Source organism: Thalassospira alkalitolerans, assembly GCF_002115745.1.
Classification (GTDB): Bacteria; Pseudomonadota; Alphaproteobacteria; order Rhodospirillales; family Thalassospiraceae; genus Thalassospira; species Thalassospira alkalitolerans.
This window is the reverse complement of record NZ_JFKB01000015.1, coordinates 1-57,671: the sequence shown is the minus strand read 5'-3', so window position 1 is coordinate 57,671 and position 57,671 is coordinate 1. Positions and strand designations below refer to the sequence as shown.

At 52.6% G+C, this 57,671-nt stretch carries 52 protein-coding genes (1 of these 52 running past the window's edge); 18 read left to right on the top strand and 34 right to left on the bottom strand.

The window, feature by feature from the left end:
• The 9 genes from TALK_RS17845 to tldD all read right to left on the bottom strand — a co-directional run.
• Positions 1-341: the 5' end (the start) of an ABC transporter permease subunit gene (locus tag TALK_RS17845; RefSeq protein WP_085620506.1), read on the bottom strand. The gene continues 589 nt to the left of window position 1, outside the view; only the first 341 of its 930 coding nucleotides appear in the window; its start codon is at positions 339-341; its stop codon lies off the left edge, out of view.
• A gap of 13 nt (positions 342-354) precedes the next feature.
• Entirely contained in the window at positions 355-1,365 is a 1,011-nt protein-coding gene (locus TALK_RS17840) for an ABC transporter permease subunit (RefSeq protein ID WP_085620535.1), read from the bottom strand.
• Positions 1,366-1,482: 117 nt separating this feature from the next.
• Entirely contained in the window at positions 1,483-3,090 is a 1,608-nt protein-coding gene (locus TALK_RS17835) for an ABC transporter substrate-binding protein (protein ID WP_085620505.1), read from the bottom strand.
• Positions 3,091-3,487: 397 nt separating this feature from the next.
• Positions 3,488-4,513: a threonine aldolase family protein gene (locus tag TALK_RS17830; protein WP_085620504.1), complete on the bottom strand. Its 1,026-nt coding sequence runs from the start codon at positions 4,511-4,513 to the stop codon at positions 3,488-3,490.
• Between the two features lie 113 nt (positions 4,514-4,626).
• Entirely contained in the window at positions 4,627-5,640 is a 1,014-nt protein-coding gene (locus TALK_RS17825) for a threonine aldolase family protein (RefSeq protein WP_085620503.1), read from the bottom strand.
• 91 nt (positions 5,641-5,731) lie between these two features.
• Positions 5,732-8,080 carry a CHASE2 domain-containing protein gene (locus TALK_RS17820; RefSeq protein ID WP_245830025.1) on the bottom strand — a complete coding sequence of 783 codons (2,349 nt, stop codon included), beginning with the start codon at positions 8,078-8,080 and terminating at the stop codon, positions 5,732-5,734.
• Positions 8,061-9,488 (bottom strand): FecR family protein, encoded by a 1,428-nt coding sequence (locus TALK_RS17815; RefSeq protein ID WP_085620502.1) that lies wholly within the window; start codon positions 9,486-9,488, stop codon positions 8,061-8,063. Before TALK_RS17815 ends, TALK_RS17820 begins: the two co-directional genes overlap by 20 nt.
• Positions 9,489-9,490: 2 nt before the next feature.
• Positions 9,491-10,960: a tetratricopeptide repeat protein gene (locus TALK_RS17810; RefSeq protein WP_245830024.1), complete on the bottom strand. Its 1,470-nt coding sequence runs from the start codon at positions 10,958-10,960 to the stop codon at positions 9,491-9,493.
• A gap of 248 nt (positions 10,961-11,208) precedes the next feature.
• Entirely contained in the window at positions 11,209-12,642 is a 1,434-nt protein-coding gene (gene tldD, locus TALK_RS17805) for a metalloprotease TldD (protein WP_085620500.1), read from the bottom strand.
• A 207-nt stretch (positions 12,643-12,849) separates the two neighbouring features.
• Between tldD and TALK_RS17800 the strand changes: the two genes are divergently transcribed.
• Positions 12,850-14,118 carry a DUF3422 family protein gene (locus TALK_RS17800; protein ID WP_085620499.1) on the top strand — a complete coding sequence of 423 codons (1,269 nt, stop codon included), beginning with the start codon at positions 12,850-12,852 and terminating at the stop codon, positions 14,116-14,118.
• Positions 14,119-14,313: 195 nt separating this feature from the next.
• Here the strand turns inward: TALK_RS17800 and TALK_RS17795 are convergent, their stop codons facing one another.
• The 3 genes from TALK_RS17795 to TALK_RS22460 are packed head-to-tail and all read right to left on the bottom strand — an operon-like array spanning position 14,314 to position 15,697.
• The gene (locus tag TALK_RS17795; protein ID WP_085620498.1) at positions 14,314-14,493 is read right to left on the bottom strand and encodes a hypothetical protein; all 180 of its coding nucleotides are present in this window, start codon (positions 14,491-14,493) and stop codon (positions 14,314-14,316) included.
• Between the two features lie 5 nt (positions 14,494-14,498).
• Entirely contained in the window at positions 14,499-15,458 is a 960-nt protein-coding gene (locus TALK_RS17790; protein WP_085620497.1) for a hypothetical protein, read from the bottom strand.
• 2 nt (positions 15,459-15,460) lie between these two features.
• The gene (locus tag TALK_RS22460; protein ID WP_483887651.1) at positions 15,461-15,697 is read right to left on the bottom strand and encodes a beta-barrel domain-containing protein; all 237 of its coding nucleotides are present in this window, start codon (positions 15,695-15,697) and stop codon (positions 15,461-15,463) included.
• Positions 15,698-16,075: 378 nt separating this feature from the next.
• Here TALK_RS22460 and TALK_RS17780 point away from each other — a divergent pair, with 378 nt between their 5' ends.
• Positions 16,076-17,329 (top strand): SIR2 family protein, encoded by a 1,254-nt coding sequence (locus TALK_RS17780; RefSeq protein ID WP_085620495.1) that lies wholly within the window; start codon positions 16,076-16,078, stop codon positions 17,327-17,329.
• Positions 17,329-19,401, top strand: coding sequence for an ATP-binding protein (locus TALK_RS17775; RefSeq protein WP_085620494.1), 2,073 nt, complete (start codon positions 17,329-17,331; stop codon positions 19,399-19,401). Before TALK_RS17780 ends, TALK_RS17775 begins: the two co-directional genes overlap by 1 nt.
• Before the next feature lie 93 nt (positions 19,402-19,494).
• On the opposite strand, the gene TALK_RS17770 is transcribed toward TALK_RS17775, so the two are convergent.
• A complete protein-coding gene (locus TALK_RS17770) occupies positions 19,495-20,115 on the bottom strand; it encodes a LysE family translocator (protein ID WP_085620493.1) in 621 nt (206 codons plus the stop codon).
• 244 nt (positions 20,116-20,359) lie between these two features.
• A complete protein-coding gene (locus TALK_RS17765) occupies positions 20,360-21,445 on the bottom strand; it encodes a COX15/CtaA family protein (RefSeq protein WP_245830023.1) in 1,086 nt (361 codons plus the stop codon).
• Between the two features lie 263 nt (positions 21,446-21,708).
• Here TALK_RS17765 and TALK_RS17760 point away from each other — a divergent pair, with 263 nt between their 5' ends.
• Positions 21,709-22,266 (top strand): precorrin-2 dehydrogenase/sirohydrochlorin ferrochelatase family protein, encoded by a 558-nt coding sequence (locus TALK_RS17760; RefSeq protein WP_085620492.1) that lies wholly within the window; start codon positions 21,709-21,711, stop codon positions 22,264-22,266.
• Positions 22,266-23,009: a phosphoadenylyl-sulfate reductase gene (locus TALK_RS17755; protein ID WP_245830022.1), complete on the top strand. Its 744-nt coding sequence runs from the start codon at positions 22,266-22,268 to the stop codon at positions 23,007-23,009. The genes TALK_RS17760 and TALK_RS17755 overlap by 1 nt, the downstream gene beginning before the upstream one ends.
• Positions 23,010-23,093: 84 nt before the next feature.
• Here the strand turns inward: TALK_RS17755 and TALK_RS17750 are convergent, their stop codons facing one another.
• From TALK_RS17750 to TALK_RS17740, 3 genes are all read right to left on the bottom strand, one after another.
• Positions 23,094-25,151 (bottom strand): amidohydrolase, encoded by a 2,058-nt coding sequence (locus tag TALK_RS17750; protein WP_169715070.1) that lies wholly within the window; start codon positions 25,149-25,151, stop codon positions 23,094-23,096.
• 151 nt (positions 25,152-25,302) lie between these two features.
• Positions 25,303-26,763: a deoxyguanosinetriphosphate triphosphohydrolase gene (locus TALK_RS17745; protein WP_245830021.1), complete on the bottom strand. Its 1,461-nt coding sequence runs from the start codon at positions 26,761-26,763 to the stop codon at positions 25,303-25,305.
• Positions 26,764-26,881: 118 nt separating this feature from the next.
• Positions 26,882-27,301, bottom strand: coding sequence for a DUF4870 family protein (locus tag TALK_RS17740; RefSeq protein ID WP_085620489.1), 420 nt, complete (start codon positions 27,299-27,301; stop codon positions 26,882-26,884).
• A 228-nt stretch (positions 27,302-27,529) separates the two neighbouring features.
• Here TALK_RS17740 and gor point away from each other — a divergent pair, with 228 nt between their 5' ends.
• The gene (gene gor, locus TALK_RS17735) at positions 27,530-28,891 is read left to right on the top strand and encodes a glutathione-disulfide reductase (RefSeq protein WP_085620488.1); all 1,362 of its coding nucleotides are present in this window, start codon (positions 27,530-27,532) and stop codon (positions 28,889-28,891) included.
• 156 nt (positions 28,892-29,047) lie between these two features.
• On the opposite strand, the gene TALK_RS22160 is transcribed toward gor, so the two are convergent.
• Positions 29,048-29,224, bottom strand: a complete 177-nt coding sequence (locus TALK_RS22160; RefSeq protein WP_169715069.1) for a hypothetical protein — start codon at positions 29,222-29,224, stop codon at positions 29,048-29,050.
• 89 nt (positions 29,225-29,313) lie between these two features.
• Between TALK_RS22160 and TALK_RS17730 the strand changes: the two genes are divergently transcribed.
• Positions 29,314-30,003, top strand: coding sequence for a tetratricopeptide repeat protein (locus tag TALK_RS17730; RefSeq protein ID WP_169715068.1), 690 nt, complete (start codon positions 29,314-29,316; stop codon positions 30,001-30,003).
• A gap of 257 nt (positions 30,004-30,260) precedes the next feature.
• Here the strand turns inward: TALK_RS17730 and TALK_RS17725 are convergent, their stop codons facing one another.
• Positions 30,261-31,172, bottom strand: coding sequence for an NgoMIV family type II restriction endonuclease (locus TALK_RS17725; protein WP_085620486.1), 912 nt, complete (start codon positions 31,170-31,172; stop codon positions 30,261-30,263).
• Positions 31,173-32,213, bottom strand: coding sequence for a DNA cytosine methyltransferase (locus TALK_RS17720; RefSeq protein ID WP_085620485.1), 1,041 nt, complete (start codon positions 32,211-32,213; stop codon positions 31,173-31,175).
• Positions 32,214-32,556: 343 nt separating this feature from the next.
• On the opposite strand from TALK_RS17720, the gene TALK_RS17715 reads away from it, so the two are divergent.
• Positions 32,557-32,895, top strand: a complete 339-nt coding sequence (locus tag TALK_RS17715; protein WP_085620484.1) for a helix-turn-helix domain-containing protein — start codon at positions 32,557-32,559, stop codon at positions 32,893-32,895.
• Positions 32,885-34,183, top strand: coding sequence for a type II toxin-antitoxin system HipA family toxin (locus tag TALK_RS17710; RefSeq protein ID WP_085620483.1), 1,299 nt, complete (start codon positions 32,885-32,887; stop codon positions 34,181-34,183). Before TALK_RS17715 ends, TALK_RS17710 begins: the two co-directional genes overlap by 11 nt.
• A 27-nt stretch (positions 34,184-34,210) precedes the next feature.
• On the opposite strand, the gene TALK_RS17705 is transcribed toward TALK_RS17710, so the two are convergent.
• On the bottom strand, positions 34,211-34,729 hold the full coding sequence (locus TALK_RS17705; protein WP_245830020.1) for an Lrp/AsnC family transcriptional regulator: 519 nt from the start codon (positions 34,727-34,729) through the stop codon (positions 34,211-34,213).
• A 178-nt stretch (positions 34,730-34,907) separates the two neighbouring features.
• Here TALK_RS17705 and TALK_RS17700 point away from each other — a divergent pair, with 178 nt between their 5' ends.
• The gene (locus TALK_RS17700; RefSeq protein WP_085620482.1) at positions 34,908-35,924 is read left to right on the top strand and encodes a 1-aminocyclopropane-1-carboxylate deaminase; all 1,017 of its coding nucleotides are present in this window, start codon (positions 34,908-34,910) and stop codon (positions 35,922-35,924) included.
• A 148-nt stretch (positions 35,925-36,072) separates the two neighbouring features.
• Here the strand turns inward: TALK_RS17700 and TALK_RS17695 are convergent, their stop codons facing one another.
• The 4 genes from TALK_RS17695 to TALK_RS17680 form a co-directional block, all read right to left on the bottom strand.
• Positions 36,073-37,380, bottom strand: coding sequence for a TRAP transporter large permease (locus tag TALK_RS17695; protein ID WP_085620481.1), 1,308 nt, complete (start codon positions 37,378-37,380; stop codon positions 36,073-36,075).
• A 117-nt stretch (positions 37,381-37,497) separates the two neighbouring features.
• A complete protein-coding gene (locus tag TALK_RS17690) occupies positions 37,498-38,118 on the bottom strand; it encodes a TRAP transporter small permease subunit (protein WP_085620480.1) in 621 nt (206 codons plus the stop codon).
• 149 nt (positions 38,119-38,267) lie between these two features.
• Complete coding sequence (locus TALK_RS17685; protein ID WP_211274843.1) at positions 38,268-39,296, bottom strand: TRAP transporter substrate-binding protein; 1,029 nt, start codon at positions 39,294-39,296, stop codon at positions 38,268-38,270.
• 36 nt (positions 39,297-39,332) lie between these two features.
• Entirely contained in the window at positions 39,333-39,917 is a 585-nt protein-coding gene (locus TALK_RS17680) for a gluconokinase (protein ID WP_245830019.1), read from the bottom strand.
• Positions 39,918-40,058: 141 nt separating this feature from the next.
• Between TALK_RS17680 and gntR the strand changes: the two genes are divergently transcribed.
• A complete protein-coding gene (gene gntR, locus TALK_RS17675; RefSeq protein ID WP_085620479.1) occupies positions 40,059-41,090 on the top strand; it encodes an HTH-type transcriptional regulator GntR in 1,032 nt (343 codons plus the stop codon).
• Positions 41,091-41,143: 53 nt separating this feature from the next.
• Here gntR and TALK_RS17670 read toward each other — a convergent pair whose 3' ends face one another.
• The 5 genes from TALK_RS17670 to TALK_RS17650 all read right to left on the bottom strand — a co-directional run bounded on the left by TALK_RS17670 (position 41,144) and on the right by TALK_RS17650 (position 45,994).
• Positions 41,144-41,929 (bottom strand): DUF1868 domain-containing protein, encoded by a 786-nt coding sequence (locus TALK_RS17670; protein WP_085620478.1) that lies wholly within the window; start codon positions 41,927-41,929, stop codon positions 41,144-41,146.
• A gap of 194 nt (positions 41,930-42,123) precedes the next feature.
• Positions 42,124-43,227 (bottom strand): extracellular solute-binding protein, encoded by a 1,104-nt coding sequence (locus TALK_RS17665; RefSeq protein WP_085620477.1) that lies wholly within the window; start codon positions 43,225-43,227, stop codon positions 42,124-42,126.
• 45 nt (positions 43,228-43,272) lie between these two features.
• Complete coding sequence (locus TALK_RS17660; RefSeq protein WP_085620476.1) at positions 43,273-44,100, bottom strand: ABC transporter permease; 828 nt, start codon at positions 44,098-44,100, stop codon at positions 43,273-43,275.
• Entirely contained in the window at positions 44,097-44,951 is an 855-nt protein-coding gene (locus TALK_RS17655) for an ABC transporter permease (RefSeq protein WP_085620475.1), read from the bottom strand. The genes TALK_RS17660 and TALK_RS17655 overlap by 4 nt, the downstream gene beginning before the upstream one ends.
• The gene (locus TALK_RS17650; protein WP_085620474.1) at positions 44,948-45,994 is read right to left on the bottom strand and encodes an ABC transporter ATP-binding protein; all 1,047 of its coding nucleotides are present in this window, start codon (positions 45,992-45,994) and stop codon (positions 44,948-44,950) included. Before TALK_RS17650 ends, TALK_RS17655 begins: the two co-directional genes overlap by 4 nt.
• Before the next feature lie 144 nt (positions 45,995-46,138).
• Here TALK_RS17650 and TALK_RS17645 point away from each other — a divergent pair, with 144 nt between their 5' ends.
• Positions 46,139-47,281, top strand: a complete 1,143-nt coding sequence (locus tag TALK_RS17645; RefSeq protein ID WP_169715067.1) for an ROK family transcriptional regulator — start codon at positions 46,139-46,141, stop codon at positions 47,279-47,281.
• A gap of 66 nt (positions 47,282-47,347) precedes the next feature.
• Positions 47,348-48,136 carry an inositol monophosphatase family protein gene (locus tag TALK_RS17640; RefSeq protein ID WP_085620472.1) on the top strand — a complete coding sequence of 263 codons (789 nt, stop codon included), beginning with the start codon at positions 47,348-47,350 and terminating at the stop codon, positions 48,134-48,136.
• Between the two features lie 17 nt (positions 48,137-48,153).
• Here TALK_RS17640 and TALK_RS17635 read toward each other — a convergent pair whose 3' ends face one another.
• On the bottom strand, positions 48,154-48,756 hold the full coding sequence (locus TALK_RS17635; protein ID WP_245830018.1) for an IMPACT family protein: 603 nt from the start codon (positions 48,754-48,756) through the stop codon (positions 48,154-48,156).
• 21 nt (positions 48,757-48,777) lie between these two features.
• Positions 48,778-49,521, bottom strand: a complete 744-nt coding sequence (locus TALK_RS17630) for a sulfite exporter TauE/SafE family protein (RefSeq protein WP_085620471.1) — start codon at positions 49,519-49,521, stop codon at positions 48,778-48,780.
• 460 nt (positions 49,522-49,981) lie between these two features.
• Between TALK_RS17630 and TALK_RS17620 the strand changes: the two genes are divergently transcribed.
• The 5 genes from TALK_RS17620 (at position 49,982) to cysS (ending at position 56,776) form a co-directional block, all read left to right on the top strand.
• A complete protein-coding gene (locus TALK_RS17620) occupies positions 49,982-51,367 on the top strand; it encodes a class II 3-deoxy-7-phosphoheptulonate synthase (RefSeq protein WP_085620469.1) in 1,386 nt (461 codons plus the stop codon).
• 318 nt (positions 51,368-51,685) lie between these two features.
• Positions 51,686-52,171 (top strand): hypothetical protein, encoded by a 486-nt coding sequence (locus tag TALK_RS17615; RefSeq protein WP_085620468.1) that lies wholly within the window; start codon positions 51,686-51,688, stop codon positions 52,169-52,171.
• A 105-nt stretch (positions 52,172-52,276) separates the two neighbouring features.
• Positions 52,277-53,953 carry an NAD+ synthase gene (locus TALK_RS17610; protein ID WP_085620467.1) on the top strand — a complete coding sequence of 559 codons (1,677 nt, stop codon included), beginning with the start codon at positions 52,277-52,279 and terminating at the stop codon, positions 53,951-53,953.
• 25 nt (positions 53,954-53,978) lie between these two features.
• On the top strand, positions 53,979-55,331 hold the full coding sequence (gene gltX / locus TALK_RS17605) for a glutamate--tRNA ligase (protein ID WP_085620466.1): 1,353 nt from the start codon (positions 53,979-53,981) through the stop codon (positions 55,329-55,331).
• Between the two features lie 65 nt (positions 55,332-55,396).
• A complete protein-coding gene (gene cysS / locus TALK_RS17600; RefSeq protein ID WP_085620465.1) occupies positions 55,397-56,776 on the top strand; it encodes a cysteine--tRNA ligase in 1,380 nt (459 codons plus the stop codon).
• Positions 56,777-56,832: 56 nt separating this feature from the next.
• On the opposite strand, the gene TALK_RS17595 is transcribed toward cysS, so the two are convergent.
• On the bottom strand, positions 56,833-57,228 hold the full coding sequence (locus tag TALK_RS17595; protein WP_085620464.1) for a carboxymuconolactone decarboxylase family protein: 396 nt from the start codon (positions 57,226-57,228) through the stop codon (positions 56,833-56,835).
• 17 nt (positions 57,229-57,245) lie between these two features.
• Complete coding sequence (locus TALK_RS17590) at positions 57,246-57,611, bottom strand: MerR family transcriptional regulator (protein WP_085620463.1); 366 nt, start codon at positions 57,609-57,611, stop codon at positions 57,246-57,248.
• Between the last annotated feature and the right edge of the window lie 60 nt (positions 57,612-57,671).

Here is a 57,671-nt window from a genome sequence, read left to right as displayed (position 1 = left end):
CCAATCGATACCGAAAGCTGGGCGCCGTGGATCAGACGCGACAAAATGTCACGGCCAACCGCGTCGGTGCCAAGGAAATAGCGCGGATCAGCACCTTCCATCCAGATCGGCGGTTTCAGAAATGCGGTGCGGTCCTGCGCGATGGGATCATAGGGCGCAACCCATTGGGCGGTTGCCGCCAAAAACAAAATGATCACAATCACGATCAATCCGGCCAGTGCGCCCCGGTTGGTTTTGAAATAGTTCCAGGTTTCGCGCATCGGGCTGGGCGGTGCTGCCATTGGTTCAATGGCTTGCAATGCCCCTTCGGAGGCTGCGGATGGGGTAATATTATCGCTCATATCGCGGCCCTCCTTAACGTTTGTGCCGGATACGGGGATTGATTACCCCATACAGCAGGTCGACGATCAGGTTCACGCTCATCACAAGGAAGGCAATCATCAAAATACCGCCCTGAATGGTTGGATAATCGCGACGGTTCAGGGCCTCGACGATCCATTTGCCAATGCCGGGCCATGAAAAAATCGTCTCGGTCAGGATGGCACCAGCCAACAGAACGCCGACCTGAAGGCCGATTACGGTAATCACCGGGATCAATGCATTACGCAGCGCATGGACCATCACAACCCGGATCGGTGCCAGACCTTTGGCGCGCGCGACACGGATATATTCCTCGCCCAGAACTTCAAGCATCGATGATCGTGTCATGCGGGCAATCACCGCCATCGGGATCGTTCCCAAGGCAATGGTTGGCAAGACCAGATGGCTCAGCGCGCTGGTGAACGCGCCTTTTTCACCACTCAGCAATGTGTCGATCAACATGAAACCGGTGGTCGGTTCGATATAATAAAATACCGACAATCGCCCGGAAACCGGTGTCCAGCCCAGTGTCGTCGAAAAGAACATGATCAGCAAAAGCGCCCACCAGAAGATCGGCATCGAATAGCCGGTCAACGAGATGCTCATGGTCAGGTGGTCAATGATGGTGCCGCGCTTGATCGCGGCAATCACGCCAAGCGGCAGGCCGATACAAACGGCAAACAGGATGCCCATCAGACTAAGCTCGACCGTTGCCGGGAACAAAGTCATGAATTCATCAAAAACGGGTCGCTTGGTTACGAAGGATTTCCCAAGATCGCCCTGAAATACACCCAGCAGATAATTGAAATACTGGACAATGATCGGTTGATCGAAACCATATTGCGCCTTGAGCTCGGCATAGCGTACAGCATCAACGCCACGCTCCCCCGCCATCATCAGGATGGGGTCGCCGGGAATAAGGCGTATCAGGAAGAATACCAGAATGGTGACACCAAAGAAGGTCGGGATGATGTCCCCCAAACGGCGTAACAGGAATCCTAGCATGCCATCGGGCCTTTTTTGCATCCATGCGCGCGGGCGGATGGATGTCTCTCTCTTTTTTGCAAAATTGCGAAGAGGCCCGGATAAAACCGGGCCTCTTCGGCAATGTGGTGGTTCGACTTATTCTTTGATGTCGACGCCATAGAAGATGTGACCGCCAAACGGATCAATCTTGTAATCGACGACTTCATTGCGGATCGGTTCGAAAACGATCGAATGCGCGATGGTGGCCCAAGGTGCTTCACGTTTGAAGACAAGCTGGGCTTCTTCGTACAGACGGGTACGTTCAAGAACGTCAGCTGTGGTTTTTGCCTGCTGGATCAGGTTGTCGAATTCCTCGTTGCACCATTGTGCACGGTTGGAACCGCCAACGGCATCACAGCCAAGCAGAACAGCCAGGAAGTTGTCGGGGTCGCCATTATCACCGGTCCAACCAAGCATGAAGGTACCCTGTTCACCTTTTTTGGTGCGCTCAAGGTATTCGCCCCACTCGTAGGAAACGATTTCGGCTTTTACACCGATTGCAGCCCAGTCAGCCTGGATCAGCTCTGCCATGCGGCGTGCGTTCGGGTTATATGGACGCTGTACCGGCATTGCCCAGATATCGGTGGTGAAGCCTTCCGGGAAACCTGCTTCGGCCAGCATGGCTTTGGCCGCTTTCGGATCATAGGGATCATCAACGGTATCGTTGTTATAAGACCAGATGGTCGGCGGGATCGGATTTTTCGCAGCCGAACCGGCACCTTGATAAACACCTTCGATGATGGCGGCCTTGTTGATCGCCATGTTCAGTGCTTTACGAACCTTCGGGTTGGTGAACGGCTCTTTCTGGGTGTTGTAACCCAGATAACCGACGTTCAGACCTTCCTGGCTCATCAGGTTGACGTCTTTATCGGCTTCCATTGCGGGCAGATCAGCCGGGTTTGGATATGGCATGACATGGCATTCACCGGCTTTCAGCTTCTGGTAACGCACCGTGCTGTCTGGGGTGATGGCAAAGATCAGGTTGTCGATTGCCGCTTTGCCTTCCCAGTATTCCGGGAATGCTTTGTAACGAATGACGGCGTCTTTTTGGTACTGAACCAACTGGAACGGACCGGTACCGACCGGGTTCAGGTCAACATCTTCCGGCGTACCGGCTTCCATCATCTTGTCGGCATATTCACCCGAAAGGATGGATGCGAAATCCATTGCCATATTGGCAATGAACGGTGCTTCCGGACGGTTCAGAACGAATTTGACAGTGTAATCGTCAACCTTGACGATGTCCTTGACCAGATCAGGCATCGACATTGCGTTGAAGTATTCGTAAGAGCCACCGGAAACCGCATGATACGGGTGGTTCTTGTCCCACTGGCGCATGAAGGTAAAGACAACGTCATCTGCATCAAAATCACGGGTCGGGGTGAAGGCATCGGTGGTTTGGAATTTAACGCCCTTGCGGAGGTTAAAGGTATATTCCGTACCATCGGCCGAAACATCCCAGCTGGTGGCCAGACCCGGAACGATGGTGGTCGTGCCGCGTTTGAACTGTACCAGACGGTTGAAGACCTGACGCGAGGACGCGTCAAAGGTGGTCCCTGAAGTGTAAAGCGACGGGTTGAAGCCTTCCGGGCTTCCTTCCGAGCAATAAACCAGAGTTTTTGCCGAAGCGGCAGTCGGCGCAGCAAGTGCGGTGGCTGCAAGCAGACCTGCACCAAGTGCTGCTTTGACGAAATTCGCTTTCATTAAGATGCCTCCCTCAAGGCTGGCCCGAACAATTGCGCTGGTGTTTGCTGGCCTTAACGGCTCATGCGATGCATTGGCGCAAAGGGTCGGGCGGGGTTTACCCGATCCAACAGTTATGTTGGCAATCGACGAGGGAAAATAATCAGGGTTTCTGCGTATCGTCAACGCTTCCTGCGGGGTTTTACGTAGGATGACTTGAGGTGCGGAATGATGAATTTATGTCAAGTGTTTGTTATTTTTATGAAATTGACCCCCACAATTGCGTATGGGAGCCGTGCATTTTTTTCGGGGCTTGGGCCGTAAAGATGGAAAAACACATAATTTGAACGTGTTTTTCCATCTATTCTATCTTGTTGAAATCCCAAGATTCGTTTGGTCGCAGAACAGCTTAGAATGATTATTTGTGTGCAATGCGATCATTCAATAAACCAATTTGCGCGATTTCCGTGTTCCACGCCGTAACAAAACGATAAATATCCTCACCCAGGGACGGCCAAGGATAAAACAGCGCCCCCGCATCGCGTAATTGTTGCGCCAGTTCCGGGGCAAGCTTTACGAATAACTCGTTGGCATCGGCATTATGTGCCAGCGTCGCACCATGTGACACAAGCATATCGCAAAGGGTTTTCGCCGCGCCATTGGCATGGCGGGCATTGTTAAGCCAGACATCGCCGCGGATATAGGCCAGAAGTTGGGACGCCAGATAGCGATGCTTGGAATAAAGATGGCCGCTGCGTTTGCGCGCCTGTTCGACCTTGCTGCGCAATGACGTGTCAAACAGGACAATCGCATCCACCGCCATCGCGCCGTTTTTGGTCGCCCCAAAACTGATTGCATCAACCCCGGCCTTCCAGGTGATATCGCCCGGATGGCAACCAAGATGGGCGAGCGCATTGGCAAATCGTGCGCCATCCATAAACAGGCGCAAATCGCGTTTTTTGCAAATCTCGCCAATCGTCTGAACCTCGCGCGCGGTATAAACCGTGCCCAGTTCGGTCGCCTGCGTAATCGCCACACATTCCGGGGCAACTGAATGCACACCGCGATCCACCCGGCTGGCCAGAAACGCATCAAGGCTTTTGGCTTCAAGTTTCGCCGCCGGACCGTCAAGCGGCATCAATTTTGCCCCGCCGGTAAAGAACGCAACGCCCGTGCTTTCATCTTCGTTGATATGGGCTTCGGGGTGGCAAACGATCCCGCCAAACGGGGACACCAGCGCCGACAGGCTGATGCAATTTGCCGCCGTCCCGGTGGCAACCGGCACCACGGCAACATCGGTGTCAAACAGCTTGGAAAAAGCAGTGTCAAGCTGCGCACTTGTCGCGTCACTGCCATAGGCCGGGGCATTGCCACTGGCCTCGGCATTTAAGGCATCAAGGATTTCGGGGCATTGGGGCGATACATTGTCAGAGGCAAAATTCATCGAACGGTTCCGCTATTATCTGGTGGCGTGGATGCGGGCGCCAAGGATTAAAGCCCGCCTCTCACTTATTTGGTCCTGACCCTAAATGCGATGGGTTCGAATGGCAATGATGCCTATATCGTTTGTGGCAAAGCACGGATTGCCTCGATCGGGCTGTTCCATGACGCGACAAAGCGCCAGGCATCCGGGCCAATTGATGGCCAGGGGCGAAACACCAGACCGGCCTTGCGCAAATGCTCGGCCAGCTCATCCGTCATATGCATAAAAAGCTCATTACCCTGCGGGGTAAAGGCCGCCCGCGCGCCAAGTGTTTCAAGGGCGCGGCAAAGTGCCTGTGCGGCTATATTGGCATGGCTGGCATTGCGCAGCCAAAGGTCGTCTTTCACATAGGCCAAAAGCTGGACTGCGAGGTAACGATGCTTGGAAAACAGATGCCCGCCGCGCTTGCGGGCTTTTTCAACCCGACCACGCAGGGACGGATCAAACAGGATGATCGCATCCACCGCCATTGCGCCATTTTTGGTTGCGCCAAAACTTAAAACATCCAACCCGGCCTTCCACGTGATATCGGCGGGATGGCACTCAAGGGCCGCCACCGCATTGGCAAACCGCGCCCCGTCCATAAAGAATTTCATGCCGTGATCGCGGGTTGTTTTGCCAATCGCCTGCACTTCGTCCACGTCATAGATCGTACCAAATTCGGTCGCCTGTGTGATGGCAACACATTCCGGATCGACCGAATGCATGCCATGGGTATTTTCGCGAGCCAGAAACGCATCCAATGTCGCGGGTTCCAGCTTGCCCGATGGGCCATCCATGGTCATCAGCTTTGCCCCATTGCCATAAAACGCCACCCCGGTCGATTCCGTGCGGTTGATATGTGCGGCCTCATGGCACGCCACCCCGCCAAATGGCGATACCAGTGCCGATAACCCGACCAGATTGGCCGCTGTTCCCGTCGCCACCGGCACCACCGCAACCGTGGTCCCGAACAGATCGGAAAACGCCGCGTCAAGTTGCCTGCTGGCATCATCGGCCCCATAGGGCAGGGCCGCCTCGCTGGCTGCACCAATTGCGGCAAGGATTTCCGGGCAAATCGGTGACACATTATCAGACGAAAAATTCATCGGGGCCTCGTGAATGGGGAACTGGGCTGTGAGCCGTGAGCCGTGGCTTGGAAGAGCTTCCTGCGATCACATCATAAAATCAAGGGGGTGGTTACTTGCTTGTGGCGATGAAAACGCCATCCCAATCTTCGGGCGGTGGGGTATTGCGAAATGCCGCAATGCGGTCGCGATACATATTATAAAACGTGGTCAGATCAACCTGATCCATCAAGTCCGAGGCGATCAATCGGCATTCATGGGTCAAAGTTTCGGCACCGTCCCAATCCTGATCGCGATACCGGGCGATCATATCGCCATGTTTCTGGCGCAAAACCCCGAACCCATCCTCATGGGCCAAAACATCATCACCCAGCAGGGTGAAAATACGCACCGCTTCGGTTTTGCCCTTCACGGTAATCAGGTCCAGTTCAAGCACGGCAAATCGATCCCCGACCTCGCGGGCGGTTTCCGCCCCGATAACAATGCCAACCCCGTAATTCTTGGATTGGCTTTCAAGCCGCGCTGCCAGATTGACCGCATCGCCGAGGACCGAATAATCAAACCGTTGATCCGATCCCATGTTGCCGACAAGGCAATCACCGCTATTGATCCCGATGCCGACATTCAGTGGCAGGTAATCAATGCCGTCCTCGGCGGCTTCCTCGGCCCGGCGCGCATTAAGGTGCCCAAGCGCATCAAACATCGCCAGCGCACTCTGGCACGCATGACCGGCATGGTCGGGCACATCAAGCGGCGCATTCCAGAACGCCATGATGCAATCACCCATATATTTATCGATGGTGCCTTCATGATCCAGGATCGCCTTGCTAAGCGGGGTCAGTAACCGGTTGATCAGCCGGGTTAATCCTTGCGGGTTGGATTTGAACCCCTCGGAGATCGCGGTAAATCCCCGCACATCGCAAAACAGCAATGTCATGTTGCGGGTTTCCCCGCCCAGTCTCAACCGTTCGGGATGGCGGGCAAGTTGTTCGACCAGTGCCGGGGATAAATAGTTGCCAAAGGCCGCACGCACCTGATTGCGTTCGCCTTCGGTGCGCATAAAGCCGATGGAACTGGCAATCAGATAGACCGCGATCAGCGATATAGCAGCATAGACCGGATCAATCAGAATCTGATGGCTGATATAGGCCCACCAGGAAAAACCAATGGCGGCAATGGTCATGCTGCCGCCAATCAGGGCCGGCCAAACCGCGCCAAGCCGCGGGATCGCCAGCACAAAGAACATCCCGACCAGCAACAGGACAAGTGTTTCAATCTCGGCAATCCAATAGGGCCGGGTCAGGAATTGCCCCAGCAACATCTGTTCAAGCATTTCAGCATGAACTTCCACACCGGGCAGAACCGGATCAAGGGGGGATGAGCGCAAATCAAGCAACCCCGCCGCACTGGTGCCCACCAGAACAACCGTGTTTTCCAGTGCCCCCACCGGCAGGCTGCCATCTAACACGTCAGCCGCCGATATATAACGATCTGGCCGATGTCCGGTAAAATGAACCCACATCTGGCCTGATTGATCGGTCGGAATGGTGGCTGCCCCAACGCGGATGGCGCTGACACCTTCGGATGTGGTCCAGCGGGTTGTGCCACTTGCCCCGGATAACCGTACATTCATGGTGCGCGGCGCATTCTGAAGGACACGGAAAACTTCCATCGACAGGGTCGGATAGACCGGTTTGCCGATTAAAGGTTCGTCATGATCAAGGGCCAGCATCAAGGGCACGCGGCGCACCACCCCATCCTGTTCCGGCGATACATTGATCAGCGCATTGCCTGCGGCGGCGTCTTCAATTGCGGCAAGGTTGGTGGTCGCACCGGGCAAGACTGGAATAAAATCGGCAAGCTGCCGACCGGTTTCGCCACTGACACTGAAATTGCCAACCTGGCGTGGCAGCGTTTCAAATGGCTGGGTGGTCAGTTGAACGGCGGTAACGATCTGCCCGACACCATTGATAAACTCGGCAAACAACAGATCATGATCGGGCAGGGTTTCGGCAAGTTTTTCAAGTTCTTTGGTGTTATCGGTTTTGGGCCAGTCATGAACAACCCGCGCCGGTGATGTCCGATCAGGTTCGGCAAACACCATATCAAAACCAACCACCTGCGCCCCGGCCAACCGCAACCGGTAAACCAGTTCCGCCAGTCTTGTGCGCGGCCAAGGCCACTGACCCATTTTTTCAAGGCTTGGCTCATCAATATCGATGATCCTGACACCGACATCTTCAAAGTCACGCGGGGCAATCCTTTGATAGGTATCAAACACCGACATCCGCAATTGCCCGACCAGCGGCACGTCCTGCCAGCGCAGAACCACACATGCCAAAAGAACCGCCAGCGGCACCAGATAATGCAGCCATAACAGGATGCGCGTGCGTGATAGGCGCCTGGATGTGTTTGGTTGGTCGGTCACGTCAGTGCTTTTGTTAAGGCGACAAAGTTTCACTGCCCGAAGCTCCGGCAGGTTCAGCAGTGGTCTTTACATTGAAATCGACGTTGTAGGCATCAGTGAATGTTGCAGTTGCATTGCAACCTAATGCGGTGCAATTTGGATCTGTTTTGAATGCTGATCCAGTAAATGAGGCGGTTCCGGATGCTATTTCATAGTTAAATGGCGATTGAAAATATGCATTCCCTGTGTATGCTTCTGAATGATCATTAATATTGGAAAAACTGATATCAATAGTGTGATTTGCATAATCTATATCAGTTCTGAATGTATATGCGATGTTTCCATTATCGACACTTATATCGCCGGTGCTTGCCGATCCTAGACTGACTTGCCGCATTCCGTCAAAAGTAAACGGGCTGCTGCTACTACCGCCGCCGCTCGAACTGGCGCTTTCTTCGACATTGTTCAGTATCGATGCCGTTTCCTGCTGACTGCTGCCAGCATGGGTGTTTGAAACCTGTGCCATGGCGACGTCAAGCGTCGATGCCATGGCTGACCCGGTTTGGGTTGTGGCCTGACGTGTCTGTTGGCGGCTGATCGGGGTTTTGCGGGCCGGTTGAGTGGTGCCTGCCGTGCTGCTTGGTCCGTCAATTTGCGTATTCGATGCCGTGCGAACCAAGGCACTGGAAAAATCAAAGGTCGCCAGACTTACCGGGAACCGAACCGGGTCGCTGACGGTATTGCTGCCAACAAAGACACCGAAATTCTCGCCGGTGACATTCTGGCTGTTGCCGTTCTGATCAAAGACGGCAAAGGCACCGGGGCGCGATGTTGTGTCATTGCGCGATAGGCCCGGTCCCTGATTGACCGCCATGAAAATCAACGGCGATGCGCCATTGCCATCATCGCTGGTCGCGGCGGTCTTAAAACTGCCGGGCGCAATCTGGTTGGCTTCCTCGGCCGAGACGGATCGGATCAAACCAATGGTGCCGCGAATGCCAATTGATCCGACCGGAAGGTTGATATCCATGCTCGACGGGTTCTTAAGCGGAATTTTTCCGGTGACAAAGCGCACAATACCGCGCGCCATATTGGCAACGATCTTGCCATCCCCGGTGATCGGGTCATAAACGAATTCATCAATGGCAAGGGCGCTGTTCGGGCCGATGGTAAATACCGTTTCATCCATCAGAAGGATCTGCATGCCCGAATTGGCCGAGGTCGTAATGCGATCGCCAAGGTAAACCGGCATGCCGCTTTCGACCAGAATGCCAACCTCGCCAACCGATTGTGCCAGAAGCACTTCACCTTTAACCGCAGCCGAAACGCCGGCCATTTCACCGCTGCGTTCGGCCTGTGCCATTGTGGCGCTGGTCAGAAATACAAAACCCGAAACCACCGCAATCCGGAAGTGTTGCGTCCATTTTACGCAACGGGGGGCGAAAATTGCAAATACCGACATCCCTAGAACTCCCACCGGCGTGTCAGGAAAATCTGCGCACGCGCGTTATGATATTCGTAGTTGGGAATGTTTGATTTTGTATCAAGATATTCCCCCGTGACCGACCAGTTTATCGGTGCCAGAAAGGCATATATCTGACCTGCTGTGTTGCTATCCCCAAACCCGTCATCTGGCATCAATTGTGAAAGTGGCGCGCCATAGGTCAGCCGTAATCTTGTACTGCGATCCATTCGGTGTTGCGGCGAACTGCCGGTCACCAAAGAGTCAGGATCCCTATATTGATCAAGGCCATAGCGAACACTTCCGCTAATGTAGCTTCCCCCGCCAAATAGATAAGCATGGATCAGCTCGGTACTCAAGCTATCGTAACTGTAATAATTACGAGCCGCTTCTTTTTTACCACCATTCAGATTAAGCGTGGTGCGGTTTGACGGGCTCCAGGCATAATTTGCGCCGGTCCGCGCCCCGTATCGCTGGCCGGAATGCAGGCGAAGCGCGCTTGATTCAGATGTGTTCTGATAACGTTCATCGGCATAGCTGACCTCGGCAAACAGATTGGTATCGGGCCGAATGTTCCAATCTGCGCGCAAACGGCCGCCGCGCGATGTCAGGTACTTTTCGCGCGAAAGCGATTGTGTCGTGTGATTAAGGCTTGGTGTCAGGCTGAAATATCCGCCCCTGATCCGCGCGCCAAGATCAACCGAAAGCGACCCAAGATCAAGCGCGTCAAGCTGAACCTGATCGCTGCCATATCCGGTAACGGCGGCAAAAACTTCGTGACCTTCCTGATAGCCCAGATCGTAACTGATATCGTAGCGCAGCGCCCCGATATAGGCGATGTCGTTCTTTGGCTTGTCTTGACTTGCGGTGATATTGCTCAGCGTGCCGGTCACAAGTTGCTGCTTGTCGGATGCGGCGGCATTGCGGTTGCTGTCGATCTGACTGCCCAGTGACAGGGTCAGATATTGATGCAGGCGCGCACGCCTGCGTTCAATGGCATCAAGGTAACGGTCAATATCGGCGGCAACCTCGGGCGATACCGGCATGCTGCGCAGGCGTTCGAACTGGGCGCGGGCTTCGTCAAGGCTATCAAGACGATATAGCACAATCGCGTAATAAAGCCGCACCACCGCCAGATCGGGATCAAGAACAAGAACGCGTTCCAGTGTGGCCGATGCCCCGCGCACATCACCACGGGCAATTTGCGCCTTGGCCCAGCGGAAATTCAAAACAACATCATCGGGATTGGTCAAAACATCCGCAAAGCTGATTTCGCGGCCATCATCGGTCTGAAGCAACAGGCGTGACCGTTCCGCCGCATCGACGATTTGTCCAAAATCATCAATAAAATTCCGGGCTTCGTCCGTTCGGACATCCGCACCTTGTTGGGCATTCGCCGATTGCAGTCCCGCAATCAACATACCAAGTACCGCACAACAGGCCGTGCCATACCGCCAGTTAAAACAATTCAAGAATTCCCCCAAGCCACATATCGGATTGCTTTTCCCGCAGGCCCCACCTGAGCGTCGTATATTTCGACGTTACCGGAACGCAATCGTGTTTCATTTCGTGGCCGACAGATTATGGGCTATCTGGTCAAGAGGAAAGTCATTCTATTGGACGTGAATGAGGGGGGGTATTGTTGATTGTACCTATCCTAAAGTAGATAACCCCGGGAAAATCCCGGGGTTATCTTGCAAAAATCAGTTAAACTTTTGGGTTAGACGGCGGTGCCGCCAACCGTCAGGCCATCAATCCGAAGTGTTGGTTGACCAACACCCACCGGCACACCCTGGCCATCCTTGCCACACGTCCCGATACCTTCATCAAGTTCCATATCGTTGCCGATCATGGAAACCTTGGTCAGGCTGTCGGGGCCATTGCCGATCAGGGTCGCGCCCTTGACCGGGGCACCCAGTTTGCCGTTTTCAATCAGATAGGCTTCCGAGGCCGAAAACACGAATTTGCCCGATGTGATATCGACCTGACCACCCGCGAAATTAACCGCATAGATGCCCTTTTTGACCGATGCCAGAATTTCGCCCGGGTCTTTATCCCCGCCCAGCATATAGGTATTGGTCATGCGTGGCATCGGCGCATGGGCATAGGATTGACGTCGTCCATTGCCGGTGGATTTAACCCCGGTAAGGCGCGCATTCAACCGATCCTGCATGAAGCCTTTCAGGATGCCATCCTCGATCAGAACCGTTCTTTGGGTCGGTGTGCCTTCATCATCGATCGAAAGCGACCCGCGCCGATCATGGATCGTGCCATCATCCACAACCGTGACGCCGGGCGATGCAATCCGCTGGCCCAAAAGCCCGGCAAAGGCCGATGTGCCCTTGCGATTGAAATCACCCTCAAGCCCATGGCCGATGGCTTCATGCAACAAAATCCCGGGCCAGCCCGGGCCAAGCACAACGGTCATCTCGCCCGCCGGGGTGGCAACCGAGTCAAGGTTCAGCGTTGCCTGACGCAATGCTTCATCAACAGCCGATTTCCAGGTTTTTTCATCAAAGAACCCGTCATAGCCAATGCGCCCGCCCTGACCATGTGATCCACTTTCCATGCGGTCGCCCTGTTTGACGACGACGGAAACATTAAACCGCACCAGCGGGCGAATATCGCCAATCCGCTGGCCGCCACTGCGCCAGATTTGCACCGCCTGCCAATTGCCCGAAATCGATGCCGAAACCTGTGCAACACGCGGGTCTTTGGACCGGGCATAGGCATCAACCTTGCCCAGCAAATCAACTTTGGCCTCAAACGATGCTTCGCCCAGCGGATTGATGTCGGAATAAAGCGACACATTGGTGCCAATTGATCCCAGATCAACCTTGCCCGACCGACCTTGCCCAACCGCCTTGACGGTCTCGGCCGCCCGGCCAACCGCGTCATTGGAAAGCTCGTTGGAATGGGAAAACGCGGTGGCTTCATCGGCAACCGCGCGCAGGCCAAAACCCTGTGCGGTATCAAAATTGGCACTGCGCAGCCGTCCGTCATCCCATGTCAGGCTTTCCGACTGGCGGTATTCAAGGAAAAGTTCCCCGTCTTCTGCGGTGCTAAGCGCATCATTGACCTGATTTTCAAGCCGCTCGCGATCAAGGTCGCCCTTGGCGAAAAACAGGCTGTCGGTTTTGCTCAGATCGGTCATGGAACCTCCTTGCGGGCGTGATAGCGGCCGGATCGTGGCCATACGGGGACATACCCTCAAAGATAGAAGCAATTGTGACAGTATTTTCCCTTATGGTTTCAGGGCTATCTGCCAGCTTTCACTTTCGTCTATATAAAGAGTACAGCCGGGGCACGCCCCGACACGCTTTATATAGACCGCAATGGCCAATTATGAAAGCCCGAGGCAATGTTTGTTGAACACCCCCAGCGCGTCGCCCTGCATAACGAAATCCATGCCCGGCCGTTTGGCGGGGTGCAAAGCCCGGCCCGATGCAGCTGCATTGCCTTTCAGGCTGGCGAAGAGCTTGACGCCGATGTCCGCGATCATTTCAAGGGCTTTTGCCAGCGTTACAGTTTAACGCCCCCGGCCCCGGATCAGAAATATTACGAAGGCCAATGCGATGGCTTTGCCGTGATTTGGGAACGTCATGCTGAATTCACCGTCTATGTCTTTAAACGCCAGGCCGAATTTGACCATCCCTTTGATGATCCGGTTTTAAACCTGATCCCCGAAGATTGGCTGGCAACCACACCGGGCCAACTTTTGGTCGGCCTGCATATTGCCATGGACCGCGAAGACCGCAGCCCGGATGAAATTTCGCGCCTGTTTGATCATAATGGCCTGACCGGGGGGCGGGTGATGGGCGGCACGGCCATGGTCTGGACCGATTTTCGCCTGCATGGCGATGGCTTCGGGCGGATATTGATCCGCGATCAGGGCCTTGAAACCCTGCAGGCCGGGCGGTTGATCCAGCGCCTCAAGGAAATCGAAGTCTATCGCATGATGGCGTTGCTCGCCTTTCCGCTGGCCCATTGCGCGACGCCCAAGGTCTCGGAAATCGATACCCGCCTGTCGGTGATTACCGCCGAAATGGCCAGCAAATCCCACACCGACGACGAAGGCGCCCTGCAAAAACTGACCGACCTTGCCGCCCAGACCGAAGAAATGGCCGCCTCGCTGAATTACCGGTTCAGTGCCGCCCGCGCCTATTACCGCATCGTGCAGGCCCGTTTGGTCGAACTGCGCGAAGACCGCATCGAAGGCCTGCAAACCATCACCGAATTCATGGAGCGCCGTTTGGCCCCGGCCATGCGCACCTGCCAAAACATCGGCGACCGCCTCGAAGTCCTGTCAAAACGGGTGGCACGCGCCAATAACCTGCTGCGCACAAGGGTCGATATCCTGCTCGAAGCCCAAAACCGCGACCTGCTCGCCAGCATGGACCGCCGCGTCAAATTGCAACTCCGTCTGCAACAAACCGTCGAAGGCCTGTCGGTTGCCGCCATCACCTATTACGCCGTCGGGCTTCTGGGATATCTGTTCAAGGCAATCAAAGACGCCGGGGTTCCCATCAACGACCGCCTCGCCACCGGCATCGCCGTGCCGGTCGTCCTTGCTGCCATCTGGCTTTCCATGCGCCGCATCAAAAATGCGCTGCATCGCGACGAGGGGTAAGGGTGTTTGGAGAACTCTTTTTCTTGATGTCCGTCAGGCTCATAACTTGAAGGCTGAGAGCGTTAAGAAAATGTGCCAGTGGCACATTTTAGCTCGAAGGTCGAGCACGGCAAAGCCGCGCGCAGACTGCATCGGACCGCAAACTCCACAATCTCCGTTCTCAGATGCCCCCGTGCGGCAAGCATAAGCTGAATGCTAATTAATTAAATCTGTCCCCGTTTTTGTGTCCCCGTTTTTGAAATCTAAATCTGTCCCCGTTTTTGAAATCTCGTCCAATATGTCCTGGATAGCTCCAAACATATTAACCGCGCCATTTGCTGTTTTAATAGAGCCAGTAACCGTACTATCAATTTTATCCGAATTATCTGAGCTCATGTTATTCACTCCTGAATTGGCTTATGCTGTATTAGAAATATTTCCCGACACTTTTTATACTCTGGAGATAAAAAAACATCCCTCTCACGAACAGTAATAATAGACTTACAGTAAAAGTCATCATAGAAAGCATAAACACTACAAACGCTATCATTGTGATTATCGCAAAACATCAAAGGGCTTTCTTTATCTAAGCTCTTATGTTCTCTAATCCAATCAGTAATTTTTAATAATTCAAATTCATTGGAATATTCATTTGCTTTAATGTAATCATTTATAGGAAGATAAAAATAATTCCCTATACTCATATCAAAATCATTAATTATGCATCCACTATTTCTGAAATAAAAAATAAAATTCAAAAAATGAGGATCATAATAGAATCCTTTTTTTACAGAATCTTTCTGAAGTCTGCTTAAATCATAGCACCCATTTTTAATCATTCTCCTCATAGAAAAAAAGAACATTCCATATCTATGACTATAATTATAAGAAAAATGAGATATAGCATCCGCCAGATGTCCATCTTCATATATATATCTCGCTGAAGCAAGATAACCGGCATATGGATTTCCAAGCTTCGCAGATTGAATAAGAAACTCGATAGAATCTTCCTTATCCCCGTCCCCCCTTGGCCTAGATGCATTAATAAAATAAGACTTTAAAAGAGAGTAATCATCATCCTCAACAGGAGATCTTAATAAATCAATCTGATCATCAGTAAAATCTATTAATCCAGAGAAAAACAGTCCTTGCAGATAAGACTTAAGATAATCATCTCCACCCAAAGCACACTCATACATCTTTGGAACATTATTAAAATCAACCTTTTCCGTGAAGGTTGAGTCCTTGAGTGAGCTACAATCTTGAGCATATGAATCTAGAGAAATGGTCAATAATCCAATTCCAATAAACACGGTTAAAAGCACACTCACGACAAACTTATTGTGAAAAGGCACTGACATAATTATCTCTCCCTCAAACTCTCATCCCGATACCGCAACATCGGCCCGAGGACATATTCCAACAAACGACGCTCACCCGTTCGGATGTTTGCCGTAACCGTCATACCCGGTTGCAGCGGCGCTTCACGCCCGTGCACCGTCAAATATTGCTGAGCCAGTTCGACCTTCTCCAAGTAAACAGGCCCTGGTTTTTCATCCACCACAGCATCTGGCGACACATCAATCACCGTGCCATCAATCGCGCCGAACTTGGTGAATTAATTAATTAAATCTGTCCCCGTTTTTACTTGCTGCCATCTGGCTTTCCATGCGCCGCATCAAAAAGGCAGTTCACCGCGAAGAGGGGTGAGGGTGTTTGGAAATCCCTTTTTATTGCGCTTGCGATTGAATTACGACGGATGAGCTTATTTTTTGCCGCAATACGACATCTGCGAATGTTTTACGACGGGCATGGTAACGCTTTTTACGTTCGGAGTATTTCTGATGCTGAGAATATCTTTTTGTGGATCAAATTTCATTTCATCTCACGTTATGGGATTTGCAGGTTGAAAATAAAAGTTGCATAGCGCACGCTGGTTATAATCATGAGCTAGTATGAGTTGTAGTGGGGGCGGGCGATGGCGAAAAACACATACCGCGTTGAGAATGTCGAATATGAGGCTGACGATTTAGATGAAGGTTCAGCAACTATCGATGCTCACCGTAAGCGTATTGAGCCTTGGTTGTCCGCTATTTTTCAAGCCGAGCATTTGAATTTATTGGTTGGTAGTGGCTTTAGTATGGGTTTAGCAAACCTTGCAGGAGCAAAAAGCGCCTCAATGGAGCGTGCGGTCATATCTGCGACATATAATGAACAGGTCAATGAGCATGCTGATATCGCTGCAAAAAAGATGGGGCGTGGTAAGGGAAATATTGAAGATCAATTTCGCTCGGCATTTGCTTTGCTCGCTGGTCTAGAGGTTCTCGACCCTAGCTCAGTTGGAGCATTAGAGAAGGAAATAAATAATTCTCTGAGCAAGTTAGCAAACGAAATTATAGAGATGGAAAGCTCTATCGTGGGATGCGAAGACCCCATAAGAAGGTTGCAGGTGCAGCGTGTGTTAGGCAGCTTTTTGCTAAGTTTCTCAAGTAGAAACGCCACTCGAGATCGGTTGCATGTATTTACTACTAATTATGACAGGTTAATCGAGTACGGTTTCGATTTGATTGGCGCTCGGTCTATAGACAGATTTGTTGGTGCGTTGGAGCCGAGGTTTAGAGCATCCAGATTTGATGTTGATATTCATTATTCACAGCCGGGGAATCGTTTTGAAGCACGGCCTCTTGAAGGGGTTGTAAGGTTCTCAAAGTTACATGGTTCACTGGACTGGTGGGCTGAAAACAACGAAATTGTACGCCGTTTCATCCCGGTGGGTGGGAGGGGGAATATGTCCCCTGAAGATTCCAGAAACCTGATGGTATTCCCAAACGCAGCGAAAGATATAGAAACGGCATTTTATCCCTACGCGGAAATGGTTCGAGATTTCTCCGCAGCTATTTGTAGGCCCAATGCAGCATTGGTCACATATGGTTATGGGTTTGGCGATGATCATCTAAATCGAATTTTACGTGACATGCTGTCTTTGCCTTCTACTCATCTGGTGATTATATCGTTCAATGATGCAGATGGTAGAATACCAGAGTTTATTGAGCGTTGTGGACGTATTTCCCAAATTACTAAACTCATAGGTCCTGATTTAGCAGGATTGACTAATCTGGTTGATTTTTTTCTTCCTAAGCCGTCGATCGATTTAATTTTCGAGCGGCAAACAAAATTGCTTGAAGGAAGAAAGAAAATTGAACCGGAGCAAGTCACCGGGGGAACGGAGTGATGCTTTCCTATGCTGCAGGGCTTCATGTTGGGACGGTTGAAGCGAGTTCATCTGTTGAAATAAAAGTTCTGTTGGAGAGGAATACTCCTCAAGATATTGCTTTCAACACCAGCCAGCCTCAGGCTTTCCCTCGAGTGAATGGTTTTATCCTTGTGCCGAACGAGGGAGGGACAGTTGTTGCGGTAATTTCGCGGATGAATATGGAGCCGGAATTACCCTCTGCAAGCAACGCTGGGGAGGTGCCGCTTCCCTCATCTCGCCGGAGGTTATATGCGACCCCCATCGGAACCATCGAGTTGTCGATGAAAAGTGGGACAGGTGAATATCGCTTGTTGAGAGGCGTTGATTCATTTCCAACTGTTGGGGACACTGTAATACTGCCGACTTTAGATCAGCTTAAAGCAATTGTTGAAGCGTCAGGCGATGACAAGCGGGTCAAAATTGGCTTGTCCCCCATCGCATCTGGGGCTCCGGTTACCGTGGATCCAGATAAGTTGTTTGGGCGTCATTTGGGAGTATTTGGAAACACTGGAAGTGGCAAATCTTGCACGGTATCTGGATTGATACGCTGGTCAATAGAGGCAGCGAAGATGCAGATTGGAGCGGGGGAATCAGTTCAAGCGCGTTTCATAGTCCTTGATCCGAACGGCGAGTACCGCAGTTGCTTTAACGATCTGGCAGACAAAGTTGATGTGAAGGTCTTTAGCGTGGAGCCAGATGTTCACAACAATGAGTCAGATTTGACTGTTCCCGCATGGTTTTGGAATGGTGAAGAGTGGGCTAGTATACTTAATGCTGCACCCGGAACTCAGCGCCCTGTACTCATGAATGCACTGAGACATCTTCGTTCTGCTGGGATGGCAGCGTTGGAAGGTGGTGATGAAGATGGTCAATTGCTGCTCGCAAGTTCACTATCAGCATTTTGTGATTATCTGCGGAGCTGTAGAGCTGCCGGTGTACAGGCATTAGGAAATTTTCCTCAATTTATAACTTTGCGGAGGAATTTGGAGGGAATACGAGACCAGCTAGATGGCGCACAAATAGTTTTAGGGATGGGGAATCTTGCACTTTCAGCCGATATCCAGTCTGGGGTGGATGTTATAGCGGCCGTGATTCAAGAATGCACGAACCAGCAAGGGTACCCTCAAGTGTTCCATGACCTTCAGATTGCCAGAATACTTGAGGCGCTAGGAAGCATTTTGGATCGATTGCCGCGGGCTGCGATTGTGTCCGGCGCATCGGAGGATATGCCTTCTTACTTCGATCTAGGCGCACTGCCTGACATGATTAATTACTTGGCTAGTGTTATGCCCGGTAATTTTTCGCAGAATATGGCTGGTCTGGATTTGCGGGTTCGTTCGTTGTTGTCTGATAGTCGGATTTCAACAGTTATTGCTCCTGAGGAAGGCCGCAGAAGTTTTCCCGAGTGGTTGGAGGGGCTTTTCGGCAATGGTGATGCCGGTAAAGGGCGGATCACTGTATTAGACCTATCCTTAGTTCCCTCTGACGTTCTGACAACAATTGTATCAGTGCTGTCTCGCTTGATCTTTGAAACAGCACAACGCTATCGCAGAGATATGGGAAGCATCTTTCCAACGGTATTGGTGCTTGAAGAAGCGCATAATTTTGTACAGCGAAGTTATGGCGACGTGACGGAGAATGCTTCTATGGCACGTTGCAGAAAAGTTTTTGAAAAAATTGCAAAGGAGGGGCGAAAGTTTGGTGTGGGGCTAGTTTTATCTTCCCAGAGACCAGCCGAACTTGCTCCGACTGTCATCGCACAGTGCAATTCGTTCATTCTTCATAGAATTGTTAACGATAGAGATCAGGATCTAGTATCCCGCTTGGCTCCTGACAGCGCGGCTATTTTACTAAAGGAACTGCCAAGTCTGCCCTCCCGTAAGGCTATATTGTTGGGAATTTCGACCGAGTTGCCGACCGTCTTTGATGTTTTGCCAATCGATGCAGAGCAAAGACCAAATTCCTCAAATCCTGACTTCTGGGATGTTTGGACAAAGAAGCGGCAAGTTGGGATTGATTTTGATAAGATTGCTGAAAACTGGTCTTCTTAAGTTCTCGCTTGATTTAATAAAAAAGAGACAGATTTATTTTTTAGATACGGATCATTCCTGCCAAGAATTCAAGTATTTGAAGAGAGCAATATATTAGCGTGTTACAGCGATCCAGGCGCTTCCGCCAAGCAGCATTCCCCCACCAACATACCCCATCATCTTTCTGCTGGAGGGTTGCAGGAAGAGCCGACGAACCTTGGTCGCCAACAGCGCATACATACCCAACACGCTGAAAACGACCATAGACGCTGAAACCATCAGGATGAGGAATTGCGAGAGGTGCGGCTGTGACGTGTCGATGAATTGCGACAAGAATGCCATGTAAAACATGATTGCCTTTGGGTTTAGCAAACCGGTAAAGAACCCGGCGCGGAGGCTCTTTGCGCGGGGTGTTTTTTCAACGGCGTCGTCAATGGGCACGCCTTGATTGCGGGCGTCACGAATACTTGCCCAGCCCAGATATGCCATGTATGCGACACCGCACCATTTTACGATTTGGAACAATTCCGTTGATGTAGCTAGGATCGCTCCCAGACCAAGGTACGATAGGACCATAACCGCAATACCGCCACCAATGTCGCCGATGATACAGAGTATCGCAGGACCAAGCCCCTTCGATAACGACTGGCTCACCACCATCAGCACGCTGGGGCCAGGTATTGCCGAGATCACAAAGTAGGCAATAGTGAAGGCCAGCCAAGTTTCTATCGTCATTTGATTACCTTGATCTTGCAATACCGAACCAATTACGAGTTCTTGCGTGTAACCATGTCCCTACCGTCGACAAAACAGCTTCGATAATGCCGTCGATCAGTCGATCAATGATGATAATGCCGCGTCAATGCTACAGCCTATCGGCTTCTCATGTCTATTGTCGCTCGGAGCAAAAAAAAGGGCACAAAAGGCGGACCGATTTATTTTTCAGATGCCGGGTTCTGAAGGCGCGGGTGTTCCGCCATCAAACCCCGCCAGCACTCCGACCCTCGGACAATCTGTAAACCGCATAGGTCATCGTCCCGACAAGCACCACCGCCCCCGCCTGATGCGCCACACCCAGCGGCAACCAAACCACACTCAGCAACGTTGAAATGCCAAGCGCGACCTGCAAACAAACCGCTGCCAGCACCAGATGGGTGGCAAAGCGTTGTTGCGGCGTCAGGCCCCATTTCCCGGCCCGCCACCAGAACAAAAGCACCATGACAAAGGTCAGTTTCGCCAGCCAGCGGTGATCCCATTGCACCGTCATATGGTCTTCAAACGGCGCCTTCCATGTCGGGTCAAACACATAAAGCCCATCGGGGATCAGTTGCCCGTCCATGAGCGGAAAGGTGTTATAGGCATAACCGGCATCCAGCCCGGCAACAAAACCACCCGAAAGCGCGGTAAAGACGATCAGCGCCAAAAGCATCCAGCCGCGTTTGGAGGCGCGGGTCGCGGCCCCGCGCGGGGCATATTGGTTCAGCCCGACCCATAAAAGTGCGATAAAAATCAACAGCGCCAGCCCGAAATGCGCGGTCAGGCGGTATTGGCTGACATCGGGGCGGTCGACAAGGCCGCTCATCACCATGTACCAGCCCATCAACCCCTGCAAACCGCCAAGGATGAACAATGCCCAAAGTTTCCATTTGGTCGCGCCATCAATGCTGCGTTTGGCTAGGAAAAAGACAAACGGGATAAAGAACACAATTCCGATCAAACGCCCCCAAAGCCGATGAATGAATTCCAGCCAGAAGATTGATTTGAAATCCTCGACCGACATCCATCCATTGATTTTCTGGAACTCGGGATATTGGCTGTATTGGCTGTAAAGCGCGGTCCAGTCGGCCGCGTTCAATGGCGGGATAATGCCGGTAAACGGGCGCCATTCCACAATCGATAAGCCCGACTCGGTCAAGCGCGTCAGCCCGCCAATCACCACCATGATAAACACCATCAATGCACAACCAAACAGCCAGATCGCCACATTTTTATGGGCGGCGGGGGCGGGGGCGGGGGTGCCGGGAAGGGCGGATGACAGGGGGCTGGTTTCGGGCATCGAAGACATCGGGCGGGAACTCTTTGTCTGTGGATCGGTGTGATGGGGCTGATGATAAAAATGCGCGCTCAATATAGGCCGGAATTTTAAAAAGTGCAGGAAAAGCTTCACGGTATTGGTTTTACGTCCGTCACCGGGAATGGATCAGAACTATAAACACGCAAATAATAGTGTTATATAAATATAAAACACATAAAAAATGTATTGAATTTGCCGATATACACACGCATAGTCATGGTCAACAAACAGAAACTTTATTTTGAGGATCGACGATGTTTCCCATCAATCTGGACCTTGCGCGCCTGTCGGTCGCGTTGGTTGGCAACGGTCGGGCGACGCTCAACCGATTGCGCCAGCTTGACGGTGATGGGGCGAAATACGTCACCGTTTATGCCGAAGACCCGATTGCCGAACTGGTGGATCAGGCCGGTGACCGGTTGCACCGCTATCTGCCAAATTCCGCCGATGTCAACGCGGCGGCGATCATGTTTATTGTTGATTTGCCGGTGGACAAAGCAGCAGAGCTTGCCGCGACGGCCAAGGCCGTCGGTACGATTGCCAATGTCGAAGACGTCAAGGAATACTGCGATTTTTTCTCGCCCGCCCGGGTTCAGCGCGGTGACCTGATGATCACGGTTTCCACCAATGGCCATAGCCCGCGTCTGGCCGGGCGTATTCGCCGTGCGCTTGAAAACTGGCTGGTGCCAAGCTGGGACAAGCGGCTGCGCGAATTATCCGACCAGCGCGAAAAATGGAAAGCCGATGGCGCGGATATGCAGAAACTTCTGAAAATGACGGATGAGTATATCGACCGTCGGGGATGGTTGTGATGACAGTCATGCGCGAAGAAGACATTGTCACCGGTGGCTCGATGTCGGTCGAAGAGGCAACGGATCGTGCCGCCGACCTTATGAAACGCTATGGCCATCTGCAGGGGATTTCCCTGATCGAACCGATGGTCCATGACGAATTCAATGGCCGGATCACCATGACGTCGTCCTTCGGGACAGAGGCCGCCGCCTTGCTGGCGCTAGTGTCCGAGGTTGATGCCAATCTGCCGGTGATCTTCCTCGATACCCGCAAGCTGTTTGGCGAAACCCATCGCTATCGCGAACAACTGGTTGATAAACTGGGCCTGACCAATATCAAAATCATGCGCCCGGATGAAAAGCTTCTGGCGGTTGATGATCCCAACGGCATGCTGTTTGCCTCTGACACCGCCAAATGTTGCTATCTGCGCAAGGTCGAACCGCTGCAACGCGCCCTGACGGGCTATGACGCATGGCTAACCGGGCGCAAGCGGTTCCATGGCGGCGAACGCGATGCCCTGCCGGTGATTGAAACCGCCGGTACACGGATCAAGATCAATCCGCTGGCCGGTTATAACCGTTCTGATATCGAAGATATCTTTGAAAACCGCGCCCTGCCGCATCACCCGCTAGAGGCCGAAGGATACCTATCCATCGGCTGCATGCCGTGTACCGATCGGGTTGATCCCGGCACCACCGATGTCCGCGCCGGTCGTTGGGCCGGGCAGGACAAAACCGAATGCGGTATTCATTATATTATCTGATGATCTGACGGATGCCTTGGCGATCAGACTTTAATGGCCTTGCTCGGATTAACCGGGCAAGGCCAAGTTTTATTGTGGGTCAGATCAGTTTACAAAGGCGGTTTGGCCACCGATGAGGACATCAATAACCGCAATGTCGCGCATCTTCATATAAGCGCTATCGGCGTTCATTGTGACCGGATCCTCTGCCAAAATCACCAGATCGGCCAGTTTCCCGGCTTCCAGTGACCCGATAAGATGGTCTGCGTGGCATTGCCATGCGGAATTAAAGGTCACCGCAGCAAGAGCCTGGGCCGATGTGATGCGCTCCTGATCATTTAGAACAGGAATATCGCTATCATGCGTTGGTGCTGTGCCATCTGCTTTACGATAGCCTTCCATTTTCCGTGTTACGGCTTGTTCCATCATGCGCAGCGGGCCAAGAGGGGAAACCGCACAATCACTATGCAAGGTAAAGCAGATATTGCGCAGTGCCGCGCTGTTGCAGCGGTCAAGTTGTTGTTCGGCTTTCTGTTTGAAAATGTAATTGTCAAACGTCCAGCCCCAATATCCGACATGACCGATCAGGAAGCTTGGATTGATTTTCAGTTCTGCAATCCGTTCCAGCCGGTCATCGGTCAAAAGCGAGCAATGTTCGATACGGTTGCGCAAATCATCGGCTGAGATATCGCTATATTTTGCTGTGGCACCGCCATAGGCTTGCAGCACATATTCAATGGCGCGTTCACCATTGGCATGAACCATCAACGGCCATTTGTTTTGCCAGGCTGCGCCGACAAGGTCGATAAATTCGACAGGGGCGTTAATCGGTGTGCCCTTGCTGGTGTCGCCGTCGTCATCGCCGTCGCCAGTGGCAAAGTTATACAGGCCATAGTTATTTTCTGGCGGGCAGGCATACGGATCAATCTGATACCCGGTTAACCCTTGGTTGGAGCCGTCCGATACAATTTTCAGGCTGCCGTAATAAAGGTTCAGCGAGCCGATGTTATAGGGGGTTTTTGCATCTGGCTTGGTCGGGGCCGAGAAAGATTTGTCGGTTGGGACATCTTTGCTTGTGGCAACGAGCTTTGCCATGCCGATGCGTGGGCAGGGCCAGTTTTCAAAAAGATTTTTTTCGACAACAAGGGTGCCGTGGATGATTTTTTCAAACGAGTCCTGCATGCCTGCGTCATAAACCATTGTGACGCCGCGCTGCTGGGCAACCTTTAGCATCTTGATCAGATTTTTCGGAATGTTGAGTGCGATTTCGGCAAGCTGCTCTTTATGGATGGATTGCATTGCCGGTGTCATTTCAGCCAGTTCCTGAAGCACACCATTGGTTTGAGTGATATAGGCATTTTCGGAGCTGTATCTTTTACGAAGCTCGGTTTCGTTTTTCTGCCATATGGCTTCCAGGGCCGGTGTGTTGGCATAGGCGGTATGTTCGGATGCTGAAATCAAAAGGATCGGAATGTCGGAGCTAATCGCATCAAGGAAGCTTTTGTCGATACAGTCCAATAGCGTTTTGCCATTTGCATCATCGGGGAAATTTGACATCAGCGATACATCAACGCCATCGCCCAAAAGCCACCAGCCCGATTTTACCTTTTGAACGTCGCTTAGAAGTGCGTTTTTCAGTTCGCTCAGATTGTAGTTGGGCCGAAGGCGCTGTGCGGTCATTTCTGGGCATTGAGTTTCGGAACTCAGCGGATAATCGCCAAACGGGGAATAATCATTGAATTCCAGCATGACAGGTGAAGTTGTCAGGTGCAGATGCGATTCGATCATGCCGGGAATGACGCATTGCCCGGCTTCCAGCGCCCGAATTTCGAGTGCGGGCGCATCGCTATCTTGTCGTTGGATGTTCTTTGCCGCCTGTTGGGCATCAACCAGCGCGCCAGAAAAAACAATTTCGTCCTGATAAACAAGAATTGCTTCTGTCGTCGCATTGCCATCCCCCCCGACGACGGTACGAATGGTGCCAGCCCCATCATTATTGTGGATCAGCAGGAGGGTCGCCGGTTTTTGGGTGGCTGCGTTTGGCGATGCCGTGGCAGGTGAATCGGTTTTAAGGATTCCGTTTTTAATTGCGTTGTTAACCAGCGCCTCAGCGGCAAGGTTATGACAGCCGCAGCTTAATTCGTGATCGCAGTGATGAGACATGGGGTGCATCCAAAAATTGTTACGTAACAATCTTATTACACCAATGATTGTATCAACATTCGCCCATGCGATCCAGCAACATATTTACCTAATATAAAATGTCAAAATCTTGTTCAGTGTAAACCGCCGGCCTAACGAAAGTGCCGCGCCGTCAAATCGTAATCCCCTGCAATTTCCGAAACAGCGTCACCGCATAGCGGTCCGTCATGCCGGAAATATAATCCATTACCCGCAGGATTCGGGGGTAAAGCCCGTCGGCCTCGGAAAGCTTGCCCGATAACAGCTTGTCGATCCTATCGGCCTGTGGCGGCAGGCGCTTGCCGTGGGTTTTATGTTCTTCGATGTCAATCGCCGCCCGGACAAAGCTGTTGAGCAAGCCGTTGATCACCTCGAACCCGGCCATCTCAATCGGCAGGACATGCGGTGCGTTGTAAATCTTGTCCACCGCCAATGTTTTGCAGTTTTTGGCATCGACGCCAAGCGGCGTATTGGCCAGCAAATCACCCTTTAAGCTGCCCGATAGCAAGGCATCCTCGTTTTCAATAAACGCATCCACCGCCGCCTTGACCAGATTGCCAATCGCCTTGCCGCGCAAAAAGCCGATCCGGTCATTTTCCGATTTCTCGGCATACCATGGCTCGGCCTTCAAATCGGCCCAGCGTTTCTGCGCATCGCCATCGTATTTTTCCGGGTGGCGGGCAATCGGCGCCAGGGCACGTTCGACTTCCTCGAAGGTGACGCATTTAAGCTCCCAACCATCTTCAAGATCGACCACCGAATAGCAAATATCATCGGCCGCTTCGACAAGATACACCAGCGGATGGCGCCGCCATGCCCCGTCAAATCCGTCCAGCGGCGATAACCCGCAAACCCGCGCAATCGCCTGGGCAATCTCGCGCTCGGCCTGATAATATCCCGGCTTCTTAAGCCCGGTATATTCTTTGCGACGACTATCGGGAACGGAGGTACTGCGCGGATATTTGATAAAGCTGCCAAGCGTCCCGTACGTCAGGTTAAGCCCACCGTCAAACCGCTTCATTTCAAGCTGACTGATAATGCGCAACCCCTGCGCATTGCCTTCAAAATGCCGAAGGTCTTCAAGCTCCGGCCCCGAAAGGCGGCCCGACCCGGTCAGTTCTTCTTTCGCCAGCCGTGAATTGGTGAACCATTCATTGATCGCATCCTCGCCGGAATGCCCGAACGGTGGATTGCCAATGTCATGCGCCAAACAGGCCGCCTGCACCATATAACCAATATCGGCAATGGTAATCGGGCTGTCCTTGGGAAGATGTTTGACAATATGCGCCCCCGCCATAAGGCCAAGCGACTGCCCGACCGATCCAACCTCGATCGTGTGGGTCAGGCGGGTATGGACATGATCATTTTCCGAAAGAGGATGAACCTGTGTCTTGTTTTGAAGACGCCGGAACGAGGATGAAAAAATGATCCGGTCAACATCAATCTGAAACGGGCTTCGCCCATCCGGGCTTGGATGCGGGTCGCCCTCTGGCAGGGCGATTTTGCCATCGCGAAACTCAAGCCGATGTGGCGAAAGCAGATTTTCCCAGCGCATTTTATCGCCGGGTTGTTGCGCAGGCGACGCCAAAGTCATGGCGGTGCGACTCCCTGTCCGTGTTTGCATTTATCCTTGGCGGTAACTGTAACGGGGCAGGGAGTCGGGCGCAATCGATCAAACGGTTGCGCCCAAAGATAGGGACCGCCGCAATGGCCTAGCCAAAGAACCAGCTTTGCGGGTCATCAATCGGGCGGCCATTCATCGCACGCAACAGGCCAATCACATTACGCCCGATAAACCACGCGGTGGTATAAAGCCCCATCAGGCCAACAATCGCCCAACCCAAAAGCGGAACCCAGCCGATCATCAGGGTAAAGAAGCCCAAAATAACCGCATACAGGATGCTGATCCAAAACGTGCGGATGACGAATGTGTAATGGCTGTTGGTCCAGTGATCATCGTCTTCGCGCACGACATAGGCGACGATCAGCGCGATCAAACCGGTGGCAAAGGCGGTAAACAGGGTGGCGATCATCAGGGCATAGCACACCACCGCCGTATTGCCGCCGCGCGTATCTGCATATTGCGGGGCCGTCTCAAACGATGCATCGCGTCCACTCGTCTGTTCGCTCATCGGTATTCATCCTGTGTTATGGGGCCGTTTCAAACCACGGCTCTTTCCACCATATAGCGAGAAAATTACCAAATGCTATCTCTGGTGGCTTGGGGCGGATCATAAACGGGCATTTTGCCATGATAACGTGAATTTCATCGGTTTTTACCCGGTTTTGCCTCGACTCTTGCGAATTCGGCCTTACATTTGGCGTCATATCATCAAATGACCAAGAATAAGGATTTCCGCATGTTGGACTATGATTTTGATCTGTTTGTCATCGGTGCCGGATCGGGCGGTGTGCGCGCCGCCCGTGTTGCATCGGGCTATGGTGCCAAGGTCGCCATTGCCGAGGAAAGCCGCGTTGGCGGCACCTGTGTTATTCGCGGCTGTGTCCCGAAAAAGCTTTTGGTCTACGGCGCGCATTTTGCCGAGGATTTCGAAGATGCAAGCGCCTATGGCTGGACCCTTCCGGGGGAACCGACCTTTAGCTGGAAGACCCTGATTGCCAATAAGGACAAGGAAATTGACCGTCTGAATGGCATTTATAAAAAGCTTCTGGCCGGATCGAATATCGAATTATTCGAAAGCCGGGCGGTGCTCAAAGATGCCCATACCATTGCAGTTGGCGATAAAACCGTCACGGCGGATCGCATCCTGATTGCGGTCGGCGGCACGCCAACCCTGCCCGATATTCCGGGTATCGAACATGCGATTTCGTCCAACGAGGCATTTCACCTAGAAGACCTTCCCGAACGCATTGCCGTGGTCGGCGGCGGTTATATCGCGGTTGAATTCGCCGGGATTTTTGCCGGTCTTGGTGCCAAGGTCACGCAGTTCTATCGCGGCGAACAAATCCTGCGCGGTTTTGATCACGATGTCCGCACCCACCTTGCCGGGGAAATCGTCAAAAAGGGCATCGACCTTAAACTCCATACCAATGTCACCGCGATTGACAAAAATGATGATGGCTCGCTAACCCTAACGCTTACCGGCGGCGGCCATCAAATTGTCGATGCGATCATGTTCGCCACCGGGCGGCAGCCAAAAACCCATGGCATGGGCCTTGAACAGGTCGGGGTGGAACTTAAAAACAATAGTGCCATCATCACCAATGATGCCCTTCAAACCAGTGTCGCCAATATCTATGCGGTTGGCGATGTGCGCGATCATGTGCAATTGACTCCGGTCGCGATTAAGGAAGGCATGGCCTTCGCCGATAGCGTCTTTGGCGGCAAGCCCTGGTCGATGGCCTATCAAGCCATCCCGACGGCAGTCTTCAGCCAACCCCCGGTCGGCACGGTCGGGCTTAGCGAAGAAGACGCGCGCGCCAAGGGCGGCGAAGTGGTGATTTTCAAATCCACCTTCAAACCGATGCGCCATACCCTTTCGGGCCGCGATGAAAAAACGCTGATGAAACTGATCGTCGATAAAACCACCGACGTGGTTTTGGGCGCGCATATGGTCGGCCCGGACGCGGCCGAAATCATCCAGGGCATCGGCATCGCGGTCCGCATGGGGGCGACCAAAGCCCAGTTCGACCAAACCGTCGCGGTCCATCCCTCGGCGGCGGAAGAATTCGTCACCATGCGCTTCCCGGTCGGCGATTAAAACACCGGCCAACACCGCCCACCCAAGGTCATTCCCGCAACGGCGGGAATTCAGACGGCGGTGCGACAGGTTCCACCAATGATCGGAACCGTAAACACATTTAAGGCGGCATCCCAACGGTGCCGCCTTTTTCATTTTCAAGCGAGAGGGCAAGAGTTAAAGCCCGGTCTCCGTGGCAAAGGGCCGCCCACGCTTTTTGCGCATTAGGCTATCGACGGGCTGCGCATCCGGATCGGCATTCGCAGCTTCGGTAATTGCGGTATCTTCTTCGTCTGTCATTTCCGCGAGGCTCTTTTGCGCCGCCCGCCGAACATCTTCAAGTTTAGCCGACATAGACTTCAGCCTCCCAAAGGTTGTCTTTTCCTGCTAATGTTTCCCCGTTTTGCACGAGAATGATCTGGCATGAAGATAAGCAGGGTATCGTGAAAGTCTACTTTGGTTCCGTTGGTTTTTTAGTCTTATTTCTCTCTTTCTTTAATGCGCCATTGGCAGCAGCAAAGTCGCTGACCTTATGCGATGAGATTGGTTCTCTGGGGTTTGATGATGCCCGTGTGAGCCGTCCTGTTCCTATTGAAGATTACAATCCATTTGATGTCGCTCCCGCTTGCGAGAAAGCCTTGGTTGCGGAGCCTGAAAACCCACGATTCCATTTTCAGTTGGGGGTTGCGATGGCGTTGTTGCTTAACCCTGATAAGGCGCTGGAGCATTTGGAAATTGCGGCAGCGAAAGACTATGATGCAGCCCACAAATTTTTGAAGATGTTTGACAAAAAGATGGCGGAGCAGATGAATGGCTCTTCATCTCAGTCTGCTGATAATTCAGATACTGTGCTTGATCAATGTGACCGTATCGGTGCGATACCCATCGACACAAGAAGCGTTGGGCAACCGGTTCCCCACAAGGAATATAACGCCCAAGCGGTTGAGGTTGCCTGTCGAAAGGCGCTGGAGGCTAATCCAGATAATCCAAGATTTCACTTCCAGCTAGGTATGGCTCTTTTGGGAACCGGGAAGGTGAGCGATGCTTTGGATCATTTGAAATTTGCCGCAGATAATAACTATGTTGCAGCGCGCCTAGCTTTGGCAAAATTTGATGAAAACATGGGAAAATAAGGGCTGAATATTACTCTTGGCGAAGAGGGGGAGTGAAATCAAAAAGAGTAGAAACAGGATGATTTATTTTCCGAATAGAACTTTAGGAGCGATGTAGATGGCATATTCGGGAATTCGTAATGCTAAAATAAATATTTCCCCTTTTTTCCTGTTATGTAAAATGAGTTCTTTAAGTTCTTTTTGTCGGGGAACATATCAATACCTTCTAGATCTCCTGTGGTGCTAGTTTGTGCCTTAGGTTGCATCTTATCAACTGATTATACTGTCAAATCCAGCGGTAGATCACTAATATCTTTTAGTCTTTTGCCGTCAATCATGGTCTCTAATGTGTCTAGTGCATCATGAAGTTCGAGTTCCTGATATGTTTGCTGCAATTCGTTAAGAGCAAAATGATAAACACAGTCCATATCACCTGTACCGAGGGCTAATGATGCAATACGTCCTGCCATAGGTTCTGCGGTCACCGCGACAATATGAGGAACTCTTCCTTTTCTGCTGCGAATTAGGTTGAGTGCTTCTGTTCTGGTATTTTGTGCTCGGTCAGAACGCATCGTAAATTTGCAGGAGACGCTGGCGTGTAGTAAGAAGCTCGGATGTCTTGGGTCGTTGTGATTTACTTTCCGAATCGCCGTTTTTCGTGCTGTATAGTTATCCACAAGCATTTCTGAACTGTTGATTTCTTCATCGGACAATGGAGATCGGGCTACAACAATGTCTGGTTTAATCGTGTAACCTTCGCCAAGGAATGTTCTCAGTTCATTGTTTGTTGACATGAGTCGTTCTAAGTCATTTAAATGAGAGTATTGCTCAAAATTACCTAAGTAATTACCATCCTTTGTAATATGCCAATTTCCAGGTCGAATATGATTAAGTTTTAAAAATGTGGCTATCAGGTAATTTTTGCAGATAACTTCAAATTGATCTCCTAGTGATTGACCTTTCGGTTTTTTTGTTAGTTTGTTTGCGTCAGTTTTGGTGTTCACGCATATTAGGTTTGTTAAGTGGTTTGCTATAGCCACACTTCCTTTGTTCCCGATGTCTGCGATGCAGGATATGTAATTTACGCCGTGTTTTTTTGCATGTTCTACAGATGCTTTGGAAAAGCAAAGTATATTATTTTCCAGCAATATCTTGTGAAAATTTTTTCGCTCTAAACTTAGTAAACTCATTTATTCTGCTGCCTCTAGTTTCTTCGTTAATTTAGTGTCACCCAATTTAATTGCCTTTTGGATTGCTTTACCAAGAGATTCTGCAACTGGTGGCGGAAATGCATTGCCAATTTGTCTGTATGAATTTGTTTTTGCACCGGTGAATTCCCAAAAATCGGGGAAACCTTGTATTCTTGCGACCATGCGAACAGTTAGCATAGGCATGTAGTCGTAACCTGTGCGTGTGGTTCCATTTCTTAATTTGTAATTCTTAAAATCTTTGCCCGGTATTTCATCTTCGTTGGCAATTCTGTGCCCATTTACGTAGAGCTTTTGCCACTCATTCTTTGCACGTGTTGGGCCAAGGTCAGGACCCCCATGTTTCTTTGATCCACCGACAATTGTCGGTGCAATACCATTTGCCTTCTTTTTCCAGTCATCAGCAAGCTTCCAGCCTTTTGAGGCAATAAGGTCGAAGAGAAGTTCCCCAATTGTTTTTGGTTTGTTGATCGTGGGCGACGGCCATTGAAAATACTGTTTGTAGGGGGATTTGAAGCCGATAAGAATTGCTCGGGCTCTTTTTTGTGAGACACCAAAATCACTGGATTGGATGCGTTTCCATTCAGCTGAGTAACCGAGACGGTTTAATTTTCTTTGTAGTTTAGAGCGATACTCATCAAAATCTGACGTAAGAAGACCGTCAACATTTTCTAGCATTATGGCTTTTGGTCGAACTTTGTTAATTAATTCTAGCGCCGTTGGGAAGAGGTCTCGTTCATCTTTTGGTCCGAGCTTTAACCCAGCTTTACTAAAAGGAGGGCAAGGTACTCCGCCAGCAACCAGATCAATTTTTCCGTAATATTCTTCTGCTTGGTTTTCAACAAATTTCTTTAGGTCTTGCTCTAATATATTTCCCCAATTTAAGCTGTGTTTCTTATTGTTTAATTTTAAAGTGGCGCATGCGTCTGAGTCGATTTCCACCAAAACAACATGTTTTGCACCTGCATTGTGCAAACCTAACGCTTGCCCTCCGGCACCTGCACATATTTCAATGGTTCTCATTTAGCTCTAACCTAATGCAATCAGAATACGGTGATGTGGATACGTTCTTAATTGGAACATTATATCTTGAAATGAGTTGCTGTGTCGAAAATTTCCAAGAGGCAAAATGATGCGATTTTCTGAATTGAGAAAAGGGGACGTGAGAAAAGGGGACGGATTTATTTATTGCCTGACCCCATTCAACGTGCGGGGCGTCCAGCGCCATGCCGACCATCACCAGCTTCCCGCGATCCATCTTGTCCTGTGCGATGCGGGCGGTTGAATTGTTTGACGGTTTGGGGATTTTGATCCATAAATAGATCTTAATAAATTATTGTGATCTATTTATGGATCAAAATTAAACATGCCAAAAGTATCAAGCAAGGCCATATCCCGATATGCAATGGATGCCGTCAAGCTAATCGGTATGCTCATTCACAATGCACGGGTCGAGAAGGGGATGACAATCGCCGAACTGGCAGAGCGCGCCGGTGTATCGCGCGGTCTTGTCCAAAGGACTGAGGCTGGCGAAGCCGGAACCGCAATTGGTTCTGTTTTTGAGTTGGCGGCATTGGTCGGCGTCAGTCTGTTTGAACTTGATGACAAAGGCATCGCACGCCATGTCCGTGCAGAGCGTGACAAGGTGTCTCTCTTGCCTCAATCTGTCCGAAAATCCTCGGCAGGGGTGAGTGATGATTTCTGATGCTGTGCCCGCATCCCCTCAGCAAGCCTATGTCTGGGTTTGGCTTCCTGACAAGACGGAACCGGTCGTTGCGGGCGTAATCACCAAGGGGAATGGTCGTTACGATTTTAACTATGGTCAATCCTATTTGAAGCGGCCTGACGCGTTCCCTCTGTACGAACCTGAACTCCCCTTGAAGGCCGGAAATATACACCCTCTTGATCGTCTGTTCATGGCGGGATGCCTGCGCGATGGCGCACCGGATGCGTGGGGGCGTCGCGTCATCCTCAATCAGGTTTATGGCAAGACCGGGCAGGTTGCGGACGTCGACACCCTGGACGAGTTTGCATATATGCTGATGTCGGGTTCAAACCGCATTGGCGCACTCGATTTCCAAGCCTCTCCAACAACTTATGTTGCACGCCAAGCGCAATCGACGTCACTGGGTGAGTTGCTCAATGCGGCTGACATGGTGGACCAGGGGCTTGCACTTTCCCCGGATCTTGAACGGGCATTGCTGCATGGCACGTCGCTGGGCGGCGCTCGGCCGAAAGCCGCAATTGAGGATGACGGGCAAATGATGATCGCCAAGTTCTCATCCTCGACTGACACCTATAATGTCGTCAAAAGCGAATGCGTTGCCATGCGGCTTGCGGCCTTGGTTGGTATCAATGTCGCGCCGGTTCGGCTGGTAAAAACAATGGGCAAAGATGTCCTTCTTGTTGAACGCTTCGACCGGGTGAAAACCGATGCCGGGTGGCTGCGCAAGGCACAGGTTTCTGCACTTACAATTTTTGAACTTGATGAAATGATGGCCCGCTACGCCAGCTACGAAGACCTGACGCATCAAATCCGGCACCGCTTCACGTCACCAAGGGAAACACTGCGCGAGCTGTTTAACCGGCTTGTGTTCAACATCTTGTGTGGCAACACGGATGACCATGCACGCAATCATGCGGCCTTCTGGGATGGTAAGGCCCTGACGCTTACCCCAGCCTATGACATCTGCCCGCAGAACCGTGTTGGCCAAGAGGCCAGTCAGGCGATGAAAATTGTCGGGGATGAAAATGCCAGCAAGATATCGGTGTGCCTGCAAGCGGCCGGGAATTTTATGCTATCCAAGGATGATGCCATTGCGATTGTCAAACATCAGATTATGACCATCAAGGCAAGCTGGGATGCTGTATGTACGGAGGCCTCATTATCTGAAATTGACGCTAACCTTCTTAAGGCAAGAATGTTCCTGAATGAGTATGCGTTTTACGATACCTCTGAAGAATTGCAGGGGCTCGGTTGGGGCGCTGCGTAAAAGAGATTCTCGTATCGTTGATGAGGCTCAAAACGCCAACGGCGCATTATCGACAACCTCTTTCATCACAAAAAACGTCCGCGTTTGCCGCACACCGGGCAGCGCAATCAGTTGATCGCCATGCAAATGGTTGAAATCCGCCATATCGCGGACCCGGATTTTCAGGAAGTAATCGAAATCCCCCGCCACCAGATGGCAATCAAGGATAAAGGGCAGCTTGCCACACGCGGTTTCAAATGCGGCGAAGCTGTCGGGCGTTGATCTGTCCAGCACCACACCCACCATCACCAGCGCCCCGCGGTCGACCTTGTCCGGCGCGATCTGGGCGCGGATGGATGTGATATAACCGTCTTCGAACAAGCGTTGCATCCGCCGGTGGCAGGTCGCCGGGCTGACATTAACCCGTTTGGCAATATCGGCATTGCCCATCCGGCCATCGCTTTGCAACAGGCGCAAAATCTTTTGATCAATGCGGTCGATGGTGTGGGCGGTGGCGTTGGCTTGGGCCGTGGCGGCGGTGTTCGTCGGGTTTGCGGGCTGCGTCATGAAAGAACCTTCCGGAATTTTGATTGTTTACGAAATTCTAGGCACATTTTGGCGTGCGGTGAAAGCATTAGGCGAAAAATTGGCCTTAAGTTCGAGCACACCTTTCACGCCAATAACGCTAGCATTTTTCCTGTTCTCATTGACCTCAACCGTCGATCTGCAAATCAGGGAGTGCGCGATGCGCCTGGATAAATTTGAAAAATACAAACTGACCTTTGGCCCGACCCCGATTGAAACTTTGCCACGTCTGTCCGCCCATCTCGGCGGCGATGTCGAACTTTATGCCAAGCGCGAGGATTGCAATTCGGGCCTCGCGTTCGGCGGCAACAAAGTCCGCAAGATGGAATATATCATCCCCGATGCGATCAAATCCGGGGCCGATACGCTTGTCACCATCGGTGGTGTGCAATCAAATCACACCCGCCAAGTTGCCGCCATTGCGGCCAAGATCGGCATGAAATGTCGTTTGGTACAGGAAAGCTGGGTGCCGTTTAACGATGCGGTCTATGACCGGGTTGGCAACATATTGATGAGCCGCGTCATGGGGGCGGAGATCGAATTGGTCGATGAAGGCTTTGATATCGGCATTCGCGAAAGCTGGGAAGCCGCCTTGGCCGATGTGAAGGCCAAGGGCGGCGTGCCATACCCGATCCCGGCCGGGGCATCGGTGCATAAATATGGCGGGCTGGGCTTTGTCGGCTTTGCCGAGGAAGTCCGTGCGCAAGAGGCCGAGCTTGGCTTTAAGTTCGATTATGTCGTGGTCTGCACCGTTACCGGATCGACCCATGCCGGGATGGTGGTTGGCTTTGCCGAAGATGGCCGGGCGGATAAAGTGGTCGGGATTGATGCCTCTGCCACACCCGATCAAACCCGCGCACAGGTTTTGGAAATCGCCCAAAAAACCGCCGATCTGGTCGAGCTTGAACGCGGCATTTCAGACCGTGATATCACCCTGATCGAGGATTACGCCTATCCGCTGTATGGCGTGCCATCGGACGAAACCAACGAGGCCATCCGCCTGTGCGGCCGCCTTGAAGGCATGATGACCGACCCGGTTTACGAGGGCAAATCCATGCAGGGCATGATCGACCTTGTGCGCAAGGGCTATTTCCCCAAAGGATCGCGCGTGCTTTACGCCCATTTGGGCGGCGTTCCAGCGATCAACGCCTATAGCTACCTTTATCGCAACGGCTGATGTATCCGCTGAAACCTGCATCGGACCGTCATTCCCGCGCAGGCGGGAATCCATATCCCCCATGATGACGGGGCAGGTGGCCCGATAATCACAAAGGGGAAGCCAGAACAGCTTCCCCTTTGTCGGTTCTTTATCGGATCAAATCATCCTATCGCCCGGTAATCCCCGGGAAGATGATCAGGATCGCAACGGCCAGAACCTGTAAACAAATAAACGGCACCAGTGCCTTGAAAATATCGCCCAGCGTGATGTCGGGCGGGGCCACGGATTTAAGGTAAAACGCGGCCGGGCCAAACGGCGGCGACAGGAAGCTGACCTGCATATTCATCGCAAACAGCACCCCGAACCACACCGGGTCATAGCCAAGCTGTTTGATGATCGGCACAAAGATCGGCATGGTCAAAAGCGCGATGCCGACCCAATCAAGGAACATGCCCAGCACGAACAGAATCAGCATCATAAACAGGATGATGATCGTCGGGTCGTCCGAAATGCCGGTGATCAGGGCGGATACAAATTTGATCCCGCCCATCAGGTTAAACACCCCGACCAAGGCCGATGCGCCGATGCCGATCCAGACAATCATGCCGCATGTTGAAAGGGTTTGAAGCGAGGCGGCTTTTAACATCGACAGCGAAAATTCGCGCCGAAGGGCGGTCGAGGCAATCACCCCGGCCACGCCAACCGCTGATGCCTCCGTCACCGAGGCAATCCCGCCATAGATCGACCCCAGCACGCAGATCACCACAAGGATCGGCAGGAAAAGGCCCTTCAGCAGGCGGATTTTTTCCGCGCGGGGGATTTTTTCGGTGCGTGGCGGCGGGGCAATATTGTCGCCCGTATACGACCGGAACAGCACATAGGCAACATAGAACCCGGCAAGCATAAGCCCCGGCACAAAGGACGATGTGAACAGGTCACCAATCGATACATTGGCGGTCAGGCCGTAAATGATCAAAACAATCGAGGGCGGCACCATGGTCCCCAGCGACCCACCGGCACAGACAACCCCGATCGCCAGGTTCTTGTCATAGCCTTGGCGCAACATCTGCGGCAGGGCCAGCAGGCCAAGCAAGACAATCTCGCCGCCGATGATGCCGCTCATGGCGGCAAGGATCACGGCAACAAAGATCGTCTGAACCGCTACCCCGCCCTTAAGCCGCCCGCCAAACAGGCGCATGGCTTCGAACAAATCCTTGGCAATGCCTGATCGATCCAGAATGGCCGCCATCATCACGAACATCGGCACGGAAACAAAGACAAAGGACGACACAAACGAATAGACCCGGCTGGTGATCAACGGCACCGCCATCGGCCCGAACCAGCCAAGGGTGAATAACAGCGCAATCAGCAGCGTCACGAAGGCCAGTGGCATGCCGGTCATCAAGAAACCAAGCAGCAGCACGAACATCGCAAGCGTGCCGTATTCAATGCCAAGGGATTGCAAATCAAACATCGGGATTTATCCTGTCGCGTCTTGCGCATGTGTCTTTGCATGGGCAGGGCGATACATCAAAAACAATAAGTAATATTGTATGATTAATTTCATTTTCGGGCTGCATGATCAATCGGTTCATGATCCGGGCTGAGCATCGGATTTTGTACGTACATAATCTTGTTTTGTACGTGCATAATTGACCGCCAGAACGATGAATTGGGCCGTTAATGCGATCAAAACCAGCAATAAAAAGATCTTTAGCAACCCCGGATAGGGTGCATTAAAGGCACTGCCGGTGGTTTCCAGATGGATGCTGCCATCGGGTTTGAACGCAGCGCGTTTGACCATCAGCCATGCCGCCCAGGCAAAAAAGCCCGATGACACGGCACAGACAATTGAAATGCCGATATCAAGCGCGCGACGAAACTTTGGCCCGGCAATGTCATAGATGATGACAACCCGGATGTGTTTATCCTGCGATGCGCAGTAAAGCCCGGCAAAAACAAAGCCGATCGCCGATAAAAAAGTCGTGGTTTCATGCGCCCAAAGCGTCGGGCGATTGAAAACATGACGCATGAAAATCTCGAAAATCAGAATGCCCATCGCCAACAGGAAACCCAGCGCGAAAATCGTGCTGATCTTGTCGATAACCCGGCCCAACAGGCCGGAAACCGCGGGGATTGCGGCGGGTTTTCCATTGGGTTCCAGGGCTGGGGGGATTTCGTTATGCGCCGGTTTTTCTGCGCTCGGGGCCATTTTTCGCATCCTTGTCGCGACAAAGAATACAATCCGGCAACGGGGAGGACCGCATGACCCGATATCGTCTCTTATATCGGGCCGGCCGGATTGCATTGGATCGTTCCGGCGGGCCTTGCGGGCACCGCCGGCAATCGGTTTGGACTGGCTTAGATCATGCCCTGTGCGGTCAGGTATTTGACAAGGGTGTCATAAACCTTCTGGGCATTTTCCGAACGTGCCGCGACTTTTTCCCACTGACCTGTGGCGATTTTACGGAATTTATTCCGTTCCTCGGCCGACCAGTTATGGATGGTAACGCCGCCTTCGGCACGGGCCTTGGCAACGGCTTCCATGTCTTTCATCGCAAGCTGTGCTTCCATGTCGCGTGCAAGATCACGAACCGAAACCTCAAGAATGGCTTTCAGATCGTCGGGCATGGAATCCCATTTGGTTTTATTGACCGAAACTTCGAGCATCGGCATGGAATGGAACCCCGGATAGACCGGATGTTTGGCCACATCATGCAGGCCCATGGCCTGATTGGTCGAGAACACGGTGGCATCCGCCGCATCGATTACTTTTTTATCAAGCGATGTAAACACTTCGGACTGCGGAATGTTGACCGGCGATGCACCCGCGGCGGCAAAGACTTCCTGTACCATGCCTTCTGGTGCGCGCATTTTAAGGCCCTTAAGATCGGCAACACCGTCAAGCGGTACAGACGAGACAAAGGCTTCAAGGCCCGGCGTTACTGCGCCGATGAAATGCAGGCCATAGGGTTCCAGCATTTCATTCATCAGTTCCTTGCCGCCGCCATATTCGACGAAACGCAGCATTTCCGAGGGTGCCGACCATGCGCCAACCGGATTGGCGATCAGGCCAAATGCCGGGTCTTTGCCGGTGAAATAGCTGGTGTCGGTGATATGGCCGTCAATAATCCCGGCGGCAATCGCATCCTGGGTTTCGGCATGTTCAACAACCGAGTTGACCGGCAGCATTTCAACTGCGATCCGCCCGCCTGACATTTTGCCAACGCGTGCGGCCCATTCCTGTTCGATCACGAAATTCGGCACGCCCGAAGCGTCGCTTGATTGAACTTTAAGGGTGAAATCCTGTGCTTTGGCGGCAAGCGGGGCCGCCATCATCAGGCTGGCAGCAAGGGTTGCTCCGGCAAGTGATTTGAACGTCATGGTCATTTGTCTTCTCCCTGATATACCGGTTTTCCGGTGATATTATGTGTTTTGGTTTAAGGACTTGTCGGTTTCGCGTTCTGCCAGACGGGCAGCAACGGTTGAAACCACGGTTTCAATCGGGGCATCGATGGAAACAGTCACGCTTGTCTCGTCCGGCCCCAGCGGTTCGAGATCGGCCAACTGACTGTCAAGCAATCCGGGCGGCATGAAATGACCAGTCCGGCGGTCCAGCCGGGAACCGATCACATCACGTGAACCGTCCAGAAAAACAAAGATTACAGGATCCAGGCAGTTGCGCAGGAAATCGCGATAACGGCGTTTTAATGCGGAACAGGCAATGAAAATGCGGGCTGTGTCGCGTTCGGAAACAGGTTCTGGATCAATCTTGTCGGCGGCATCAATGGCGGCCTCGCTTAATGCCGCAAGCCAGGGCCAGCGCATTTCATCATTTAGCGGCACGCCATTGCGCATATTTTCAATATTTTGCACAGGATGATAATCATCAGCATCAAGCCAGACGTCATTGCCTTGCATGGCAAGACGCTTTGCGACCCCGGTCTTTCCCGATCCGCTGACACCCATCACGATGACAAATTCGGCTTTGATGGCTGATCCTCCCGCCACTTTATTTTCGGCTTTTTTGCACGGGTCATGCCCGTTTTTATATGTTAGCGCCAACATAATGTTAGCGCTAACATCGAGTCAACAGATATTGTCTGGCCATCGGATCGCGGATAAGAGAGAAGATCACATGAGAAAGAGCACATGAGAAAACGCAAAGGGGCCGGGCGCCCGACCATCGCCGATGTTGCCAAAAAGGCGGAGGTCAGCACGATCACCGTTTCACGGACTTTGCGCGACCCGGCCAAGGTTTCCACGGCCTTGCGCGAACGTATCGAGGCCGCGATTGCCGCCCTTGATTACGTGCCCCATTCCCATGCCAGTGCGCTGGCGTCGTCGCGATCCAATATCGTTGGCGTGATTGTGCCATCGCTGACCAATAACGTTTTTGCCGATACGCTGCGCGCAATTTATGACGAAGTCGATCCAAGTCCGCTTCAGGTTCAGCTTGGCAATTCGCGCTATGTCGCGGCCGAGGAAGAACGCCTGATCCGTATCTTTCTGGGCCAGCGGCCATCGGCGCTTATCGTTGCCGGCGGCGATCAGACCAAGGCCGCGCGGGCGATGCTTGAAAACGCGGATTGCCCGGTGGTTCAGATCATGGAAGTTGATCCTGATCCGGTTGATATGATGGTTGGCTTTTCACATTATGAGGGCGGCCGTGCGGCCGGAATGCATCTTGTGCAACAGGGATATCGTCGCATCGGTTTTATTGGCGCACGCATGGACCCGAGATCCCGGCGCCGTATGGAAGGCTTTGCCGAAGGGCTGCGCACAGCAGGTCGTCATGATCCGGATTTGTTCATGATAACCACCCAGTCATCAAGCATGACTTTGGGGGCGGAACTGATGGGGCAATTGCGTGCCAGACGTCCCGATCTTGACGCGGTATTTTGCAATAATGACGATATGGCACTTGGCGCGCTGTTTGGCTGTCAGCATGCCGGGATCAGCGTCCCCGACGAGATCGGGATCATCGGGTTCAACGATCTTGAAATGATGGCGGCGGCCTGTCCGTCGTTAACCAGTATCCGTACGGACCGTTACGAGATTGGCAGAACCGCCGTCGATATGATCCGCGCCGCCCTGGAAGGCGAGCGGCCGGACCAGAAAGTTGTCGATCTTGGGTTCGAATTGCAAGCCCGCCAAAGTACGGCGCGAAAGGCGCGCCGATAGCCCAGAACGCTGCCCCGAGTATCTTGCCATGTCCAATCCCGGTGTTTCAGGTTTTATCCTTTTGAAACGGGCGTAAATCCGTTGTTGCCCAGCGTTCCCAATGGTTCGAAATGATGCATCGTTTCAAAGGTGCAAAATTCCACCAGGCCAAGTTCAATCTGCCCGATCTTGCCAAGAAATTGTTCAAATAACTGTTCGGCCGTGATCATCACCTGCTCGACGTTATCAGGGGACAACCATTGTGTCAGATAGGCCATGCCGACATGGAACTGGTACGATTTAAAGTCCGGGCGATATATGCCGGTCAAGTCCTGCAATTTACGGCGCATATTCAGAAGCTTTTCCGCGTCTTGCGGCGACGCGGGCCCCATTTCGATGGTTGTTGGTAACATCAGGCCGGTTGCAATGACTGAAAAGCCATCGGGGCCTTGTTCCTGTGCCAAGCTGTCGCGGAAGGTTGCGGTTATGGTTTCAAGTGTTGCATCGCGCGAAAGGTCATTGGGCCATCCATCACTGCCAAGCGGGGATCCGCTTATGCCGCAAAAGATCGTCATGTGAAAACTTGGTTGGGGTAGGAAGGTGAAATGATCGGCATGGGGCATGGCTTTGAGCCCGTCCTGCATGTCGCAAAGGGCGGCGTAAAAGGCTGATTTCCGATCAAGATGGCAAATAAATGTATTGCCTGGGAAAGGCAGGACCGTGCCATCGGGCAGGAATTTTCCGCCCTGTCCGCGTGCGGTAATCGCGGGCGGGTGCTGCCCATCGGGATGAATGCCGGTAAGATGTTCGATGATTTCCCTGCGTTGGGCGCTTGGTACAGACCAGGTCGGTTCGTGCATTCATAAATTCCAATCTTGTTCATCGGATGGATGTTGTGGGGCGCGGGCGGCGATGCGGTTGCGATATGATGCATGCCGCTGTCAGTCTTGTTATTTTTGGCCTTGCCTTGTCGGTCTGAATTCAAAGAAAGTTGCCCGGTGATATGACGGGGAAGGAGCGATTTCTGCCATACCACCGGGCCATAGGTTTTTGGTTAGCGCTGCTGAACGACTTCTTCGGTGAACTTTGCTTCCATCGCGCTCCGGAAGGGCTTGTTGGGCGAAACGGTTGAGTATTTCCGCATGGCATTTGGTATCAGGGCGAAGCTGTCATCTGCCGCAGCATTCATTGGGGCGGTCCCGAATTCTTTATTGAAAACGGTTTGGGTTTCAGGCGAGATCAGCCAATTGATGAACACGGCAGCCGCCGCCGAATGCGGTGCATTCAGGGGGATGGACACACCATTGCCACCGCCATTCATGCCCATTTCGGGGATGTAAAACTTGATGTCCTTGCGCACTTCACCGCGATTTTGCAAACCGGCAAGGTGATCTTCCCAGGCTGGCGCCATCCACAATTCACCGTCCGAGATACGGGTGATTGAGTCCGCGTTGGAGGCCGTAATCACATAGTTTTCAGCATGCGCGTTAAAGAAATCGATGCCCGGTTGCAGGGCTGCAAGGTGTTCTTTGCTATCGGACGGGTCAGAGAAATCGGCACCGGAAACAACGCGCAGAATGTTTTGATAATAGGATGGGCCGGAACCGCCATTTTGATAGTTAAAGCCGAATTTTTCAGGGTGGCTTTGCCAAAAGGCGGCAAATTCTTTGGGGGTTTGTGGCAGGTCGTCACCGGTGATATGGGTTGGGTCATAAGCGATGCCGGTCTGGTTGCCCCAGAATGCAAATGCATATTCACCTGCATCAATACCGGCCAGATCGGAGACGCGGTTGTCATCTTTTGGCAAAGCGGTCAAAGGCATGAACATGGCGCTCAGATCGACCGAAGTGTACGAATCCCACCCTAGGGCAAAAACGTCGATATCGCCGGTTTTGCGCGCTTTATCAGCGTAAAGCTTTTCAAGGTTCCCTTCCATCGTGCCTTCGGGAATGGTGACGGTGATGCCGTATTCTTCCTCGAATGTCTTGGCCGCACGACGCAGGTCATCGGTCAGGTACCAGACATACCAGGTCAGTTCGCCTTCTTCTTTGGCCTGGGTGACAACGTCATCCCATGACATTGATGACAGATCGGCGGCGGCCGCCATCTGTGTGGTTGCGACGATGACGGCGGTCGATATCAGTAGCTTCTTGATCATGAAACTTATCCTTTGTTGGATTGATGCGCGGATGGATTATCCCGTTCAGCCTTTTCCCGAGGCCAAAGTCGGATTTGCAGATTTCAGCAGCCGTTCTAAAAACAGCATCAAAAACACATTCGGAATGACGAGAATGAGAGACAGCACAGCCGCATTGGGGCGGACGTAATCCTGACCGAGTGCCGAATAGAGCAGCACCGGAATCGTCACCACATCGGGCGATCCGACGATGAAAGCGATGGCGAATTCTTCGATCGACTGGATAAAGACAATCAGCAAGCTTGCATAAATGCCCGGACGAAGAGCAGGCAGATAGGCCGCCTTGAACCGGGCCCAATGGCCAGCGCCAAGGTCGCGTGCCGCATCAATATGGTCCTGACGCACGGTTTCGAAACTTACCGTCAGAATCCGGATCGAAAAGGGCAGGAAGACAACAGCATGGGCAAAAATGATCGCCCCGGGGCGCCAAGCTGTCAGACCCAGCCGGTAAAGCAGGGCAGTGAAAAACACTGCTGTTATAAAGGGCGGGACGACCAGCGGCAGAAGACACAGGGTTTTTGCCACTTCCCGACCGGGAAACGCGATGCGGCCCAATGCAAATGATGTTGGAAAGGCCAGCAACAAGGATAAAATCGCGGCCGAAGGTGCCAGCGTGTAGGAAGTCAGAAGGGCAGGCTGTAGCGACGAGTTCTGCCACATGTTCACCCAACGATAAAACGACATTGCCGGGGGCAGCAATTTATCGGCCGTCCAAGGTTGTGACGGGTCGACAAGCGACCATAGCACCGCCATGACGAAGGGAATGAACAGCCAGATAAAGGCAAGGGCAATGACCAGTGCCATTAGAATGTTGTTAAGGCGCAAACGGTTCATTTCAGCCGCCCCCGCATTACGATTTTCGAAAGTCCCGCAAGGATCGCAGAGCCAAACAACGCCACGATGATCATGGTCGCCCCGACCACTGCCGCCGAATTCCAGTCCCCCCGGCCTTTATAGCCGACCATCAATTGCGCCAGAGATTGGCGATTGATCGGACCGGCAATCACCTGAAAGGCAAAATCGGAAACCGCGCCGATAAAAATAATCACGATTGCAGCCTGCATGCCCGAAACGGTCAGCGGGGCGATGATTTTGCGAAAACGGGCCCATGATCCCGCCCCCAGATCGCGTGCCGCATCCAGCACATCATCGGAAATACCCTGAAGCGCACCGGTCAACAGCAATAGGGCAAAAGGCATGTTTTTCCATGTTTGCAGGATCAGAACCGCAATGGCGTTATTGTCGTTTTGCAAGCGGTGCGGTCCATCCCAAATGCCGATCCATTGCATGAATTGGTTCAGAATGCCGTGATAGGAGATGACGTTGACGAACAGGAAGGCAGCGACCAGCCCGTGGACCAAAAGGGGGGCTTTTAAAATCGAACCAATGGTCATCGATCCTGTAAATGGCTTACGCAGCCAGATGGCTAGCGGATAGGCCAGCACCACTGAAAAGATCGCGCTCATGACCCCGATATATGTCGAATACCGCACCGAGCGCAGATAGATATTGTTGCCCAGAAGATCGGCCCAATAGGCGGTCGTCAGGGCGCTTTCGCCATTGATGTTATAAAGGCCAAAGGATTGCGCAAAGGCGATGTAGACCACGGTGCCGATCAGCCAAACGATAAGGCCCAGTCCCGGCATCAGTAGCAAGGTTACGGTTATCCACTGTCGGGCTGTCATTGCGCGTTCTCCAACAGGATTACGCTTGGCCCCGGTACATTGAACCCGATGGTGTCGCCTTCGTTGACATCGGTTCGGCTGGTTTGGATGCGATAGGGGACACCTTTGGTTTCGACCATCAAATCGGTGAAATGCCCCTGAAAGGCTTTGCTGGTTACAGTGCCGCCAAGTGCCCCGTCATCATTGATTTCCGCGTTTTCAGGGCGCCAGCACAGGGTGATTTCGGCGCCTTCTGTGCCGGCATTGTTACCGGTTTCCAGAATGCCGATCGGGGTTTCAATGCGCCAGATCGTTGGTGTTTTTTGGGGTAATACACGGCCCGTAAATACATTGGCATTGCCAATAAAGTCGGCGACAAAGCCGGTGCGCGGGGCGGCATAAAGCCGTTCGGGGGTATCAACCTGTTCTATCTGGCCAGATTTAAGCACCACAATTCGGTCCGACATGGCCAGGGCTTCGGCCTGATCGTGCGTTACATAGATTGCGGTCAGCTTGTAGTCTTTCTGGATGCGGCGGATTTCGAGGCGCACCTGATCGCGCAATTTGGCATCAAGATTGGAAAGCGGTTCGTCGAACAAGATCACACTGGGGCGCATGACCAGCGCACGGCCAAGCGAGACCCGTTGCTGTTGCCCGCCCGAAAGCTGATTGGGGAGTTTGTCCATCTGCGGACCAAGGCCAAGCTTTTCAGCAACGTCAGCAATTCTGTCCTTGCGATCAAGGGCGGGAACCTTTTTTTGCCGCAGGCCGAATTCAAGGTTTTCCCGGACGGACAGATGCGGGAAAAGCGCATAAGACTGAAAACATAATGCGGTATCGCGCGCCTCTGGCGGGACCTTTGTCACATCCTTGCCGTTAAGAAGGATGTGTCCTTTGGTTGGCTCGATGAAACCGGAAATGATTTTCAGCAGCGTCGTTTTGCCACATCCCGATGGTCCCAGAAGGGTCAGAAATTCCCCTTCCCTGACGTCCAGCGACAACTCGGTCAATGCCTTGAAGCCGCTAAAGTCCTTGGACAGCTTTTGAATATTGATCGCCGCCATTTCTTCCCCTTTTTGTATCGATGCTTTTTATTACTTATTGAGTGTTATAATGGCGTGACAGCGATGTGATGTAAATATGACAATTGGCGAGTAATAATGCTTGAACATTGCTGCGCCGCGGGAAAGAATGGCGGAAATATTGCCATGCAGCCAAAGTTGAACGCCAAAAATATGAAAATTATCAAAGAGATAGATGTCGTCTGTGACCTTACCGCCAGCGAACGGGATATCTTGGCGATCATCTTGCGATCGGGGCCGATCGCGCGATCAGGGGTGACGGCCAAAACGCAATTGGCACAGCAATCTGTCCATCGCATCATCGACAGCCTTGAAAGGCGCGGTTACCTGCGATTTGGGGCTGCAAAGATCGTTGGGCGTGGCAAACCCAGCCCGACCGTTTCGATTGATCCATCCCATTATGCGTCGGTCGGCATATCTGTTGGGACCGAAGATGTTCGTTTTTGTCTTATGGATCTTACCGGTATTCCCCTTGTGCAGGAGGTTGCCAATATTGCGCCAGTGACCCCGGCAGAGGTTATTGCCGCCCTGAAAGAAAAAATAGCCGATTGGTTTTCCACTGTGGCGGTGAACAGGACGCTGGTTGGGGTGGGGATTTCGATGCAGGGTTTTCGCGACGGCAGCCATGATGTTTTTCATCCGCCCCAGCCCCTTTTTGCATGGGAAAACATTCCCATTGAAACGGTCTTAAGCCGGGAATTGCATCAGCCCGTCTTTGCCGAGAACAACGCAACGTCTTCGGTTGTTGCCGAGCATTATCTGGGGGCCGGCAATGGCCATGGCTGCATTGCCTATCTGTCGTTCAATCATGGATTTGGCGCGGGTATTTTTTGGGAAAACAGGCCCTTTCGTGGCGGGCATGGCAATGCCGGGGAAATCAGCGCGATCTTTTCACGTGATCAACTTTGCCACCGCCCTGCGCTGGGGGAATTGATAAAGCGTCTGGCCGATCACAACATTGACGTCAATTCAGTTCGCGACCTGACCCTGCGATTTGAACCCGATTGGCCCGGAATCCCTGAATGGCTGGACGAGGTAAAGCCGCAATTGCAATTCGCACTTCGGGCCTTGCAGGCAACCATCGACCCGCATGCGATTTTCTTTGGCGGCGAAGCGCCGGAAGAACTTAGGCATATGCTTGTCGATATCGGCAAAAGCGCCTTTACCGATGAACGACTGCCAATGCCGACATTGATCACCAGCAAACTGCCCGGCGACCCGGCCCATTTGGGGGCGGCATTGTTGCCGTTGCATCAATTGGTTTTTTGACGTCCGCCGGATAGCTTCGTTCATCTGTTCATTCATCCGTTCATTCGCCCCCCAAAAGGAACCATCATGTCCGTATCGATTTCCCGATCGTTTGCCAGCCGACGTTATGGCGCCGAAGCCATCCTGCGCGAAGCAGGCAAACGCGCAATGGAAAGTTTCAGAACACAGCAGTTCTCGGTTGAAAAAAAAGGCATGCAGGATTTCGTCAGTGAAGTTGACCGGCAAACGGAAAACTTTATCCGCGATAGCCTGTTGGATCTTTTCCCCGACGATGGCTTTCTGGGCGAGGAAAGCGGTGGCGAAATTGCATCTGCCACATGGATTGTTGATCCCATTGACGGAACAACGAATTTTGTTCGCGGTATTCCGGTTTGGTGTTTGTCGGCCGGATTTGTTGTTGATGGCAAACCGGTTGTCGGCGTTGTTTATGATCCGTGCCGGGATGAAATGTTTTCGGCCCATCGTGGCGGCGGTGCCTGGCTTAACGGCACAAAGATCACGGTCAGCACGACAGATGATCCAAAAGAATCGATTTTATCTGTCGGGTTTAACTTCAAGGCGCCTGTCGGACGGCATCAATCAATTATGGATGGGCTTTTCACTGCTTGCGCGATGCACCGCATGCATGGTTCAGGCGCGCTTGGGCTAGCCTATGTTGCGGCAGGGCGTGTTGATGGATTTTGGGAGGCATACATCCATTCATGGGATGTTGCCGCCGGTCTTGTTCTGGTGCACGAAGCCGGGGGATATATCAGTGATTTTCTGGCCGATGGCGATTTTCGCAACGGCAAGGAAATTCTTGCCTGCGCACCGGGGATGAAGGCGTTCTTTGGCGCATTGACAGGGGATGTATAAACCAACAGAGGTGGGGCCTAATCCGTTTTTGCCGGGAAACGGTCGGCCAGTTCGGCGACGGTTTCCTTGGGGCCGGAAATTGTAATGCGGGTACCGGTGGTTTCAAACTGCCGATCCAGAACCGTGATGCCATCCTGCCCACAGGCCTGTTCAAGCGGCTCGGCATCGGAAAACGCGGCGAAAAGTGTGGCTTCGCCCTGTGGGATATAGTCGATGATATCGGCAATGGCACAGACCGCATGTGTGGCCCCGCTATAGGCCCGAACCAATCCGCCGGTACCAAGCTTTGTGCCGCCAAAATAACGGGTGACGATCACCGCAACATTGATCAGATCGCGGCCCTGAAGGACCTTAAGGCACGGCACCCCGGATGTGCCTGATGGCTCTCCGTCATCCTTGCCATGTTCGATTAGTTGATTTTCGTCGTTCAGATAGCGATAGGCGGTGACATGGTGATTGGCCTTGGGATGGGCGGCACGCAATTCCGTTAACCGCCTGGCCAGATCGTCATAGGGGACAAGCTCGGCCAGAAAGCGGGATTTCTTTTCTTCGGTTTCGGCCTGTGCGGCGCGGGTGATGGTTTTCATCTGGTTTGGATAGCAAAGGCTGGCGCGTTGCACCAGCGTCGCTGAACTTTACGGTCAGAACAGCATGAATTTGCCAATCAGGATCACACCGAAAATCACCAGCATGATCAGAACTACCTTGCGGAAACTTTCGGCGTCCATGCGGGACCGGACAATGCCGCCAAGCTTGGTCCCCAGATAAACCGGGATCAGACCGGCCAGCGATATCCACACGCTTTCAAGCGTCATCAGACCCATTTTCGACAGGCCCATCGCCATGACGATGCTTGAGAGGCTAAACGAGATATTGATCGCCTGAATAAAGCGTTTGGGATCAAGTCGCAGTGACAGAAGAAACGGCAGGACCGGCATGACCTGCGACCCGGTGATGCCATTAACCAGCCCGGTGGCAAAACCCATGACGGGCGCCAAAGGCTTTTCCAGCTTTTCCGGCACCGGGCGGCCCGGCCGCCATAGGGTTAGCGCACCATAAACCATCAAAACCACGCCCAGCACGGCCCCCGCCATCAGGCTGTTGACCAGATCAAGCACGGCGAGGCCAACGACAAGCCCCGGCAGAGTGGCAACAAACATTGGCCAGAAGCGTTGCAGGGTTTCGCGAAAATGACCGGCCTGAGCCATGATGATGCTGTTGCTGACCAACGACGGAATGATCACAAGCGGCATGGCGGCCTTTAACCCGATGCCAAGCGCCAAAATCGGCAGGGCGGATGTTGAAAAGCCAAGCCCGGTTGCGCCTTTGACAAAGGCGGCAATGAAATAGGCGCAGGCAATGATTGCTGCCGTTTCAAGTGTCATGGGTGTTCCGTTGGTGTTGGGCGGTATTGGGTGGCGTTGGTGGGATTGGTCTTTCGGGTGCGCAGTGTGCCGCGATATCGGAGCTCGCGCAATTGAATGCTGATGCCTATCTTTGTGTATGTCATGGGCGGGATTCGCGATGTGGGACCGAGTGCGATTTTATTTGGCGGATTCGTCAGAATTTGCAGACCTGGCTGCACGCCAAAGGCGCTGTCCTTTGGGTCAAATCCATCTGGAATGGGTAAATGGGGTTGAATTTTGCGTATTATTTGCTTCGATTGGCAAATATTTGCGGGTTTTTCTTTGCGAATTGCATGGAAGGGGTGGAAATGCGGTTGTAAAACCCGTATCAAGTTTGGCCCGGTTGACAGCACCGGTTTTATGGGGCGAAATCCGCTGTGACGCTGATTTTATGATATAGTATGTGGCATGATGAACATGTCCGATTGAGAGGAAGCAAATGAGCAAGAGCTGGAGCATTGATAGCTGGCGCAACCTGCCTGTGAAGCAGATGCCGACTTATCCGGATGCACAGGCCTTAAAGGCCGTAGAGCAGGAGCTTTGCAGCTATCCTCCGTTGGTATTTGCAGGCGAAGCGCGCGCGCTTAAGGAAAAACTTGGCGAAGTTGCCGAAGGCAAAGCCTTCCTGCTTCAGGGTGGGGATTGCGCCGAGAGCTTTAAGGAATTTCACCCCAACAACATCCGCGACACCTTTAAGGTTATGTTGCAGATGGCGGTTGTTCTGACCTATGGCGCAGCATGCCCGGTGGTCAAGGTTGGCCGTATGGCCGGCCAGTTTGCCAAGCCGCGTTCGTCTGATACCGAAACCATTGATGGTGTTGAACTGCCAAGTTACCGTGGTGACAACATCAACGGGATCGAGTTCACGCCAGAAGCTCGCATTCCCGATCCGCAACGCCAGATCCGTGCCTATAACCAATCGGCATCGACGCTGAACCTGTTGCGGGCGTTTTCGCAGGGTGGCTTTGCCGATCTAAGCAAGATCCATCGTTGGAACCTGTCATTTGTTGATGGCAGCCCGGCGGGCGAGCGTTATAGCAAAATGACGACCCAGATTGATGAAGCGGTCGCCTTTATGCAGGCGTGTGGCATTACCGCTGAAACCGCGCCGCAAATGCGTGAAACCGATTTCTATACCTCGCACGAAGCGCTTTTGCTGGGCTATGAGCAGGCCCTGACCCGTCAGGACAGCCTGACAGGCGATTGGTACGATTGTTCGGCGCATATGCTTTGGATTGGGGATCGGACCCGTCAGATTGACGGGGCGCATGTTGAATTTATGCGCGGGGTAAACAATCCGATCGGCATGAAATGTGGCCCGACCACCGAAGAAGACGATTTGATCCGTCTGATCGATGCGTTGAACCCGAAAAACGAAGCCGGTCGTCTGACCCTGATTGCACGTATGGGGGCGGGCAAGGTGGCCGAACATCTTCCGCGTCTGGTGCAACGTGTTAAAGCCGAAGGCCGCAAGGTTGTTTGGTCGTGCGATCCAATGCATGGCAACACGATCAAGGCGACCAACGGGTATAAAACCCGCCCGTTCGATGCGATCCTGTCCGAGGTGAAAAACTTCTTTGATGTTCACAAGGCCGAAGGCACACATGCTGGTGGCGTTCATTTTGAAATGACCGGTACGGATGTGACCGAATGCATCGGTGGTGCGCGCGAAGTAACTGTCGATAGCCTTTCAGATCGGTATCACACTCATTGTGATCCGCGCCTGAATGGCGGGCAGGCACTTGAACTTGCATTCCTGATGGCGGAAATGATCAAAAAAGAACGCGATACTGTTCGTGCTGAACAGATGGCGGCTTCTGCCTGATTGGGGCTGAACCGAAATTGTATTTTAATAAGGGGTCCGGATTGCCGGGCCCCTTTGCTTTTTTTGACGGGCAATATCGTTAACGGGGTAGGTATGCGATGACCGGCCCTGAAATTTCGCCCGAAAAGTTCAAATGCGCACCTTTTGCGAACAAAGTATCGGGCATTTGCAATCTTAAGAGGGCGTGATATGTGCCAGTTTGATTATTTCTTATGTATCTAACGCATTTTATATCTACACGGATGCGTATAACATCCTTAAGTATAGAGAACTGCGGTCGAATGCTGTGGGTTGAACGGGAAGGGGTCACGCAAAATTATGATGGATGAGGCGGATTTCGCCGAATGGCAGAAGAAAGTGGAGGGAACCAACATTTCCTCGACGACCCTGCTTGCGACCGATTACCTGAATCATTTCAATGAAATCGTGATGCTTCTGGAAATGGTCCCGGACATGCCCGACATGATGGAAGACTGTAAGGAATGGGCCCCGAAAAGTTATCAGGACCATTTTCGCGACAGTGCCTTTTCCGACAAGGAACTGGCAATTGAGGCCTATGATCATGTGCCCGGCCGGTTTCGTCGTCCGTTTGAGGAAACCATCGACCATATGAATGCCATCGTGGCCCGGGCCAATGGGCAACTTGATGCGTTGATAGCCGAGGGTAATGAAGAGCTTTTGCGGGAAACGGCAAATACCGTCACCCTTTCATTGCAGCGGTTCATGGATGTTGCCAGCGGGATCATTCACGGTTCGGCCAAAACCATGAGTCAGGAAGAAATCGACGCCGCGCTGGCACTTTGAGCGACACCTGAAAAAGGGCTCTGATGTAGTGCTCTTTGATCTGGTTTGCTCTGGATTGCGCATTCGGCAATTGACAGCAAACCGGACGCCTCCTATTCCAACATAATGACAAATATGCTTGCCATCGCAATTGCCCAACTTAACCCCATTGTCGGCGACATTGCCGGGAATATGGAAAAGGTTGTGGCTGCTTGGGAAACTGCGGCCGATCAGGGCGCGGATATTGTTTTGTATTCTGAACTGGTTCTGTCGGGTTACCCGCCTGAGGATCTGGTGATGAAGCCTGCTTTCATGGGGCATCTGCGCCATGCGGTTGAAGATATCTGTGCACGGACATCGGTGCGCGAAAACGGCCCGGCGCTTTTGCTGACCACACCTTGGGAAATTGAAGGCGAACGCTTTAACGCGGTTCTTTTGATTGATCAGGGTAAGATCGATACGGTGCGCGCCAAGAACGACTTGCCCAATTATGGTGTTTTTGATGAAAAACGCGTGTTTTCCGCCGGTCCGATGCCCGATGTGGTGTCGTTCCGGGGTGTGACGCTGGGGATGCCGATCTGCGAGGATGTCTGGACGCCAAAGGTGGTTGGCTATTTGAAAGACCGCGGAGCCGAGATTTTCCTTGTGCCGAATGGATCACCGTTCGAAGCCGACAAGGGCGATTTGCGCCGCAACTTGATTGCAGATCGGGTGCGCGAAACCGGTGTGCCGATGATTTATTGCAACGAGGTTGGCGGGCAGGACGAACTGGTCTTTGACGGCGGATCATTTGGTCTTAATGGTGACGGATCGCTGGCGGTGGCTTTGCCAGCCTTTGCCGAGGATGTGGTGCTGACCCAATGGCAGCGCGGCGAGAATGGGACATGGCAGTGCAATGAAGCGGCACCCAAGGTCGATTATCCGACCGGACTTGACGCGATTTATCAGACGTTGGTTCTGGGCCTTCGCGATTATGTGAACAAAAACCGGTTCCCCGGTGTTGTGATTGGCATGTCGGGCGGGATTGATAGCGCGCTTTCGGCCGCCGTGGCGGTTGATGCGCTGGGGCCGGATCGGGTGCGGCTGGTGATGATGCCATCGCCTTATACCTCGGCTGAAAGCCTTGAGGATGCAGAGCTTTGTGCGAACATGCTGAAAACCGGGATTGAAAGCATTAATATCGGCCCGGCCATGGGCGCATTTGAACAGATGCTTGGCCCGGCGTTTGAGGGCCGAGACCCCGATATTGCCGAAGAAAACATTCAGGCCCGGTCACGCGGGATTATCCTGATGGGGCTTTCAAACAAGTTTGGCCATATGGTATTGACGACGGGTAACAAGTCGGAAATGTCGGTTGGCTATGCCACGCTGTATGGTGATATGTGCGGTGGTTATTCGGTTTTGAAAGACCTTTACAAAACGACAGTGTTCAACCTGTGCCATTGGCGCAATGAACATAATCCGCCGGGGTCGCTTGGCCCGGATGGCATGGTGATCCCGGAACGGATCATTACCAAGCCGCCATCGGCCGAATTGCGCCCGGATCAAAAAGACGAAGATAGCCTGCCGCCTTATGACGTTCTTGATGATATCCTGCATCAGATGATCGAAGGCGAGCGGTCTGTTTCTGAGATTGTCGACAGCGGCCATGACGCGGCCCTTGTAAGCCGGGTTTGGCGATTGCTGGACCGGGCGGAATACAAACGCCGTCAGGCGCCGCCGGGGGTCAAGATTACCCCGCGCGCCTTTGGCCGTGATCGCCGCTATCCGATTACCAATGGTTTCACGAACCTCGTGACCTGATCAAAGTGAACTGAAAAAGTTTGAAATGACAAAACCTGTCCTGCGATTCGCGCCCAGCCCGACCGGGCTTCTACACGTCGGTAATGCCCGCGTTGCCATGATGAACTGGCTTTATGCCCGTAAACATGGGGGCGAGTTTATCCTGCGTTTTGATGATACCGATCCCGAACGGTCGAAAGACGAATATGTCGATGCCATTCGTGAAGATTTGAAATGGCTTGGCATTGATTGGGACCGCGAGGAACGCCAAAGCCTGCGTCAGGATAAATATGACGCGGCGATTGAAGACCTGAAATCGCGCAATCTTTTGTATCCGTGCTACGAGACCGAGGGTGAGCTGAACTGGAAACGCAAGGCCGCGCGCCAGCGTCACCAGCCGTTCATCTATGATCGCAAGGCGTTGACGCTTTCTGATGATGAAATTGCCGCCCTTGAGGCCGAAGGCCGCAAGCCGCATTGGCGCTTCCTTTTGACCGATGGTGTAGTCGAATGGGATGACCTTTCGCGCGGTGTTTGCACGTTTGATACCGAACATGTGTCGGACCCGGTTTTGATCCGCGAAGACGGTTCATTGCTTTATATGCTGGGCTCGGTCGTGGATGACCTTGAAATGGGGGTTTCCCATATCATTCGCGGTGAAGACCATGTGACCAATACGGTTTCGCAAATCCTGCTTTATATGGCGATGGGCGGAAAACCGGGGGCGCTTGAATTTGCCCATATGCCACTTTTGGCCGGGCCGGGCGGATCGCAGTTGTCCAAACGTTTGGGCAGTCTTTCGTTGCGCGAATTGCGCAATGACGGGTTTGAAGTATCGGCACTGGTCGGTCTTTTGACCGGGCTTGGCGCATCGGATAAGATCGAACCGGCAAGTTTGACCGAGGTGCTTGAGAAATTCGATCTGGGCCATTATGGCCGTTCAACGCCGAAATTCGATCCGGCCGAACTGGCCAGCCTGAACGAAAAAGTCATTCATGACATGTCGTTCGAGGTCGCCAAGCCAAAGCTTGAGGCCGCTGGATTAAGCGATGCCCACGAAGAGTTTTGGAACGCGGTGCGTGGCAATTGCTGGCGCGTGGCAGAGGCCGTTGAATGGTGGGGAGTAATCAGCAATCAGGTTATCCCGCAGATTGACGATGAAGACGCCGATTTCCTGAAACAGGCGGCCGATATGTTGCCCGAAGGCGAGCTTGACGGCACCAGTTGGAAAGCCTGGACCGGGGCGCTTAAAGACGCGACGGATCGCAAAGGCAAACAGCTTTTCATGCCGCTTCGCAAGGCCTTGACGGGGCGTGAACACGGCCCGGAAATGTCGGCGATGCTGGTTTTAATCGGTCGTGACAAGGCGTGTGAACGGCTTTGTGGAAAGGCGGTCTAAGTATTTTGCTTTGACCGCCGGAATTTGCCGCAAACCCGAAAACACAAGCCATATGGACCAAAATCATGACCAAGACCACATTGCGTATCTATGACACCCTGACCCGCGAAAAGCAGGTGTTTGAACCGATCGACCCGAATAATGTTCGCCTTTATGTCTGTGGACCGACGGTCTATGACTATGCCCATGTCGGCAATGCGCGGCCGGTGGTGGTGTTTGACACGCTGGTGCGGGTGTTGCGCCATCTGTATCCACATGTGACCTATGTGCGCAACGTCACCGACGTTGATGACAAAATCAACGAACGTGCCCGCCAAAGCGGCGAGCCGATTTCGGAAGTCACCAAACGCACCCATCAGGCTTATCTTGATGATATGGGCGCGCTTAATGCCGCCAAGCCCGATATCGAACCGCGTGCGACCGACCATATCCCTGAAATGATCGCGATGTGCGAAAGCCTGATTGAACAGGGATTTGCCTATGCCGCTGAGGGGCATGTGTTGTTTTCGGTCGATAAATACGAAGATTACGGCAAGTTTTCACGCCGGGATCGCAAGGAAATGATTGCCGGTGCGCGGGTTGAAGTCGCGCCCTATAAAAAAGACCCGGCTGACTTTGTGTTGTGGAAACCATCCGATGACGACACACCCGGCTGGGAAAGCCCGTGGGGCCGGGGACGTCCGGGCTGGCATATTGAATGCTCGGCCATGTCTACGCGTTATCTGGGCGAGAATTTCGACATTCATGGCGGCGGACAGGATTTGGTGTTTCCGCATCATGAAAACGAAATCGCGCAAAGCTGCTGTGCCAATCAGGGGTCAAGCTATGCCAAATATTGGATGCACAACGGCCATCTGATGGTCGAAGGCGAAAAGATGTCCAAGTCGCTTGGCAACTTTGTCACCGTGCATGATTTGCTTGAAAACTGGCCGGGCGAGGCAATTCGCTTGGCGATGTTGGGGACGCATTATCATCAGCCGATCAATTGGACCGAAGATAACCTGCGTCAGGCCAAGGAAGCATTGGATCGGTTCTATACCGCCCTTCGTCAGACCCCGGATGTTAGACCGGAAAATGTACCGGTTCCGGCATCTGTTCTGAACGCACTGTGTGATGATCTGAATACGCCGTTGGCGATTGCGGAATTCCATGAGCTGGTGACCGAGCTTAACAAGGCGACGAAGAAATACGACAAGGCCGAAGCCAAAGGTCGTGTTTTGGCCGCGGCCGAATTGCTGGGCATTTTAGAAAACGATCCGGAAGACTGGTTTACCGGCAGTGCGGATGAAGACGAAGCCGCCGAGATCGACGATTTGATCGCGCAGCGTGCGGAAGCAAAGAAAAACCGCGATTTCGCGACTGCCGACAAGATCAGAAATGATCTGATCGCACGGGGTATCCTGCTTGAAGACTTCAAAGAAGGCACAAGCTGGAAACGTGTTTAGTCCGTCAGATTGAAATTTTAAAGGCGCCGCAGTTTCCTCTGCGGCGCCTTTTTTATTTAGGCTGCTTTTGCGTCGATTTCGTCAAACTGTTCCTGGGCTGCATTCAGCCCATTGATCGCGGCGGGCAATCCACCATAAACGGCCATTTGCCAGATAGCTTCGATGATTTCGGTGCGGGTGGCACCAGCCGCTAGTGAGTGGTTGATATTGACCTTAAGCTGGGGGGCGGTTTGTCCGCCCAGAACGGTCAGGGCGGAAATCGTGCAAAGTTGCCGGGTTTTTAAATCCAGCCCCGGGCGGGCGTAATGACGACCATAGGCCCATTCGGTCAGGCTTTCGGCAAACCCCGGCACCAGAGCATCGTATTTTTCAGAAAGGATGCCCTCAAGCCCCGGGTTCAGGCGTGCGACAACATCGCGCCCTTTTTCAAGGGCGGTTTTCGAATTGGTCATAACGGGCTCCTGCTGTGTCAGGTGGTTTTTAAACGCGCGATTTCGGCGTAATGGGTGATTTTGTAATCCAGAACGTCAAGGGTTTCGGCCAGTGTGGCGATTTTTTTGACCAGTCCCGACCGATAGGTTTCAAGCAGTTCCCGGCGTTGACCGACGGTGCTGTCGCCCTGACTGCGCAGGGTGGCGAAGCGCACCCGGTCGCGGATTGGCATGCCAAGATCCTTAAGCCGGGTGATGAAAACCAGCCATTCAAGGATTTCCGGGTCATAGTAACGACGCCCGCCCGCATCACGTGACGGTTTGGGCACCAGACCGATTTTTTCGTAATAGCGCAGCGTATGAATGGGTAGACCGCTTTTGGTCGAGACTTCACCAATCATCATGTCGGTGACCTTTCAGTTCTGGGGAACTTTCCTGACCCTAGGCGGTGTTTACATTCAGGA

What these genes read in the sequence shown, in the direction of transcription:
- TALK_RS17840 (WP_085620535.1), bottom strand. Translation starts at nt 1,365, where the DNA reads ATGCTAGGATTCCTGTTACGCCGTTTGGGGGACATCATCCCGACCTTC.
- TALK_RS17835 (WP_085620505.1), bottom strand. Translation starts at nt 3,090, where the DNA reads ATGAAAGCGAATTTCGTCAAAGCAGCACTTGGTGCAGGTCTGCTTGCA.
- TALK_RS17830 (WP_085620504.1), bottom strand. Translation starts at nt 4,513, where the DNA reads ATGAATTTTGCCTCTGACAATGTATCGCCCCAATGCCCCGAAATCCTT.
- TALK_RS17825 (WP_085620503.1), bottom strand. Translation starts at nt 5,640, where the DNA reads ATGAATTTTTCGTCTGATAATGTGTCACCGATTTGCCCGGAAATCCTT.
- TALK_RS17815 (WP_085620502.1), bottom strand. Translation starts at nt 9,488, where the DNA reads ATGTCGGTATTTGCAATTTTCGCCCCCCGTTGCGTAAAATGGACGCAA.
- tldD (WP_085620500.1), bottom strand. Translation starts at nt 12,642, where the DNA reads ATGACCGATCTGAGCAAAACCGACAGCCTGTTTTTCGCCAAGGGCGAC.
- TALK_RS17800 (WP_085620499.1), top strand. Translation starts at nt 12,850, where the DNA reads ATGTTTGTTGAACACCCCCAGCGCGTCGCCCTGCATAACGAAATCCAT.
- TALK_RS17795 (WP_085620498.1), bottom strand. Translation starts at nt 14,493, where the DNA reads ATGAGCTCAGATAATTCGGATAAAATTGATAGTACGGTTACTGGCTCT.
- TALK_RS17790 (WP_085620497.1), bottom strand. Translation starts at nt 15,458, where the DNA reads ATGTCAGTGCCTTTTCACAATAAGTTTGTCGTGAGTGTGCTTTTAACC.
- TALK_RS17780 (WP_085620495.1), top strand. Translation starts at nt 16,076, where the DNA reads ATGGCGAAAAACACATACCGCGTTGAGAATGTCGAATATGAGGCTGAC.
- TALK_RS17775 (WP_085620494.1), top strand. Translation starts at nt 17,329, where the DNA reads ATGCTTTCCTATGCTGCAGGGCTTCATGTTGGGACGGTTGAAGCGAGT.
- TALK_RS17770 (WP_085620493.1), bottom strand. Translation starts at nt 20,115, where the DNA reads ATGACGATAGAAACTTGGCTGGCCTTCACTATTGCCTACTTTGTGATC.
- TALK_RS17765 (WP_245830023.1), bottom strand. Translation starts at nt 21,445, where the DNA reads ATGTCTTCGATGCCCGAAACCAGCCCCCTGTCATCCGCCCTTCCCGGC.
- TALK_RS17760 (WP_085620492.1), top strand. Translation starts at nt 21,709, where the DNA reads ATGTTTCCCATCAATCTGGACCTTGCGCGCCTGTCGGTCGCGTTGGTT.
- TALK_RS17755 (WP_245830022.1), top strand. Translation starts at nt 22,266, where the DNA reads ATGACAGTCATGCGCGAAGAAGACATTGTCACCGGTGGCTCGATGTCG.
- TALK_RS17750 (WP_169715070.1), bottom strand. Translation starts at nt 25,151, where the DNA reads ATGTCTCATCACTGCGATCACGAATTAAGCTGCGGCTGTCATAACCTT.
- TALK_RS17745 (WP_245830021.1), bottom strand. Translation starts at nt 26,763, where the DNA reads ATGACTTTGGCGTCGCCTGCGCAACAACCCGGCGATAAAATGCGCTGG.
- TALK_RS17740 (WP_085620489.1), bottom strand. Translation starts at nt 27,301, where the DNA reads ATGAGCGAACAGACGAGTGGACGCGATGCATCGTTTGAGACGGCCCCG.
- gor (WP_085620488.1), top strand. Translation starts at nt 27,530, where the DNA reads ATGTTGGACTATGATTTTGATCTGTTTGTCATCGGTGCCGGATCGGGC.
- TALK_RS22160 (WP_169715069.1), bottom strand. Translation starts at nt 29,224, where the DNA reads ATGTCGGCTAAACTTGAAGATGTTCGGCGGGCGGCGCAAAAGAGCCTC.
- TALK_RS17725 (WP_085620486.1), bottom strand. Translation starts at nt 31,172, where the DNA reads ATGAGTTTACTAAGTTTAGAGCGAAAAAATTTTCACAAGATATTGCTG.
- TALK_RS17720 (WP_085620485.1), bottom strand. Translation starts at nt 32,213, where the DNA reads ATGAGAACCATTGAAATATGTGCAGGTGCCGGAGGGCAAGCGTTAGGT.
- TALK_RS17715 (WP_085620484.1), top strand. Translation starts at nt 32,557, where the DNA reads ATGCCAAAAGTATCAAGCAAGGCCATATCCCGATATGCAATGGATGCC.
- TALK_RS17710 (WP_085620483.1), top strand. Translation starts at nt 32,885, where the DNA reads ATGATTTCTGATGCTGTGCCCGCATCCCCTCAGCAAGCCTATGTCTGG.
- TALK_RS17705 (WP_245830020.1), bottom strand. Translation starts at nt 34,729, where the DNA reads ATGACGCAGCCCGCAAACCCGACGAACACCGCCGCCACGGCCCAAGCC.
- TALK_RS17700 (WP_085620482.1), top strand. Translation starts at nt 34,908, where the DNA reads ATGCGCCTGGATAAATTTGAAAAATACAAACTGACCTTTGGCCCGACC.
- TALK_RS17695 (WP_085620481.1), bottom strand. Translation starts at nt 37,380, where the DNA reads ATGTTTGATTTGCAATCCCTTGGCATTGAATACGGCACGCTTGCGATG.
- TALK_RS17690 (WP_085620480.1), bottom strand. Translation starts at nt 38,118, where the DNA reads ATGGCCCCGAGCGCAGAAAAACCGGCGCATAACGAAATCCCCCCAGCC.
- TALK_RS17685 (WP_211274843.1), bottom strand. Translation starts at nt 39,296, where the DNA reads ATGACCATGACGTTCAAATCACTTGCCGGAGCAACCCTTGCTGCCAGC.
- gntR (WP_085620479.1), top strand. Translation starts at nt 40,059, where the DNA reads ATGAGAAAACGCAAAGGGGCCGGGCGCCCGACCATCGCCGATGTTGCC.
- TALK_RS17670 (WP_085620478.1), bottom strand. Translation starts at nt 41,929, where the DNA reads ATGCACGAACCGACCTGGTCTGTACCAAGCGCCCAACGCAGGGAAATC.
- TALK_RS17665 (WP_085620477.1), bottom strand. Translation starts at nt 43,227, where the DNA reads ATGATCAAGAAGCTACTGATATCGACCGCCGTCATCGTCGCAACCACA.
- TALK_RS17660 (WP_085620476.1), bottom strand. Translation starts at nt 44,100, where the DNA reads ATGAACCGTTTGCGCCTTAACAACATTCTAATGGCACTGGTCATTGCC.
- TALK_RS17655 (WP_085620475.1), bottom strand. Translation starts at nt 44,951, where the DNA reads ATGACAGCCCGACAGTGGATAACCGTAACCTTGCTACTGATGCCGGGA.
- TALK_RS17650 (WP_085620474.1), bottom strand. Translation starts at nt 45,994, where the DNA reads ATGGCGGCGATCAATATTCAAAAGCTGTCCAAGGACTTTAGCGGCTTC.
- TALK_RS17645 (WP_169715067.1), top strand. Translation starts at nt 46,139, where the DNA reads ATGCAGCCAAAGTTGAACGCCAAAAATATGAAAATTATCAAAGAGATA.
- TALK_RS17640 (WP_085620472.1), top strand. Translation starts at nt 47,348, where the DNA reads ATGTCCGTATCGATTTCCCGATCGTTTGCCAGCCGACGTTATGGCGCC.
- TALK_RS17630 (WP_085620471.1), bottom strand. Translation starts at nt 49,521, where the DNA reads ATGACACTTGAAACGGCAGCAATCATTGCCTGCGCCTATTTCATTGCC.
- TALK_RS17620 (WP_085620469.1), top strand. Translation starts at nt 49,982, where the DNA reads ATGAGCAAGAGCTGGAGCATTGATAGCTGGCGCAACCTGCCTGTGAAG.
- TALK_RS17615 (WP_085620468.1), top strand. Translation starts at nt 51,686, where the DNA reads ATGATGGATGAGGCGGATTTCGCCGAATGGCAGAAGAAAGTGGAGGGA.
- TALK_RS17610 (WP_085620467.1), top strand. Translation starts at nt 52,277, where the DNA reads ATGACAAATATGCTTGCCATCGCAATTGCCCAACTTAACCCCATTGTC.
- gltX (WP_085620466.1), top strand. Translation starts at nt 53,979, where the DNA reads ATGACAAAACCTGTCCTGCGATTCGCGCCCAGCCCGACCGGGCTTCTA.
- cysS (WP_085620465.1), top strand. Translation starts at nt 55,397, where the DNA reads ATGACCAAGACCACATTGCGTATCTATGACACCCTGACCCGCGAAAAG.
- TALK_RS17595 (WP_085620464.1), bottom strand. Translation starts at nt 57,228, where the DNA reads ATGACCAATTCGAAAACCGCCCTTGAAAAAGGGCGCGATGTTGTCGCA.
- TALK_RS17590 (WP_085620463.1), bottom strand. Translation starts at nt 57,611, where the DNA reads ATGATGATTGGTGAAGTCTCGACCAAAAGCGGTCTACCCATTCATACG.